The organism is Brevibacillus brevis (assembly GCF_022026395.1).
GTDB lineage: Bacteria > Bacillota > Bacilli > Brevibacillales > Brevibacillaceae > Brevibacillus.
On record NZ_CP041767.1, the window covers coordinates 5,846,027 to 5,903,697 of the forward strand.

52 protein-coding genes and 1 riboswitch (2 of these 53 running past the window's edge) are annotated in these 57,671 nt (G+C 48.8%); of the genes, 15 read left to right on the forward strand and 37 right to left on the reverse strand.

The annotated features are described in order from the left end of the window. The 10 genes from FO446_RS27530 to FO446_RS27575 all read right to left on the reverse strand — a co-directional run. A protein-coding gene (locus FO446_RS27530; RefSeq protein WP_173610316.1) for an FAD-binding oxidoreductase crosses the window boundary here: on the reverse strand, window positions 1–657 show its 5' end (the start). It extends 708 nt beyond the left edge of the window; only the first 657 of its 1,365 coding nucleotides appear in the window; its start codon is at window positions 655–657; the stop codon falls past the left edge of the window. 16 nt (window positions 658–673) lie between these two features. Continuing rightward, complete coding sequence (locus tag FO446_RS27535) at window positions 674–1,948, reverse strand: TRAP transporter large permease (protein WP_173610315.1); 1,275 nt, start codon at window positions 1,946–1,948, stop codon at window positions 674–676. Window positions 1,949–1,955: 7 nt separating this feature from the next. Continuing rightward, entirely contained in the window at window positions 1,956–2,423 is a 468-nt protein-coding gene (locus FO446_RS27540) for a TRAP transporter small permease (RefSeq protein ID WP_173610314.1), read from the reverse strand. 64 nt (window positions 2,424–2,487) lie between these two features. Beyond that, window positions 2,488–3,543 carry a TRAP transporter substrate-binding protein gene (locus FO446_RS27545; RefSeq protein WP_173610313.1) on the reverse strand — a complete coding sequence of 352 codons (1,056 nt, stop codon included), beginning with the start codon at window positions 3,541–3,543 and terminating at the stop codon, window positions 2,488–2,490. 29 nt (window positions 3,544–3,572) lie between these two features. Continuing rightward, a complete protein-coding gene (locus tag FO446_RS27550) occupies window positions 3,573–4,343 on the reverse strand; it encodes an SDR family oxidoreductase (RefSeq protein ID WP_237899606.1) in 771 nt (256 codons plus the stop codon). Continuing rightward, a complete protein-coding gene (locus tag FO446_RS27555) occupies window positions 4,340–5,764 on the reverse strand; it encodes an aldehyde dehydrogenase family protein (protein WP_237899607.1) in 1,425 nt (474 codons plus the stop codon). The genes FO446_RS27550 and FO446_RS27555 overlap by 4 nt, the downstream gene beginning before the upstream one ends. Window positions 5,765–5,784: 20 nt before the next feature. Then, the gene (locus FO446_RS27560) at window positions 5,785–6,861 is read right to left on the reverse strand and encodes a tartrate dehydrogenase (protein WP_330873228.1); all 1,077 of its coding nucleotides are present in this window, start codon (window positions 6,859–6,861) and stop codon (window positions 5,785–5,787) included. A gap of 225 nt (window positions 6,862–7,086) precedes the next feature. Beyond that, window positions 7,087–8,814 (reverse strand): sigma-54-dependent Fis family transcriptional regulator, encoded by a 1,728-nt coding sequence (locus tag FO446_RS27565; RefSeq protein WP_232774312.1) that lies wholly within the window; start codon window positions 8,812–8,814, stop codon window positions 7,087–7,089. A 106-nt stretch (window positions 8,815–8,920) separates the two neighbouring features. Then, window positions 8,921–9,310 carry a hypothetical protein gene (locus FO446_RS27570; RefSeq protein WP_106779201.1) on the reverse strand — a complete coding sequence of 130 codons (390 nt, stop codon included), beginning with the start codon at window positions 9,308–9,310 and terminating at the stop codon, window positions 8,921–8,923. Between the two features lie 8 nt (window positions 9,311–9,318). Then, a complete protein-coding gene (locus FO446_RS27575; protein WP_173610309.1) occupies window positions 9,319–9,519 on the reverse strand; it encodes a helix-turn-helix transcriptional regulator in 201 nt (66 codons plus the stop codon). A 295-nt stretch (window positions 9,520–9,814) separates the two neighbouring features. On the opposite strand from FO446_RS27575, the gene adh reads away from it, so the two are divergent. After that, a complete protein-coding gene (adh, locus tag FO446_RS27580) occupies window positions 9,815–11,335 on the forward strand; it encodes an aldehyde dehydrogenase (RefSeq protein WP_232774286.1) in 1,521 nt (506 codons plus the stop codon). A gap of 3 nt (window positions 11,336–11,338) precedes the next feature. Then, complete coding sequence (locus tag FO446_RS27585) at window positions 11,339–11,689, forward strand: DUF779 domain-containing protein (protein WP_173610308.1); 351 nt, start codon at window positions 11,339–11,341, stop codon at window positions 11,687–11,689. Window positions 11,690–11,745: 56 nt separating this feature from the next. On the opposite strand, the gene FO446_RS27590 is transcribed toward FO446_RS27585, so the two are convergent. Next, the gene (locus FO446_RS27590) at window positions 11,746–13,407 is read right to left on the reverse strand and encodes a DEAD/DEAH box helicase (RefSeq protein ID WP_221867290.1); all 1,662 of its coding nucleotides are present in this window, start codon (window positions 13,405–13,407) and stop codon (window positions 11,746–11,748) included. An 18-nt stretch (window positions 13,408–13,425) separates the two neighbouring features. Next, window positions 13,426–14,052 carry a class I SAM-dependent methyltransferase gene (locus FO446_RS27595; RefSeq protein ID WP_229087827.1) on the reverse strand — a complete coding sequence of 209 codons (627 nt, stop codon included), beginning with the start codon at window positions 14,050–14,052 and terminating at the stop codon, window positions 13,426–13,428. Between the two features lie 168 nt (window positions 14,053–14,220). Here FO446_RS27595 and FO446_RS27600 point away from each other — a divergent pair, with 168 nt between their 5' ends. Continuing rightward, entirely contained in the window at window positions 14,221–14,913 is a 693-nt protein-coding gene (locus FO446_RS27600; RefSeq protein ID WP_173610306.1) for a response regulator transcription factor, read from the forward strand. Continuing rightward, window positions 14,891–17,044, forward strand: a complete 2,154-nt coding sequence (locus FO446_RS27605) for a sensor histidine kinase (RefSeq protein ID WP_237899608.1) — start codon at window positions 14,891–14,893, stop codon at window positions 17,042–17,044. Before FO446_RS27600 ends, FO446_RS27605 begins: the two co-directional genes overlap by 23 nt. Before the next feature lie 65 nt (window positions 17,045–17,109). Here FO446_RS27605 and FO446_RS27610 read toward each other — a convergent pair whose 3' ends face one another. From FO446_RS27610 to FO446_RS27645, 8 genes are all read right to left on the reverse strand, one after another. After that, window positions 17,110–17,373, reverse strand: coding sequence for an HPr family phosphocarrier protein (locus FO446_RS27610; RefSeq protein ID WP_048035997.1), 264 nt, complete (start codon window positions 17,371–17,373; stop codon window positions 17,110–17,112). A 28-nt stretch (window positions 17,374–17,401) separates the two neighbouring features. Further along, complete coding sequence (locus FO446_RS27615; RefSeq protein WP_221867288.1) at window positions 17,402–18,241, reverse strand: Cof-type HAD-IIB family hydrolase; 840 nt, start codon at window positions 18,239–18,241, stop codon at window positions 17,402–17,404. A gap of 13 nt (window positions 18,242–18,254) precedes the next feature. Beyond that, the gene (locus tag FO446_RS27620; protein WP_106654938.1) at window positions 18,255–19,577 is read right to left on the reverse strand and encodes a 6-phospho-beta-glucosidase; all 1,323 of its coding nucleotides are present in this window, start codon (window positions 19,575–19,577) and stop codon (window positions 18,255–18,257) included. Beyond that, the gene (locus FO446_RS27625; protein WP_088909910.1) at window positions 19,574–19,900 is read right to left on the reverse strand and encodes a PTS sugar transporter subunit IIA; all 327 of its coding nucleotides are present in this window, start codon (window positions 19,898–19,900) and stop codon (window positions 19,574–19,576) included. The genes FO446_RS27620 and FO446_RS27625 overlap by 4 nt, the downstream gene beginning before the upstream one ends. Window positions 19,901–19,911: 11 nt before the next feature. Beyond that, entirely contained in the window at window positions 19,912–20,658 is a 747-nt protein-coding gene (gene chbG, locus FO446_RS27630; RefSeq protein ID WP_173610304.1) for a chitin disaccharide deacetylase, read from the reverse strand. A gap of 21 nt (window positions 20,659–20,679) precedes the next feature. Continuing rightward, window positions 20,680–22,029 (reverse strand): PTS cellobiose transporter subunit IIC, encoded by a 1,350-nt coding sequence (celB, locus tag FO446_RS27635; RefSeq protein ID WP_173610303.1) that lies wholly within the window; start codon window positions 22,027–22,029, stop codon window positions 20,680–20,682. Between the two features lie 7 nt (window positions 22,030–22,036). After that, on the reverse strand, window positions 22,037–22,339 hold the full coding sequence (locus FO446_RS27640) for a PTS sugar transporter subunit IIB (RefSeq protein WP_015893830.1): 303 nt from the start codon (window positions 22,337–22,339) through the stop codon (window positions 22,037–22,039). Between the two features lie 204 nt (window positions 22,340–22,543). Next, complete coding sequence (locus FO446_RS27645) at window positions 22,544–25,222, reverse strand: sigma-54-dependent transcriptional regulator (RefSeq protein ID WP_237899609.1); 2,679 nt, start codon at window positions 25,220–25,222, stop codon at window positions 22,544–22,546. A gap of 199 nt (window positions 25,223–25,421) precedes the next feature. Between FO446_RS27645 and FO446_RS27650 the strand changes: the two genes are divergently transcribed. The 4 genes from FO446_RS27650 to lplT all read left to right on the forward strand — a co-directional run bounded on the left by FO446_RS27650 (window position 25,422) and on the right by lplT (window position 30,870). Continuing rightward, complete coding sequence (locus FO446_RS27650; protein ID WP_237899610.1) at window positions 25,422–26,801, forward strand: sensor histidine kinase; 1,380 nt, start codon at window positions 25,422–25,424, stop codon at window positions 26,799–26,801. 19 nt (window positions 26,802–26,820) lie between these two features. Beyond that, on the forward strand, window positions 26,821–27,459 hold the full coding sequence (locus tag FO446_RS27655; protein WP_016739593.1) for a response regulator: 639 nt from the start codon (window positions 26,821–26,823) through the stop codon (window positions 27,457–27,459). Between the two features lie 110 nt (window positions 27,460–27,569). After that, window positions 27,570–29,678 (forward strand): AMP-binding protein, encoded by a 2,109-nt coding sequence (locus FO446_RS27660; RefSeq protein ID WP_232774291.1) that lies wholly within the window; start codon window positions 27,570–27,572, stop codon window positions 29,676–29,678. Window position 29,679: 1 nt separating this feature from the next. After that, window positions 29,680–30,870 carry a lysophospholipid transporter LplT gene (lplT, locus tag FO446_RS27665; RefSeq protein WP_173610299.1) on the forward strand — a complete coding sequence of 397 codons (1,191 nt, stop codon included), beginning with the start codon at window positions 29,680–29,682 and terminating at the stop codon, window positions 30,868–30,870. A 69-nt stretch (window positions 30,871–30,939) separates the two neighbouring features. On the opposite strand, the gene FO446_RS27670 is transcribed toward lplT, so the two are convergent. The 5 genes from FO446_RS27670 to FO446_RS27690 form a co-directional block, all read right to left on the reverse strand. Continuing rightward, complete coding sequence (locus tag FO446_RS27670) at window positions 30,940–32,928, reverse strand: bifunctional metallophosphatase/5'-nucleotidase (protein WP_232774292.1); 1,989 nt, start codon at window positions 32,926–32,928, stop codon at window positions 30,940–30,942. Window positions 32,929–33,081: 153 nt separating this feature from the next. Then, window positions 33,082–34,857, reverse strand: coding sequence for a DNA helicase RecQ (gene recQ, locus FO446_RS27675; protein WP_232774293.1), 1,776 nt, complete (start codon window positions 34,855–34,857; stop codon window positions 33,082–33,084). Window positions 34,858–35,253: 396 nt separating this feature from the next. Continuing rightward, on the reverse strand, window positions 35,254–35,799 hold the full coding sequence (locus tag FO446_RS27680) for a VanZ family protein (protein ID WP_232774294.1): 546 nt from the start codon (window positions 35,797–35,799) through the stop codon (window positions 35,254–35,256). A gap of 169 nt (window positions 35,800–35,968) precedes the next feature. Then, on the reverse strand, window positions 35,969–37,078 hold the full coding sequence (locus FO446_RS27685) for a sensor histidine kinase (protein WP_237899611.1): 1,110 nt from the start codon (window positions 37,076–37,078) through the stop codon (window positions 35,969–35,971). After that, window positions 37,068–37,757, reverse strand: a complete 690-nt coding sequence (locus FO446_RS27690) for a response regulator transcription factor (protein WP_016739586.1) — start codon at window positions 37,755–37,757, stop codon at window positions 37,068–37,070. The genes FO446_RS27685 and FO446_RS27690 overlap by 11 nt, the downstream gene beginning before the upstream one ends. Before the next feature lie 164 nt (window positions 37,758–37,921). Here FO446_RS27690 and FO446_RS27695 point away from each other — a divergent pair, with 164 nt between their 5' ends. After that, window positions 37,922–38,689, forward strand: a complete 768-nt coding sequence (locus FO446_RS27695; protein WP_173610293.1) for an SDR family oxidoreductase — start codon at window positions 37,922–37,924, stop codon at window positions 38,687–38,689. Between the two features lie 63 nt (window positions 38,690–38,752). On the opposite strand, the gene fumC is transcribed toward FO446_RS27695, so the two are convergent. From fumC to FO446_RS27755, 12 genes are all read right to left on the reverse strand, one after another. Then, window positions 38,753–40,141, reverse strand: a complete 1,389-nt coding sequence (fumC, locus tag FO446_RS27700; protein ID WP_173610292.1) for a class II fumarate hydratase — start codon at window positions 40,139–40,141, stop codon at window positions 38,753–38,755. 487 nt (window positions 40,142–40,628) lie between these two features. Then, the gene (locus tag FO446_RS27705) at window positions 40,629–41,324 is read right to left on the reverse strand and encodes an MgtC/SapB family protein (protein WP_173610291.1); all 696 of its coding nucleotides are present in this window, start codon (window positions 41,322–41,324) and stop codon (window positions 40,629–40,631) included. A gap of 155 nt (window positions 41,325–41,479) precedes the next feature. Next, complete coding sequence (locus FO446_RS27710) at window positions 41,480–42,835, reverse strand: MATE family efflux transporter (RefSeq protein WP_173610290.1); 1,356 nt, start codon at window positions 42,833–42,835, stop codon at window positions 41,480–41,482. A gap of 135 nt (window positions 42,836–42,970) precedes the next feature. Beyond that, the gene (locus FO446_RS27715) at window positions 42,971–44,455 is read right to left on the reverse strand and encodes a lytic polysaccharide monooxygenase (RefSeq protein ID WP_221867278.1); all 1,485 of its coding nucleotides are present in this window, start codon (window positions 44,453–44,455) and stop codon (window positions 42,971–42,973) included. 237 nt (window positions 44,456–44,692) lie between these two features. Continuing rightward, complete coding sequence (locus FO446_RS27720; protein WP_237899612.1) at window positions 44,693–46,402, reverse strand: adenine deaminase; 1,710 nt, start codon at window positions 46,400–46,402, stop codon at window positions 44,693–44,695. A gap of 18 nt (window positions 46,403–46,420) precedes the next feature. Further along, window positions 46,421–47,482 carry an ABC transporter ATP-binding protein gene (locus FO446_RS27725; RefSeq protein ID WP_237899613.1) on the reverse strand — a complete coding sequence of 354 codons (1,062 nt, stop codon included), beginning with the start codon at window positions 47,480–47,482 and terminating at the stop codon, window positions 46,421–46,423. 15 nt (window positions 47,483–47,497) lie between these two features. Beyond that, window positions 47,498–48,286, reverse strand: coding sequence for an ABC transporter permease (locus FO446_RS27730; protein ID WP_221867276.1), 789 nt, complete (start codon window positions 48,284–48,286; stop codon window positions 47,498–47,500). A 5-nt stretch (window positions 48,287–48,291) separates the two neighbouring features. After that, window positions 48,292–49,113 (reverse strand): ABC transporter permease, encoded by an 822-nt coding sequence (locus FO446_RS27735; protein ID WP_007724617.1) that lies wholly within the window; start codon window positions 49,111–49,113, stop codon window positions 48,292–48,294. A 26-nt stretch (window positions 49,114–49,139) separates the two neighbouring features. Next, on the reverse strand, window positions 49,140–50,069 hold the full coding sequence (locus FO446_RS27740) for a nucleoside hydrolase (protein WP_237899614.1): 930 nt from the start codon (window positions 50,067–50,069) through the stop codon (window positions 49,140–49,142). Between the two features lie 189 nt (window positions 50,070–50,258). Beyond that, a complete protein-coding gene (locus FO446_RS27745) occupies window positions 50,259–51,332 on the reverse strand; it encodes an ABC transporter substrate-binding protein (RefSeq protein ID WP_173610284.1) in 1,074 nt (357 codons plus the stop codon). A 196-nt stretch (window positions 51,333–51,528) separates the two neighbouring features. Beyond that, window positions 51,529–51,885, reverse strand: a complete 357-nt coding sequence (locus FO446_RS27750; RefSeq protein ID WP_173610495.1) for a Na-translocating system protein MpsC family protein — start codon at window positions 51,883–51,885, stop codon at window positions 51,529–51,531. 326 nt (window positions 51,886–52,211) lie between these two features. Continuing rightward, window positions 52,212–52,718, reverse strand: coding sequence for a hypothetical protein (locus FO446_RS27755; protein ID WP_221867274.1), 507 nt, complete (start codon window positions 52,716–52,718; stop codon window positions 52,212–52,214). Window positions 52,719–53,012: 294 nt separating this feature from the next. Next, window positions 53,013–53,115, forward strand: a riboswitch (SAM riboswitch). Window positions 53,116–53,217: 102 nt separating this feature from the next. On the opposite strand from FO446_RS27755, the gene FO446_RS27760 reads away from it, so the two are divergent. The 6 genes from FO446_RS27760 to FO446_RS27785 form a co-directional block, all read left to right on the forward strand. Beyond that, the gene (locus tag FO446_RS27760) at window positions 53,218–54,048 is read left to right on the forward strand and encodes a MetQ/NlpA family ABC transporter substrate-binding protein (RefSeq protein ID WP_221867273.1); all 831 of its coding nucleotides are present in this window, start codon (window positions 53,218–53,220) and stop codon (window positions 54,046–54,048) included. Window positions 54,049–54,090: 42 nt separating this feature from the next. After that, window positions 54,091–55,128 (forward strand): methionine ABC transporter ATP-binding protein, encoded by a 1,038-nt coding sequence (locus FO446_RS27765; protein WP_221867272.1) that lies wholly within the window; start codon window positions 54,091–54,093, stop codon window positions 55,126–55,128. Further along, window positions 55,128–55,790: a methionine ABC transporter permease gene (locus FO446_RS27770; RefSeq protein ID WP_173610280.1), complete on the forward strand. Its 663-nt coding sequence runs from the start codon at window positions 55,128–55,130 to the stop codon at window positions 55,788–55,790. Before FO446_RS27765 ends, FO446_RS27770 begins: the two co-directional genes overlap by 1 nt. A 149-nt stretch (window positions 55,791–55,939) precedes the next feature. Further along, window positions 55,940–56,374: a hypothetical protein gene (locus FO446_RS27775; RefSeq protein ID WP_047070069.1), complete on the forward strand. Its 435-nt coding sequence runs from the start codon at window positions 55,940–55,942 to the stop codon at window positions 56,372–56,374. Next, window positions 56,362–56,655, forward strand: a complete 294-nt coding sequence (locus FO446_RS27780; RefSeq protein ID WP_173610279.1) for a YxcD family protein — start codon at window positions 56,362–56,364, stop codon at window positions 56,653–56,655. The genes FO446_RS27775 and FO446_RS27780 overlap by 13 nt, the downstream gene beginning before the upstream one ends. A gap of 176 nt (window positions 56,656–56,831) precedes the next feature. Next, a protein-coding gene (locus tag FO446_RS27785) for an ABC transporter ATP-binding protein (RefSeq protein ID WP_173610278.1) crosses the window boundary here: on the forward strand, window positions 56,832–57,671 show its 5' portion. The gene runs 24 nt beyond the window's last position; only the first 840 of its 864 coding nucleotides appear in the window; the start codon lies at window positions 56,832–56,834; its stop codon lies beyond the right edge, outside the window.

Here is a 57,671-nt window from a genome sequence, read left to right on the forward strand (position 1 = left end):
ACGCGCTGCCGTTGTCGCCTCAGGGATGCCGTAAACACGCAAGGTCAGCTCTGTGAATACACCAAGCGTTCCCTCCGACCCGACAAACAGCCCCGTAAGATGGTAGCCTGAGGAGGATTTGGCTGTCATGCTCCCTGTACGGATGATACGTCCGTCCGCCGTCACCACTTCCAGATCGCGCACCTGATCACGCATCACACCATAGCGAACAGAGGTTGTTCCACTGGCGTTTGTGGCAGCCATCCCACCCAAAGTCGCGTCTGCGCCAGGATCGACGGAGAAAAACAATCCGTGCTTTTTCAATTCTTTATTGAGCTGAGTGCGCGTGACACCGGGCTGGACTCTCACGAGAAAATCCTTCGGTCGCACCTCCCGCACTTGGTTCATCAAGGAAAAATCCATGCTGATTCCGCCCGCATATGGAATCGCGTGGCCTTCCAGACTGCTCCCCATGCCAAACGGCGTTACCGCAATGCGCTTTTCATTGGCCAGCTTCATGATTTGACTGACTTCCTCGGCCGTCTGCGGAAACACGACTACATCCGGAAGATGCGGGGTATGATACGATTCATCATGGCTGTGGTGCTCCAGTACAGTGGGGTTGGTCGATACTCGTTCTTCCCCCAGTAATCCCACTAACGCTTGCTTGTAATCCACGTTGGTTCCCCCTCCGTTACTTGCTCAAGTTAACAAGGAATAAGCTAATTTCAGGAATATAGGTGATGAGCATCAAATCGACGATCATGATGACCAAAAACGGGATCACCGCTCGCTCAATCTCCGTATTCTGGAGTTTCGCAATATTTCCTGCTACCAACAAATTGATCCCAACCGGCGGCGTCAGCATACCGATGGCGGAGTTGACGACCATGATCACCCCAAATAGCACCGGATCAATGCCCAAAGAATTCGTGATCGGCAAAAGGATCGGGGTCAGGAGAATGATCGTAACCGCCGTTTCCATAAACGTCCCCAAAATGAGCAGCAAGATGTTAATTATGAGCAACGTAATGATCGTGCTGTCGGTAATCCCCAGCATGAATTGCGCAATTTCCTGCGGGATGTTTTCCCTCGTCATCAGATAGCCAAACGCATTGGCGGTCGCGATAATAAGCATGATGACCGCTGTCATGCTGGCAGAGCCCGCGAATATTTCCCCCAAGTCCCTCCACTTGATCTCCCGGTAGACGAAAAGCCCGACAACCAGACCGTATATCACGGCTACCACTGCCGCTTCTGTCGGAGTAAAAATGGCTCCGTATATACCACCAAGAATAATAATCGGCATGAGAATCGCCAAAATGGCGTCCTTGAATGCCTCCCATATCTCTTTGGGTGTATGCTTCTCTCCGCCACCCCAGCCATTTTTCTTACTGATCCAATACGAGTACAGAATTAGTGAGATCGCTACGAGAATACCTGGCCCGATCCCTGCAATAAATAAGTCGCTAATCGAGGCACTCGCTGCTACCCCGTATAAAACCATTGGCACGCTCGGAGGAATCATGACACCGATCGTTCCGCCTGTTGCATGCAAGGCCGCAGAAAACCGGATATTATACCCTTTTTTGACCATGTGCGGGATCAAAATTCCCCCTACGGCTGCCGTTGTTGCGGCAGAAGAACCCGATATCGCTGCAAAAAAAGTACACCCCATCACCGCCACGATTGCCAATCCTCCAGGCAGGTTCCCGACAATCGTATTCGCAAAACGGATCAGCCTTGCCGAGATTCCGCCTGTTTCCATCAGCTTTCCTGCCAAGAGAAAGAACGGAATCGCCATCAATGGGAAGGAATCTGTCCCGTTGAACATTTTTTGAATGACAACCAGAAGAGGAATGTTCCCCTCCAGCATAAACACCACAACGACAGATAACCCCAGTGCCACCCCAATTGGTACATTCAGGATCAGGAGCACCAACAGTGTTACAAACAAAATCGTACCCACAATCTGGTCACTCCTTCCCGGTAATGTCTTTCCATGTCACATGGATCACGTTCATGATGAGTAAGGCACCGCTGATCGGAATCACCATGTATACATAGCCCATGGGAACGAGCAGAGTGGGTGAGGTTTGTGTCATGCTTCTCGCAGATAACAAGTAGCCTTGCTGAACCGTGACAAGAAAGAAGACCAGACTACACAAAGCGGCAATAACCAGCACCACCTTGTTCATCCGAGGCGACAAGTACTTTTGAATGTATTCCGTACCGATGTGTGCTTTGATCGACATCGCGTACGCTGATCCCAGAAACGTGATCCAAATCAGCAAATACCGAGCCAATTCCTCCGTCCAGGCCAAGGGCTGGTCGAGCAAAAAACGGAAAAGCACCTGCAGAAAGACAGCGATCACCATAATAGCCAGCAGGGCAATAATGAAAAAACGAAGGATGCTGTTTATTTTGAAAACAAGGTTGCCCACACACAATCTCCTTTCGCAGGAAAAAGGGGAGAAAAGCCAGAGTGGCTCGTCTCCCTTCTGCCGTTTATTTTGTATTTACAATTTGATCCACCAGCTCTTTGCCGAACTGCCCGGAAAACTTGTCATAGACAGGCTTCATTGCATCGCGGAAAGCTTGCTTATCCACATCCTCGGTAATGACTACACCTTTTCCTTTAATAGTGGAAATGGCCTCTTCTTCCATCTTGATCATCAACTCACGCTCGTACTGTCCCGCTTTTTTGGCTTCCTCGGCAAGAAGTTGCTGGACATCTGCCGGGAGCTTATCCCATACAGGCTTGCTGAACAAGATCATTGCCGCTGAGTAAACATGCCCGGTCAAGGCCATTTGCGTTTGCTTGGATTCATACAACTTGTAGGTCTGCGCGACAATCGCCGGATTTTCCTGGGCATCGACGACTCCTTGTTGCAGCGCTGTCAGCGCCTCTGTCCAAGCCATCGGAGTCGGCTTCGCTCCCAATGCTTCGAATGCAGCCAGATGAATCGGGTTTTCCTGCGTGCGTATCTTCAACCCTGCCACGTCCTCCGGCTTCTTGATCACCTTCGAGCCGTTAGTAATATGGCGGAAGCCGTTTTCAGCCCATGCCAGCCCGACCAGATTGGCGTTTTCCAAATCCTTGAGCAGGTCTTGTCCGACTTGTCCGTCGAGTACCTTGTAAGCCTGCTCACGGCTCTCAAACAAGAACGGAAGATCCAGTACGCCCAGCTTTGGATGGAAGTTCATCACAGGCGCAGTCGAGGTAATCGACATATCCGCCGTTCCAAAGGTCAGCGCCTCTGTCAATTCACGCTCCGCTCCTAGCTGGCTCAGCGGATACACCTCGATTTTCACTTTTCCGTTCGAGCGCTTGTCGACATCCTCGGCCATTTTTTTCAATGCCAAATGGTATGGATGATCCTCCGTAAGTGAATGCCCTGCTTTGAATACATAGCTTTGGCCGTCACTTTTCGGTGCTTCTGTCCCCCCGGCTTGTCCCGCAGGTGGAGCAGTCTGTTGACCGCCGCCTCCTCCACACGCCGCCAGAAATAAAGACACAGACATGATGCTCGCTAGCACGAAGCTCCCCTTCTTCCGAAACATGCGATAGTACCCCCTGTTAATTCTTTTGTTTAGATCCCTCTTCCACCGTCTACATTCATGACCTCGCCCGTGACAATTTTGGATAGATCAGAAGCCAAATAGAGAGCCGCCTGCGCGATATCCTCCGGCTGAATCAACATGCCTAACGGAACACTGCTGATGAAAATATCTTTTTTCCCGGCTTCTACTTCCGCTTCATCCCCATTGATAAACTTACCCAGCATCGGTGTCTCTGCCGGCCCTGGATTGATGACATTGACCCGGATTTGAAAAGGAGCAAGCTCAATCGCCAGTGCCTTGCTCAACATGATAGCGGCCCCCTTGGACGCGCAGTACGCGTTCAGTCCCGGACGTGCACGAATTCCGGCAATCGAAGCGATATTGATGATGCTGCCTTTCCCCTTCTCCTTCATGTAAGGAACTGCATGCCTTGTCGTCAAAAAGATCGACTTGGTGTTCACAGACATGATGCGATCCCACTGTTCCAAGGTCAGCTCCTCAATGGGGGTAAACGCTTGGGGGACACCCGCGCAGTTGACCAGGACATCAATCGAGCCGTACACTTCGAGCGTTTCCTTCACGAGAGCAACGACACTCGTATCGTCTGCCACATCCGTTTGCACCGCATAACCTTTCCCTTGTGGCAGCTCTTGAGCGACTGCTACTGCCGCCTCTTTGTTCAAATCAGCCAGGATGACGTTGGCTCCCTCGGCCGCAAAAAGCATCGCAATGGCCTTGCCCATTCCTGACGCGGCCCCTGTTACAATCGCCGTTTTTCCCCGCAAAAGGTGCCCGCTCATAGGTTGATCACCACCATCCGCTCTTCCGTCATCTCTTCGACTGCGTAACGCGGACCTTCTTTGCCCAGTCCGCTGTTTTTGACTCCGCCGTACGGCATGACGTCATTGCGGTAGGTCGATACGTCGTTGATCACCACGCCACCGTACTCCAGCACGCGTGCCGCTTTCATCGCGACGTTCAAATCACGGGTAAAAATCCCCGCCTGCAAGCCGTACTCCGAATCGTTGGCTTGTGTAAAAGCATCTTCAAGATCACTGTACGGAATGATCGTGACAACGGGCGCGAACACTTCCCGGCAAACCACCTTCATCTCTGGCCTTGTATCCACCAACACAGCCGGATAGAAGAGAGCTCCCTCCCGTTTGACAGGCAAGAGCGATCTGGCCCCTTGGCTAATCGCTTCCTGTACCCATTCCTCTGTACGGCTCGCCTCTTTTTCACTGATCATCGGTCCGACATCCGTCTCAGGGTCTTCCGGGTTCCCTACCTTCAACTGATGAACATGCGAGATATACAAGTCGCTGAACGCCTGCATAACCGATTCATGCACGTAAATGCGCTGAACAGCAATGCACGCCTGGCCAGCATTGTGAAAGCTGCGGGCGGCTGTTTGACGGGCTGCCAGCTCCAAATCTGCATCGAGGTGCACAATATTGGGAGAGTTGTTGCCGAGCTCCAGCGCAACGGGACGCATGCCACTTCGCTCCTTGATGCGGCGACCGACTTCTCCTGACCCGGTAAAGGTGTACATGGCGATGCGCTCTTCATCCAGCAGCCATTCTCCTACCTGACTGCCTGCCCCTGTCACGATATTCACATAGCCTTTTGGCAGGCCCGCTTCCTCCAGGATCTCCACCAACAAAAAGGTTGCGATAGGCGTGACTGTAGCTGGCTTAACGACCAGCGTATTTCCTGCGGCTAGCGCTGGCGCGATCTTGTGCGTGCTGAGCAGCAAGGGATAGTTAAACGGCGTAATAGCACCGATTACTCCCTTTGGCACCCGAATGGTAAAGCCCAGCCGGTTTTCCGAGCCTTCCGTTGCTTGCAGCGGAATCATTTCCCCGTGAATCTTCTTGGCTTCCTCTGCTGACAAGCGCAGTGTATTGATCGTCCGATCCAGCTCATTCATCGCGTCCTTGCGTGTTTTGCCCACTTCGCGAATCAAGGATCGCTCCATCTCGTCCCGGCGGTCCTCCATGAGCTCAGAGGCTCTCAGCAAGATTTTGTATCGCTGAAAAGGTGTTAATTTGTCCGCCTTAAACGTCTCCCACGCCGCTTCCACCGCTTCTGTTACATGCTGCTGACAAGCCTTGGCAATACGCGCGATGCACTCGCCCGTGTACTTGTGAAGGACGGGGATGTAGCTCTCGGTTTTCACCCATTCTCCACCGATGTACAAATCATACGATCTCGCTTCCATGTCCTCTTCCTCCCTTATATTTATCTCGTTGTTTGATAGATGTGGCGAACGATTTCGTCTCCTAATTCTTTTGTGGTCGCCGTCCCCCCAAGATCAGGAGTGAGCACCTTGCCATCTTGCAGCACGTTTTCGATAGCGTTCATGATGACAGTACTGAGCTCTGGCAGATCGAGATGATCCATCATCATGGCGAGGCTCCATACTTGTGCGATCGGATTGGCGATTCCTTTACCCGCGATATCTGGCGCAGAGCCGTGAATGGGCTCAAACATGGATGGGTACTTGCGCTCCGGATTGATGTTCGCAGAAGGAGCCAAGCCCAAACCTCCAACGATTGCCGCCCCGAGATCAGTCAAAATGTCACCAAACAAGTTGCTCGCGACTACGACGTCAAACGTTTCTGGTCGCGTGATGAAATAGGCAGCGAGTGCGTCGATATGATACAGATTGGTCTGGATGTCTGGGTATTCCTGACTGACTTCCTTGACGATCTCATCCCAAAACGGCATGGAATGGTTGATGCCATTGGACTTCGTTGCCGCAGTCACGCTCTTTTTCGAACGTTTCTCCGCCAGTGCGTAAGCGTACTTGAGGATGCGCTCTGTGCCATACCGGGTAAATACGTTGTTTTGCACCGCCATTTCGTACGGTGTACCCTGATGCATCCGCCCGCCCATATTGGAGTACTCACCCTCTGTGTTCTCCCGCACCACGACGAAATCGAGATCGGCATGCCCCTTATAGCGAAGGGGGCTTTCCAGACCTTTGAGCAGCTTGACCGGGCGAAGGTTCACATACTGCTGGAATGCCCGGCGAATCGGCAAGATCAGCTCCCACACAGAGACGTGATCAGGAACCTCGGGGGCACCTATTGCACCAAGCAGAATCAAATCATAGTCTTTTAAAAGATGGAGTCCATTCTCCGGCATCATTTTGCCGTGTTGGAGATAGTAGCTACAGTTCCAATCCATGACATCACGAGCAAACCGAATGCCACCGTGACTTTCTTCTATAGCTCCCAACACCTTCAGGCCTTCTTCCATGACTTCGGGACCGATTCCGTCTCCTGGAATTACTGCAATGGAATAGTGTAGCAACGGTCTCCCTCCTAAAAATCTAAATTTTTCGACTTTATACAACGCTATCTCCTTGCATGATTAATGCCAAGCTCCGTATCATACCCCTGAGCGGATAAAAGTCTATCATCCGTTCCTCTCCATGCATCACTCGTCTGGTGACATTGCAAAACGAGCGCAACAAAATGTTGCAACACGCATTGCAACATCTGTTCACGCCAAGCTATACCGTTTCATCCCTTATGACTATTCCTGATTAATCGGTGCCCCAATCTGGTATTCTTCTATTTTGCGATACAAGGTATTGCGTCCGATTTGCAGCATTTTGGCCGCTTTGCTTACATTACCGCCACTTTTCTCGAGCGCCTTTTTGATCGCTTTTCTCTCTGTTTCTCGCAACGAAGGAATGTCATGATCCGCAGACTCAGACGTATCGGCTTCCATCAATCCCTCCAACTGGATGTGATCGCAATCAATGGTGTTCCCCTCTGCCAAAAACACCGCTTGAATCAGCACGCCTTGCAGTTCCCGGATATTGCCCGGCCACGAATAAGCACACAGCTTGTCCTTTGCCTCCGTGGTCAGTATGTACGCTTGTTCTGTGTCGATCTGCTGCAATAGATGCTCCGCCACCTGGATGATATCACTGCGCTTTTTCAACGACGGCAAATGAATGGTGACCCCTTTGAGCCGGTAGTACAGATCCGCCCGAAAACGTCCCGCCTTGATCTCCTCTGACAGGTTTCGATGCGTAGCGGCAATGATCCGCGCATAAATCGGGCGGGATTGATTGCTCCCCACCGGAGTGACGACCTTTTCCTGCAAAACGCGCAGCAGTGCCGCTTGCGCACGCAAAGACATATCCCCGATCTCATCCAAAAAGATCGTGCCTTTTTTCGCCGCTTCAAACTTTCCGATTCTTCCTTCTCGATGTGCCCCTGTGAATGACCCGCTTTCATATCCAAACAATTCACTCTCGACCAAATTTTCTGGAATTGAACTGCAGTTCACTGCGATAAAAGGCTCAAGCGCACGCGGCCCTGTCTCATGGACCATTTTAGCGAACAGCTCTTTTCCCGTACCGCTTTCCCCTAAAATGATCACAGGAAAATCTACCTGAGCCGCCTTTTGTCCGAGCATCTTTGCCTGCAAGAAGAGCGGGCATGAACCAGCTAGACGCGGAAACGGCTTTAGCTGGACTTTGGGTGCCGCAGACCAAAAACGCGGGCGATGATCTTTTACATGACGGCCAGCACGCTCTTGCTCGGCACTTACCCTAGTTCCCAAGGCTTCCTTTCCGAGCTGCTGCTGCGCGGCCCCATTTAAGCCCACGATACGCTCGTCCCGATCCAAGCCGACGAGTGCCAGCTTCCCTCGACCATCTCCTGAGCTTGATGACGTTGGTAAGGCAATCACGCGCTCCGCATCTGCTAACAAAAAGCGGTTTTGCAGAGCCTCTGCGATCATGCAAGCAATAGTTAGGGCAAACGGGTGGGAATATTCTTTACGCGTACTAATGTCAATGATGCCCAATAGCTCACCCGCTGGTGAAAAAATAGGCGCCGCCGAGCAAGCAAGAAAGCGATTTTCCAAAAAGTAATGCTGCTCTCCCTGTATCTGAATCGGTTGTTGTGCGATCAGTGCTGTCCCAATCGCATTGGTTCCTTTGTAGTCTTCTGTCCAGTTCGCTCCGATTTGCAGCTGTACTTTTTGTGCCTGATTGGCGAAGACCGGGTCCCCGATCGTTTGAATAATATTTCCTTCCCGGTCAGACAGGAGTGCGATGTGCTCTGTCGATAACAAAAAGGGAGCAAGCTTGTTAAACAGCGGGAGACTTTCACGAATCAGAGGGTGATTATCTTGAATGATTTCTTTGATTCGTCGGGCAGAAATGATTTGATCATTGACCTTCTCCGTAGCCTTGAGGTTCGATTCCTGACAGCGCTTCCAAGATTGCTGAACAATCGTCGACAACACGATTCCCTCCCCCAAAAATCATTCCCCCTCAGTATAACATGAGAGTCTTTGCTATAGAAAAAACCAGTCGAACCACGAGCACATTTGTCCGACTGGCTGCTATTTATCTGAACTTCCGCGAATAGAAAAATTCCGTAATTGGCGCCACAATGAACGTCAAACCGACGACGACTGCCAAAGGAATATTTTGAATGTCATTAAGTGCAGTAACCCCTTCCGACAGGAACAGGACCGCAGCAGACAGCACCATAAGCGCATAGTATCCGATTCTCGCACTTTGCGTCTTGATATGCTTGTCCAATTCGTCACTTTCACTGTATTTCCCGCCCTCGTAGTCTCCCCAGGTGATCGAGTTCAACAAGTACGACAGTGCAATGCAACCGAAAATGATTGTGCTTACATCCAGCATCTCATAACGAACCCACCGATAGCCTCCGTGCCCTGCAATCGCCAACAATAGGATGGATGAAACAATCACGTTGAACTTTTTCATAGCTTCTCTCACTCCTCACTGTATGGTTGAAACAGCTCGTCAATCGTTACCCCTAAATTGCCCGCCAAATCAAAAGCCAATTGCAGGCTCGGGTCGTATTTGTTGTTCTCGATCGCATTGATCGTCTGTCTGCTAACCTTGCACAGCTCAGCCAGCCTGCCTTGCGAGATGTTCCCTTTTTCTCGAAATTCCTTTATTCGATTTTTCACGGAGTTGTTCACCGTCCATTTACAGGTGGGTGTAAAAAACCTTTTACACCCAAACTATAGAGCAAGACACGAGACGTGTCAAACATGTTTTACACCCCTAGCCGTCATCGGTCATTTTCCGACAGATATCCACTCCTTTGTCCCAATACGGAACACAACATGATCCATTATGGAACAATTTCTATCCTCATCTACCCAAGAAAACGCTGTCATTTCGAGCTTTTTCACGTTGGTACGAGACTTGCTTTTAGAGAGGACTGTAAAGAAATATGTGATAAATGAGGAGGCGCTCGCAATGATCTATGCTCAGCCCGGCCAAGCCGGCTCCAAGGTGACTTTCAAAAATCGTTATGAAAACTACATCGGGGGTAATTGGGTTCCGCCAGTAAAAGGTGAGTATTTCGAAAACGTATCACCTGTAACAGGCAAGGTTTTTTGCGAGGTAGCCCGCTCGACAGCCGAAGATATTGAGCTGGCACTGGACGCTGCCCATGAAGCAAAAGACGCGTGGGGCCGTACCTCTGTTGCACAACGCGCGAATATTTTGTTAAAAATCGCGGATCGGATGGAAGCAAATCTGGAGATGCTGGCAAACGCAGAGACGTGGGAAAACGGCAAGCCCGTTCGTGAAACACTCGCGGCCGACATCCCGCTGGCGATTGACCATTTCCGTTACTTCGCCGGAGCAATCCGCGCTCAAGAAAGTACACTCGCCGAAATCGATAACGATACGGTCGCTTACCATTTCCATGAGCCACTCGGTGTCGTTGGTCAAATTATTCCTTGGAACTTCCCGCTCCTCATGGCTACTTGGAAGCTGGCTCCAGCCTTGGCAGCGGGCAACTGCGTCGTCCTCAAGCCAGCGGAGCAAACTCCTGCTTCCATCTTGGTGCTGATGGAGTTGGTCGGCGACCTGCTCCCTCCTGGTGTCGTCAACGTCGTGAACGGCTTCGGTCTGGAAGCGGGTAAACCTCTCGCTTCAAGCAATCGCATCGCGAAAATCGCCTTTACGGGTGAAACGACGACAGGTCGCTTGATCATGCAATACGCTTCCCAAAATATTATTCCGGTGACGCTGGAGCTGGGCGGAAAATCGCCAAACATCTTCTTCCCGGATGTGGCTGCAAAAGACGATGCCTTCTTTAACAAAGCCATTGAAGGATTCGTACTGTTTGCGCTCAACCAAGGCGAGGTTTGCACATGCCCATCCCGCGCGCTCATCCACGAAAGCATCTACGACCAATTTATGGAGCGTGCCCTGCAACGCGTAGCCAATATCAAGCAAGGAAATCCGCTCGATACAGATACGATGATCGGCGCGCAAGCTTCTTTGGAGCAGGTAGAAAAAATCCTCTCCTACCTGGATATCGGCAAACAAGAAGGAGCCGAATGCCTGATTGGAGGATCTCGTGCACAGCTTGCAGGGGAACTCGAGGGCGGCTACTACATCCAGCCAACTGTCTTTAAAGGCCACAACAAGATGCGTATCTTCCAGGAAGAAATCTTCGGTCCGGTCGTCTCCGTAACGACCTTCAAGGATACAGAAGAAGCGCTCACCATGGCAAATGATACGCTGTATGGCTTGGGTGCTGGTGTATGGACACGCGACACGAACACAGCCTACCGCATGGGCCGCGAAATTCAGGCTGGTCGCGTTTGGACCAACTGCTACCACGCTTACCCGGCTCACGCAGCGTTTGGCGGTTACAAAATGTCCGGTATCGGCCGCGAGACACACAAAATGATGCTGTCTCACTACCAACAAACGAAAAACCTGCTTGTCAGCTACAGCGATCAAGCTCTGGGCTTCTTTTGATCAATGAGCCAGCCAGAAAAAGTGCTCGCGACAGATGCTGCACTGGCATTGATTGAACGGCTTCGCACCAAACACGGTGACCTGATGTTTCACCAATCAGGGGGCTGCTGCGATGGCAGCTCTCCCATGTGTTACCCGCTCGGAGAATTTCTTGTGGGTGAGCAGGACATCCTGTTAGGCGAGATCGGTGGCTGCCCGTTCTACATGGGCAAAGCGCAGTATGAGTATTGGAAGCACACGCAGCTCATCATTGACGTCGTGAATGGGCGTGGCGGAATGTTTTCGCTGGAAGGGCCGGAGGGAGTACGCTTCCTCACTCGATCACGGGTATTTCCAGACACGGAACCGGAATAAAAGGAAGACCGCTCCTGCCTTTATACGGCGGGAACGGTCTTTTTTTGCTTGGATTGCTATCTGGATTTTTTGCGAGAAGTACGATTTGCAGGAGCAGCGCTTGTCCTTTTGCCTGGTTTTGCATTTGGACGGGCGGAACTGCGTTGTGCAGATACTGGCTTCTTGCCAGAGCCGCTAGACTTGCGATCAAATCCACTTGTTGCACGGTTTCCTTCCTTCGGCTTACGTCCAGTACCACCTGCTGCTCGGTTACCGTCCTTCGGTTTGCGCTCGAATCCTCCTGCTGCACGGTTACCGTCCTTCGGCTTGCGATCAGAACCGCCTGCCGCACGGTCACGTTCCTTTGGCTTACGATCAAAACCGCCTGCCGCACGGTCACGTTCCTTCGGCTTGCGATCAAAACCGCCGCTCTTTTGTTGACGCCCTTCCCCATCTCTTCGGCGTTCCCCAGAGCCTTGCTGTCTTCGCTCAGCTGGCTTCCCTTTGTCTTTGCCTCTACCTTGCTTGTCCCCTCGACGCTCTTCCTTCCTGGATCGATCAGACTCAGGCCTTTGCTGTCGAGTCTGTTTCTTTTGATCACCCGATTCCCCGCGATCCATTTCACGCCGCTCCAGAGACAGATTGATCCCTTCTTCAATCTCCCTGAGCTGCCCCCAATCCTTCGCCGCTACCAAGGTAAAAGCGGTCCCCTTTTCCTTGGCTCGCCCCGTTCTGCCAATCCGGTGGATATAGCTGTCAACATCCTCTGGAATGTCGTAATTGAAAACATGTGTGACTCCCTCTACATCCAGCCCTCGCGCTGCCACATCCGTTGCAACCAAGTACTGAATCCTGGCCTCGCGGAATCGCTTCATGACATCTTCGCGCTTCGCCTGTGACAAGTCGCCGTGCAACTCATCAGACATATAATCGAGACCTTGCAGCGCAGCATTCAACTTACTCGCTCTACGCTTCGTTCGACAAAAGATCACCGCCAGAAACGGTCGTTGTTCATCTAACAGTCTGCACAGAGTATCTTGCTTCGCACGATCTGTCGTTTCTACTACAATTTGACGAATATCCTCCAACGTAATACGCTTGCCCTGCACCTGGATATTTTCCGGCTTTTTCATCAAGCGCTTCGCAAGAGATTGCACCTGTTCCGACATCGTGGCTGAAAACAGCATCGTCTGCTTATCGAAAGGCGTCTTCGCCATAATATCTTCTACCTCTGGCAAAAAGCCCATGTGGAGCATTTGATCCGCCTCATCCAGGACAAACATCGACACCTGTGATAAATCGATTGTCCCTCTCCGCAGATGATCCAGTAAACGCCCTGGCGTAGCGATGACCACTTGTATTTTTCCTGCCAGCTTTCTCAGCTGTTGATTGACATCTTGTCCACCATACACAGCAAGCACATGGATATCATCCAGCATCGCTACGAGCTTCTTCACCTCTGCCGTGATTTGCAGAGCAAGCTCCCGCGTAGGCGTCAAAATCAATGCCTGTACATGCGTTGCTTCCGGATCAACCTTTTCCAAGATCGGCAAAATAAAGGCAAGCGTCTTTCCCGTTCCCGTCTGTGCTTGCGCGATTACATCTTTTCCTTCCAGCACAACAGGAATTGCTTTTTCCTGAATCGATGTAGGCTCAGTAATCCCGTTTGCTTGCAGAGCATCTATCAGTTCCTTATGTATTCCTAATCTCCAAAAATCAGCCAGTTTCGCCATCTCCATTCATAAATCAATCCGTTATTATTTCGTACATACTGCCATGCCGATAAAGTACCGTACGCCATCGCGGGGTGTTTTTTCAAACGTAACGCCTCTCTGATAGTACATATCCACGTCAGAATAGTGTACAAACAGCTCGGCGAACTCTTCCGGCGTCAACTGATGAACATGAAAGGGCTCACTCGTCTCTTTGCCCCGCCCTCTGCCAAATGGACTGGACAGCACGAGCGTGCCACCTGGTTTCAGCATCCGATACAAGTTATCCATAAACAGCAAATCGTCTGCGACATGCTCAATGGTCTCAAAGCTCAAAATCGTATCAAACAACCCTAATTGCTCGGGAAGAGCCGGATCAAGAGCGTCACCCTGCTGATACGTAATCTTTTGATGGTTGTATTCCCGATTGGCATAAAATATCGTCGCCTCATCATTGTCGACAGCGATCAGTTCTGTCAGCTCTCGTTTTCGATCCTTTGCGATCATATGACATCCGTAGCCGGTACCGCAAGCGATATCCAGCACTCGACCTTTAACATAAGGCGCGGCAAAATAATATCTGGCTATATGCTCCAGCAGCATGCCATTCGTAGGTTTTAACAGCTTGGGGATGATTCTCTCCCCTGTCCATTCCAGCAAAGCAATCACCAATTTTCTCGTATTCTTCCTCACATCTTACCTTATTTATCGGCTTGATCCTATTAGCTAGCATTTCCTGAACGCTGTTTATTAAGAAATTTGTAAGACATTTCATTACTGTTTTGTTAGAGCTGGGCGTTAAGATAATACCATGAATGCATTCATAAGGTGGGACGAATCATGACCAAATATCAAGTCCTCGTAGTCGACGACGAGGCTGAAATCCGCGACGCAATCGAAATCTATCTCAAAAATGAATCCATGACCGTATTCAAGGCTAGCAATGGACTGGAAGCGTTGGAAATACTGGAGAATGAAGAAATCCAACTCATCCTGATGGACATCATGATGCCAAAAATGGACGGAATGACCGCCACCTTTCAAATTCGCCAGAAAAAAAACATCCCGATCATCATGCTGTCTGCCAAGTCAGAGGATACCGATAAAATTCTCGGGCTCAACATCGGTGCCGATGACTATGTGACGAAGCCTTTTAATCCCTTGGAGCTCATCGCCAGGGTCAAATCTCAGTTAAGACGTTTTACCAATCTGGGAAGCGCTCAAATGACAGAGGATGAGATTCAGGTACGCGGCTTGACCTTGAACAAAAGCACAAAAAATGTAGCCATTGATGGCAACGAGGTCCGGCTGACTGCTACTGAGTACAAAATCTTGGAGCTGTTAATGGAAAACAAAGGCCGGGTGTTTTCAATCGAAGAAATTTATGAACGGGTCTGGAGAGAGCCTTATATGAACGCGGAAAACACAGTGGCTGTCCACGTGAGACGCATTCGGGAAAAAATAGAGATCAACCCGAAGGAACCTAAATATTTGAAGGTGGTATGGGGAATTGGATACAAAATCGAAAAATAAACGCTTTGCGGTACCCGTGCTACTTGTTTTGATCGTGAGTATTTCGCTCGCGCTCCTGACGATGGCCGACCTGTATCATAAACGCGAGAATCTCCAAGAGGATAATTACTTTCAAAGCTCAGGCTTCAATCGTGAATTAGAGACATTTGCCGAGCTGGTGAAAAAGGTTCATGTAGATTATGCAGACTTCACGCCAGGAAAGCTGGACGAGAAGACAGCGAATCAGCTCAAAAAAGAGCATGAGGAAACCCTCCGGTCGATTAAGGAAGATAACCATCTCTTAGATTCGATAAAACAGGCAAAAAGTGAGGGTGACAACGAGAGAGTCGCCCAATTAACCGAAGAATATTCACAACGCTTGCAAGAAGACATTGCTAAAGCAACGTCGTATTATCAGGAGCAGGTGAACAACAGAATCGCCGAAAGAGATACCGAGTACGAGGAACAAAAAAACAGCCTCACCTTGCGAAGCGGCTCCTTCAAATACTACGTCACCGATAAAAAGAACAACAAAGTTTACACCAATCTCGCGCAAGAACCTACAGATTGGGAACTGGCCCGATATGCGCGCTATACAATCAACCTCCCTAATACGAACGGGGATTTGGAAAGCATCAATCGCACTTATCAATTGAGTCAACTAAGCGGTATCTTTTATGTCCCAAAAGAACCAGACGGATATAGTCAGGTCCACGCAGATGCCCTTTACTATGATTCCATTCGGGAGCGGCTTATTGGCGAGTTTGTCTTGCTTACGGTTACTCTCCTTATCATTGCTTTTAGCTTTTTATACTTGCGAACAGGCAAACCGGCGGAAGTGCCGATTGTCACAAAAAGCATGGCTCTGTTCCGCCTTATCCCGCTGGATATTCGGATGGGTATGTTGTTCGTACTTGGAATTGCGTACTTCATTATGTTGGCGAACCTGCGCTTTTTCTTCTTGCCGATTGATGGTGAGCATATCTTTACCCTTGCGTTCGTATCCTTGTTCACCGCTTACCTGCTTTTACAATTGCTGGAGGCGCGGCTTATGTACAAAGAACCTGAGAGATTCTTGCAACAGTGGCAAAAGAGTATCTTCGCCAGACAACGTGTCCTTCTGAAAGAAAGCTACGCCAATCGTGGCATGTTCTTCAAAGTATCCACGTTGTTCATCCTGACTGTAATGTTTGGAATGAGTATCGGTTTCGGATTCGTCGCCCTAATCGAAAGGTCTGGTGGCTTACTGTTTTTCAGCTTTTTGTATGGCATGTTTTACATGATCGTGGTTTTCCCATACTCGCTTAGACGCTTGGGACTGATGAACCGCATCATGCAAGGTGCCTCCGAAATGGCTGGAGGCAATCTGAACACTACGATCCAGAAGGTAAAAAAAGGGAAGTTATCTGAACTCGCGCACTCTCTCAACAACATCACAAAGGGACTCAAGCACGCGATGGAAGAGCAGATGAAGAGCGAGCGCATGAAATCCGAATTGATCACCAATGTTTCTCATGATTTAAAAACACCGCTGACGTCAATTATCAACTACGTTACCCTGCTCAAGCAGGAAGATTTGACACCTGAGGAACGCAAGAGCTACGTCGATGTCTTGGATCGCAAAGCAGATCGACTGCGCGTCCTCATCGATGACCTGTTTGACGCAGCTAAAATGTCCAGCGGTGCGGTGGAACTGAATATCGAGCCAGTGAATGTAGCCTCCCTGCTCAACCAATCCATCGCAGAATTCAGTGATAAAATCGAACAATCGACGCTCACTTTCCGCGTAACGACGGAACAGCCGAAGATCATCGCACCTCTGGATGGCAAGAAAACATGGCGTGTATTCGAGAATCTGATCGGCAACGCCCTGAAGTATTCCATGCCGAATACACGTGTCCTGATCCATTTGGCAGAGACAGAGGACGAGGTTATCCTGACGTTCAAAAATGTCTCCGCCTACGAAATCGACTTTGACGCACAGGAACTGTTTGAACGGTTCAAGCGCGCTGATCAATCCCGTCATACCGAAGGCTCTGGCCTCGGCTTGGCTATCGCAAAAAGCATCGTAGAATTGCAAGGCGGCAGGCTGTCTATCGATATTGATGGCGATTACTTCAAAGTCACGGTCGTATTCCGCAAGCACGCGTAAAGATTCAATAGAAAAGCCAGTGCCCGATCGTCAGGCACTGGCTTTATTACGTGGTTTTCTCCCTGTTAGATGGCAAAGTTCCTTTCAAATAGGGACTCAATACTGGCAGCCACTTCTTGCTCATCGGCCCCCTCCACCTCAAACATAATTTCATCTCCGGTCTTTACCCCCAGAGCCATTACGCTGAGGATGCTTTTGCCATTTGCCTGCTTGTCATTGTAGATCATCTTGACCGACGAGCTGTATTGATTGAGCAGGTTCACCAAGACAGAAGCAGGGCGAGCATGGAGACCTCCACTCACGGCTACTTCCAGATTCATTCGGATCAATTTCACGCCTCCCTTCCTGTCTGAATGCTCACAGAAAAAACTTCCTGATGACTTCTGCCACCCCATCCTGATCGTTCGTTTCCGTGACATGCCGAGCCAGCTGTTTCAGATCATCAGGAGCATTGCCCATCGCCACACCCATTCCGGCGAATTGGAGCATCTCTGCATCATTGTAATTGTCGCCTACAGCAACGATCTCGTCAGGCTGAATCGCAAGCCTCTCACTCACTACCGCAAGACCACTTGCTTTGGAGATGCCCACAGGCAATATCTCTAAATTATTGGCACCCGATGCCGTCACGCGAACCCCTGAAAGCTCGGCTTTCTCCAGCTCTTGTCTTGCTGCCAACAGACGCTTCTCGTCGCCCGTGACGAATATTTTCGGAGCACACACTTCATGTTTTCGAACGTATCCGGCTATCAACCGCGAAGCCTGGATTTTGAGCGGGTATTGATTTTTCCACAGCTGGCGCAGTGTCCAGGCATTTAACAGCGGAAACAAGTCCGTCCACTTCCACGTGCGATTCGTGACAGCATAAGCCTCGTGCAGCAACATGACATCCAAGCCGTGCGATACGATTATGTCTGTAATCCTCGCCGCCATCTCATACGGAATGCGCTGTACATACAGCACCTGATCTGTCTTGGGATCTGCGACGTATGCGCCATCATGGGAAACAAGTGGTGCGCTGATCTGGAACTGCTCCGCCAACGATTTTGCCGATGGGTATGCCCTGCCGGTTGCCAGTGTGACGTGGACGCCTTGCTTCACTAACCGGGTAATGGCCCGCTCTGTTACTTTGGATAAGCTGTGGTTCGACATCAAAATCGTTCCGTCCACATCCAGGGCGAGGAGTTTGTATTTCACGCGAGTCCCATCCTTATGTGACGGGCTTGAAAAACTGGGGCAGATGCTCCTTGTGCGCCTCCAGCATCTCATCGAGTATTTTTTTGGCGATCACATCAGACGGCACCAGCGGGTTAATATTCATCGCCAATAGCGCCTTATGGTAATCACCCGTTACAGCTGCCTCAGCTGCGACTCGCTCAAACGATTTGATTTGCTGTACGAGTCCACGCACGGGAACAGGCAAATCACCTACCGCCAAAGGAATCGGTCCTTCTCTTGTAATGACGCAGTTCACCTCGACTGCCGAATCATCCGGAATGCTGGCAATCGCTCCATTGTTGCGAACATTTACCGTCTGGATATCGCGCTTGTCGTTGTAAATGGAGTAAATCAGATTGCAAGCTGCCTCGCTGTAATAGGCCCCGCCGCGTTTCTCCAACTGCGGAGGCTTGATATCCAAGTCTGGATCTTCGTAGAGCGCAAACAGCTCCGCTTCCACCTGCTTGACCACTTCAGCCCGCGTCCCCTTCTGCTCCGCTTCTTCCAACTCATGCTCAAGCATCGTGCGCGTCTGGTAGTAGTAACGATGATACGGGCACGGGAGAATCCCCAGTGCTTTGATAAAATCCTTATCCCAACCAAGGTCCAAAATATTTTGCATTGTAATACCCGATTGGTCGCCCGTGATTTTATCGATTACCTGGGAAATGACGTTTTCCCCATCCAAGTACACACCCAGTCCGAAGATCATATGGTTCAAACCGGCAAAATCAATATGAACCCGTGATTGCTCGACGCCTAAAACAGTGGCAACACCCATTTTCATCCCGATGGGAACATTACACAGTCCAATGACCTTTTTGCGGTTGGTATACCGCAGCACTGCCTCTGTGACCATACCAGCCGGATTCGTGAAGTTAATCAGCCAAGCATCTGGACATAGCTCTTCCATGTCACGACAAATGTCCATAATGACCGGAATGGTACGCAGGCCTTTGAACAAGCCGCCAGGTCCATTCGTTTCCTGACCGATCACCCCGTATTTCAAAGGAATCCGCTCATCCTTGATTCGCGCATCCAAGAGACCCACGCGCATTTGCGTCGTAACAAAATCTGCACCCGCGAGTGCTTTTCGCCGATCCATCGTCAAATGGATCTCGATAGGCACCCCTGCCTTCTCTACCATCCTTTTTGCCAGGGCGCCTACTGTTTGCAGCTTTTTCTCGCCCTCTGGAATGTCCACCAGCCACAGCTCTCGGACAGGCAACTCATCGTAGCGCTTGATGAAGCCTTCCACCAGCTCAGGTGTATAGCTAGACCCTCCACCGATCGTCACAATTTTGATTCCGCTCATACTCCTGCCTCCTTGCCTGCATGGATTTGGCTGTACAGCTCGACAAACTCCGTCGCCAAATCTTTGACTGTAATTGCGTTCATCAAATGATCCTGGGCGTGAATCAAGAGCATGCTAATCTCAGTCTTTTCGCCCGCTATCTCCTTCTGGATAAGTGCCGTTTGATTTTGGTGTGCACGCCCGAGCTCTTCTCCTGCACGCTTCAATGCGTCCTCCGCACCTGACAAGTCTCTATTTTTAGCCAGAGCGATCGCTTCCATTGCCAGACTCCGCGCATTTCCTCCGTGAAGTATTAGTTGAAAAATAACGTCTGTATGGTCCATCCTATCTCCACCTATCCAAGTTCGCTAAAAGTCACGAGCTGTATTTTTTGATCACGAATGTATTGCTTTAACTCTGCTGCTGTTAAGATTTTTAATTCTGTGGTTCGTTGCTTTGCGTATGAACTGCCTGTCAGTACCGCTTCGTCCAAATAAGCAGGGTGCGTCATGATCTCCACTACAGGATAATCTGACATATCCTCTATGATCTTGACGAAGGTTTGTACGGTTAGGTCGTCTCCATAAAAATGATGAGAAAAGCCTTCTGTCGTCAAAACACCCGACTGGTCTCGCTGCTCCTGTGACCCGGACATCCACGGATAGCGAACTGGCACTCGATATTCCTCTGCCAGCTTCAGAACAATCGGCAAAACGGCTGGATGTGCATGTACATGGTGGTGGCTGTCGATATGGGTCAGCTTGAGCCCCGACGCCATGAACCTCTCCAATTGAGTCCGCAGCTCCCGCTCGATCTCATCCGGTGCAGCAGAAATCAAATGATCTTGCCCGCGTCGAAAACGCCCCTCTCCATCCGTTAGCGATGGTACATCCTGACTGACTGGCGATCCGCATGTGAGCACCAGATGAATGCCTACTCCGAGCGTTGGATGTTCTTTGGCCAGCCCTACAGCGTGCTCGAACCCCTCCATATTGACCATCAAGGTCGCAGAAGTAACGACTCCATCCCGATGCGCTTCGACGATGCCCAGATTGACGCCTTTGGAATACCCAAAATCGTCTGCATTCACAATCAATTTCATAGATAGCCTCTCCTCTAGCGATTACATAGTCACAGCTGTATCGGAAGCAGTACCAGCTTTTTCTTCAACTACCTTTTGTTTATCCCACAAACGGAAGAACGGATAGTAGATCGCGAGCGAGATGAGGAAGTTCACCGCTTGAAGAACCATCCCCGATACTTTTCCGCCTGTAGCCAAATATCCGCTGACAAATAATGGTGTCGTCCACGGAACAGATACCCCGCTTGGCTTTGCTACCCATCCCAGCGACATCGCAAAATAGCTGATAATGACCAATATGACAGGGGTAATCACAAATGGAATAATCAAGAGCGGGTTCATGACAATCGGCATCCCGAAGATGACCGGTTCATTGATGTTAAACAAACCAGGCCCAATCGATAGTCTGCCGATGTTTTTCATCTGCTTGCTTCGCGCCATAAATACCATCAGGACAACGAGAGCCAAAGTGGCACCTGATCCCCCTGCATAGATCCACATGTCAAAAAATTGCGTGGTGACCACGTTCGGCAATTCACCGTTCGGATTTGCCTGAAACGCCGCTCTGTTCTGGTCCATCAGTGTTAGCCAGATGGGACTCATAATGCCACCGACTATCGCCGCACCATGCAAACCAACAGCCCAGAGAATATGAATGAGCAACACACAGATGATGGCGCCAATCAAGCTGCTGCCGACCACACTCAATGGTCCGACAAGAAGATCTTTTACAATATTATGAATACTCTCAAAAGAGGTGTTTTCTAGCAGAATCCGAATCAGCCAGACAACGATAAGCACAGCACCCGCAGGGATCAATGCCACAAAAGAGCGGGAAACAGCAGGGGGAACGCCGGGTGGCATGGAGATGACGATTTTCATTTGGATGATTTTGCGATAAATCTCGGTTCCTAAAATCGCCAATATCATGGCTACAAACAATCCCTGACTACCCATCAGCGTAACGGGAATGACTCCGCCTACCTCTTGGGCTGCACTCACTCCCTCAGGGGTGAACATTACTTTATACGGAGTAGCGAGCAAGAAGGAAGCAACAGAGATCGCTCCAGCCGACAGCGGATCGACCTTGTATTTCTCTGCTAGTCGGTAGGCGACGCCAAAACTCACAATTAACCCCATGATGTCAAAAGTAGCGCCTACTGGATACAGTAGCTTCGTCCGCCATTTTTCGCCGAAAATACCGCCCATGAATTCGTCATAACCAGGTATCGGTATGAAGCCAATGATGAGGAACAGTGAACCAATGATCAACAAAGGCAAAGTAAGGATAATTCCGTCACGAATGGCCTGCAGATGCTTTTGTTCCGCCATTTTTCCTGCGATCGGCATCATGCGGTTTTCCATAAATGAAACAAATCCGCCCACACGCATCCCCCTCCTACTGTTTTAGACGAAGTGCAAACTCAAGCACGTTTTTCCCGTTCAACGTTCCGTAATCGACCGTGCTGATTACGTCTACAGGAATTCCTCTGGATGCCCCTTCTTTTTTCATCTCTGTCAGCTTGTAACGAACTTGTGGCCCCAACAAGAGTACTGCTGCTTGATCGATATGATTCTTCACTTCATCTGCAGAAACTGCCCATATTTTAGCGTCCAACCCTTTTTCTCTGGCAGCCTCCTCCATTTTTTGAACCAGCAAGCTTGTCGACATACCCGCTGCGCAACACAATAAAATATTCATTGTACCCCCTCCTCTCAACGAGTGATGCCTTACTGTAACAGCAAGTTGCGTGCCAAAACACCAAAAAATGTATGCGCTTACTGAGAAAACCGCATGGTTAGTCATATTTCGCGACCTCATCGCCTGCCATCCCCATTAGTGTTTTTATGTAAGCGCTGTAGTGTTTGATTTTGAATAAGGAATAGTCAAAAAATAAAACACTGGTTAGGCCAGTGTTTTATTGTGTATGAAGAAATTCATGATAAAACAAACGTCGTCTTCGCTGATCACTACCTCATATTTGTCTTCCAGCGGCAATAATTCATGGCGGATTAAGCTGTACAGCTTGCGATTCTCCTGCAAAAAACTTTCTTTTTGAATATACGCCACGGATTGCGCACCTGCTTTCAGACGATCTACCAAGCAGCAGATATGCAAGTAGGCCCCAATTCGCGTGTCAAAAACCAAATAATTGTTCAATCGCTCCTCCATACGGCCGACACACATCCTCACGTCTGCGAGAATATCTTGACCGTCTACCATTTGCAGATGCTCCCCCAGCGACTCTTGCATCTTCAGGTAGGCCTCTTCCAGATCGATCACTTGCTGGATATCAGACATCGCTTCTCCGTTCAAAACATCGTCCATGCTATGGTGGCGCAATTCGCGGTCGAGAATGTAATTGCTCACCACGAACAGAATTTTTCTCTCTTCCTTGATTTTTCGAAGCTGACTGCGTGCCTGTGCCTTATCGATCAGTTGCAGCGGCACAAATTCCAGAAGGCTATCATCGTACCTGAGCCTCGATTCCAGCAGCTTTTTCAAAAACAAGGCACTGCCTTCGCCAGACAGGCAGGCAGCGACAATCGTTAGCGCTGGAACATGCTTTTGCACCTGTTCTTTCGGCTGCTCCTCCCGTTGGTAGAGCGACATGCCCACGACATCTCGGTAAACATCCTCCAGCGAATGACCGAGCATGGCCTTTCGAGTGGCTTCAATCACATGCGGCGTACTGACCATCGGAATGACCTTGACCGGAATGCCGATCTCCCGCTCGATAATTTCGCCAAAGCCGAGCAGCGATCCCATATCCACGAGCAACAGCAGTCCAGCCTTGCTCCCGATCTCTCTGGCTACTTTCATTGCTTTTTCCAAAACACTCATGGAATCTTCTTCAAGCGGCAGGTCAATGGCTCTCGCATATTGTGTGACTAGCAATCGGTTCGTCACATCGACCATCGCTGTCGCACCGCCGCTTCCGTGCGTAATCACAAGCACTCCGATTGTTTCCCGTTCTTCCTCCATGCTGACATCGTCGAGCACGAAAAACATGGTCAAATATCCAGCCTCACCAATCGGCAGATCCATGAGTATCGCTTCTTCTATCATGCGAACGCACTCTAGCGCCACTGCAAACTCTTTCTTGTATTTGATTCGCACATGGTTGATTTGCGGATTCACGATTTGCTTGCCTTGCGCGAGCCGCTCCTTCGATGTCTGAATATGCAGCGCGAGACCAAAGATTACCTTCTGGCTCAAAATCTTCTCCAGCTTGGCCTCTGCGAAGCGAACGATCTCTTCCACGAGGTGAATGATGAACGGGTCGATAATTCGGGCCATGTCGCCCTTATTTACGCGTTGATGGACGCCTTTGATAAAGGTCGTAAAATAATTCTCGATGTCAAACTCCAATTCTTCTTCACTCACACCGAGGTTTTGCAGCTCATATATTTTTTGCTCGATTTTTTCATAGACACTGTCCGTCGTATCCTCTGTTTCTCGTCCGATCCAGATGCCCTCTTTTGATGGCTGCACGACAAAGCAATTGTGCTCCGTCCCAATGATTTCATCGAGCTCCTGCTTGTAATCCTTCACCAAAAGCAGCCCTTGCTTGACATGATGCGGCAGGTCCTGAACCGACACGTGTAGCTGATTCTTTTTTAACGAAATGAATTCGGCATAGGCGCTGGCGCAGGTGAGTTGAATATCCGTTTTTAACTGTCCAATGTTATTCGGGCAGTGATAGCACAAGAATGCCTGCACAGCATTGGCCGATATCTGAATCTCTCTCCCCAACCGAAAAGCCTCTTCTTGAAAAATTTCCATCGTAATACTGAAGCGCTCTTCCAAGCCACGCTCAACCAAAGATGGCAGCTTGATGACCATGGGAATGCGCCTCATGAACGTCTTTAAGAGACTCGACTCCGGATTTTCTGTCGTGGCCATGACAATCTGGACGTGAGCCGTCCGCTCCATCTCTGTTTCCCCTACGCGGCGGTATATACCCTTATCCATAAAGGTAAAAAAGATTTCCTGTCCTTCCGCCGGCAGCCGATGCACCTCATCGAGAAAGAGAATGCCGCCGTCTGCCTTTTCCACGAGTCCTTTGCGGTCCATCTCCGCTCCGGTGTACGCCCCTTTTTTGACTCCGAACAATTGACTGATTAAGAGCTGCGGGTTGTTGGCATAATCGGCACAGTTAAAAATCACGAAAGGAGCATGCTTATCCAGGCGTCCAATATCCACGGCAAACTCGTGAATCATCCCAGCAAACCACGATTTTCCTACGCCTGTTTCCCCCAAAATCAAGCAATGCATCCCTCGCGGCGGATACAAAACGGCCGCCTTTGCCTGCTCAATACGCGTGATCAGGCTCTTGTTGGTCTTCGCCAGCCTGTCCAGCGACGTCTCCGCCAAATAGAGCGAATCGTTTCCTTGCTTGGCAAAAAACAGCGTCGGACGCCCTTCTTCCTTCCCGATTCGACCTTCCTTCCACAAACGGTTCAAATCGCTGCTCACATTCGCTCGACTCAAACCAAGCCGCTCAGCCAAATCTGAAGCGCTTACTTTTTTATCGGGACCAGCGTCTACTAACGTCTGGAATATTAAATCTAATCGTTTCACTCTATCACCCGCCGTTGAATAGATAGAAAGTCACGAAATGCACAACCAGTCCTTCTCAATTCCACGAATATTTGGAAAAACCTGCTTGCTGCTTTTTCCCCCTTCTCCCGTTTTTGTCCCCGATGATTTATTTTTCCGTTTCCTTTCCCTGGTGTACGATATAATAGATAAATAATGATTGACAGGAGATAGCAAATCCATGATGGTTTTCATCGTGTTTACCATATGGGCATTAGGTCTGTTTGTGCTGTTCACAGACCCGAAACGAACGTCGATCCGCTGGGCTTGTGCAACTGCCTTTGTTGGGGCTGGGGGCTTTATCTCAGGCGCGATTGACGAGACGATCATGCCCCATTTTGCAGATTACCTGGCCGCAAAGCCCGGGACCACGAACACCCTGATATTAGTAAGCCGCATCTCTTCTTTTGTTTGCCAAGCGGGCTTGCCCTATACGTTTCTCATGTTTTCCGTGCACTCAACTGAATTCTTGTCTCGCAGAATAAAGCTGACGATACAATATGCTGCTCTCATCCTGCCGCTTGGGATGCTTTGGATTACACCCGTTTATCCCGAACTGCTTTTTAACTACTGGATTATGGTGGCATGGGTGATTCCGTTTTTTCTGTTCTCCTGTACGTTGCTTGTCGTACAGTACATGCGAGAAAAAGATCCACTCGTGAAAAAGAACAGCTTTTTCACGAACGTACTCATCATCGTTCCGTTGTTTTTCGTCTTTATTTTCATCTATATCATGCGCACTCAGAACGATTACGAAGCTTGGCGCTACAACATTGGCGTGGTCACGATCCAGTTTATCCTGATCGTTGCCATCAGTTTGAAATATGGCTTCCTTGGCGTCCGTCTCCGCGTGGAGAAAAGACGTCTGGACAGTACCTTGCGTGCCTTGACTTCCGGTGCGCAAATCATTAACCATACGATCAAAAATGAAGCAGGCAAAATCTCGCTGTATGCCGACCGTATCGAGACATATGCGGATGAAACCAACCAGCCATCGCTAAAAGAAGATGCGCTTGTCCTGATGCAATCCTCGCAGCATATGCTGGACATGATGAATCGGATTCAAAACCAACTGAGGGACGTCGAGTTGCGAGAAGAACCATGTGACCCCAGCCAAATCATTGGGCAAGTCACACAAAATCTGACGCCCTATATCCTGAAACAACAGGTAGAAGTCGTTAGTGAATTGGACGAAACACTTCGCTTGCATGGCGATGGCGTACAACTGCGCGAAGTCATCACCAACTTGTGCATGAATGCGCTGGAAGCCATGAAGTCGGGCGGCAAGCTCCATCTTCAGCTATTTTTGTCCCACAAGCATCTCATCATCACTGTCGCAGACACAGGCACAGGCATTACAAAAGAGAACCTGCCTCACGTGCTCGATCCTTTTTTCTCTACAAAAAGGACAGGGCAAAACTTTGGTCTTGGGCTCTCCTACTGCTACAATGTCATGCAAAAGCATCAGGGCCAACTGGAAATCTACAGTGAGCAAGGCAAAGGAACCACCGTTTTCCTGTTCTTCCCGAAAAAGCGCGTCATCACAACCTACTCTGAATAGCGAAAGGACGCAAACACACATGAATCCAATCAGGGTATTTTTAGTAGAAGACGATCCCGTCTGGCGCAAAGGCCTCATTGACTTCCTGAACAAAGAACCGGATCTCACTGTAATAGGGGAAGCAGGGTTCAAAGCAGAAGCAATCGAGCGCTTTTTGCCTGCCAAAGCGGATGTCGTCTTAATGGACATTAACTTGACCGAGAACAATTTGGACGGGATCGAGACGGCAATCGAATTCATGGCACTTCAAGCTGACAGCAAAATCATCATGCTCACCTCTCTGACAGACGAGGCAGTGATCGTGGAATCATTTTCCGCAGGTGCCGTCAACTACATCAGCAAATCGAGCTTCAAGGAAATTCCCGACGCCATCCGTGCTGCTCACAACAGCCAATCTGCCATTCACCCTACGGCGGCTGCGGCACTGCGCAACGAATTTTTGCGTTTGAAAAACGATGAAAACCAAAAGCTGTTATCTCCCGCAGAAAGAGACATCCTACAACTCATCCACCAAGGTCATACGCAGACGCAGATCGAACAATCTCTCCACATCACGAAGCGTACGATCAAAAATCACATCAACCGAATCCTTAAAAAAATGGGCGTCAAAACAAGCAAGGAAGCGGCCGCAAAAGCCAGCCAAAAAAAGCTATTCTAGGTCTTATTACCAGGTACCAATGAATGTTGGTACTTTTTTTACATGCTCCACTCTTTACAATGAAAGCTATAGAGCAACTCTCAATTATCCCTTGTAAAGGTGTGGTCCACATGGCCCTTATTTATTCTTTCTTAAAAACGATCCTGATGCTGTGGTTTCGTCCTCGTGTGCTTGGACTCTCCAAAATCGACTTGTCGAAACCATCTCTTATCACTCCCAATCACGTCTCCTTGCTAGATGCGGTACTCCTATCCTTTTGCTTGCCAAAAGAAGCGACCTTTGTCGTCAACACGGAGATCGCCAAGCGGTTTGCGTTTTTCCTCCGCTTCCGCAAGCATATCGCAATCGATCCGCTCAACCCGTACTCCATCCGCCACATGCTCCGCGTCCTTCGAAACGGGCAGACGCTGGTGATTTTTCCAGAAGGTCGGATTACGACGACGGGCGGCATCATGAAAATCTACAGCGGTGTCGGCTATCTCGCGCTCCGAACTGGTGTAACGGTTTACCCAATCATTATTAATGGCCTGGAACGTTCGATCTTCTCATATTTGAAAGGAAAGCTGAAGCTCTCCTGGTTCCCTGATGTGACCATGACAGTAGGCACTCCGTTCACCATCGAGCGCGATCCAAACCTGTCGATGCGCCAACAAAAAGCCACGGCCAATGATCGCATCCTACGTACTCTCCAAGAAGGCTTGTTCGAAAGCCGAATGAAGCAAAACGTGAATCTGTTCGATGAAGTTCTCGAAGCAGCTCGCCTGAATGGTGCAAAAATGGAAATCGCCAAGGACCTGACGTCCGCGATCGACTACAAGACCTTGTTAATCGGCAGCTACTTGCTCGGCAACAAATTGCAGCCGATGCTTTTGGGAAAACCGGTTGTCGGTGTTTTCCTTCCCAATTCAGTGGGTCATCTCGTAACGTTACTCTCGTTGTTCCGCATCGGCGTCACTCCAGCCATCCTGAACTTTTCACTCGGGATTCGTTCCCTGCTGGATTGCTGCGAGACTGCTCATATCGATACGATCCTGACATCGCGTGTATTCATTGAAAAAGGAAAGCTGGAGCACATCATCGCAGGTCTTTCACCGAGCATGAAAATTATTTATCTCGAGGATTTGAAAGCATCCGCGACTGCTTTTGATAAAGTGTCTGCACTGTTCTCTTATTTGCGGAAGAAAAAGGCTTCTGCGGCTAGCAACGAGCTGATCCTCTTTACCTCCGGCAGCGAGAGCAAGCCAAAAGGTGTCATCCTGACGCATACGAATCTGTACGCGAATATTCAACAAGTGACCAGTGTGATTGACATTACGAGTCGCGACAAGTTTTTCAATGCCCTGCCTATGTTCCACAGCTTCGGCCTTACTGCGGGAACACTCTTACCGGTAGTGAAAGGCATCCCGGTCTATCTGTATCCAAGTCCGTTGCATTACAAAGCGATTTCCGAATTAGTCTACGACCAAAACGCAACGATTCTCTTTGGAACCTCGACCTTTATGGCTGGTTACGGACGTATGGCCCATCCTTACAACTTCTACACCTTGCGCTACGTATTTGCAGGAGCGGAAAAGCTAAAGGATGATGTGCGCAAGCTGTGGATGGAAAAGTTCGGTGTGCGGATTTTTGAAGGCTATGGGGCAACGGAAACAGCTCCGATCCTGGCGCTCAACACCCCGCTGGCTAACAAACCGGGAACCGTCGGGCGCTTGATGCCAGGGATGTCCGCCAAGCTGGAACCAGTAGAAGGAATCGATGCTGGCGGAGAGCTTTTGGTGAAGGGTCCGAACGTCATGAAAGGTTATATGATTCACGGAAAAGGCTTTGTTCCCGCTGAGGAATGGTATCACACAGGTGATTTGGTTACTGCTGACAAGGACGGCTTTCTCAGTATTCAATCCCGCTTGAAGCGCTTCGCCAAAATCGGCGGCGAGATGGTTTCTCTCAATCTGGTTGAGGAACTGGCTATGCAATGCTTTGGACACTCCGGTTTTGCTGCGATCACAGTGAATGATGCGCGAAAAGGTGAGCGTGTCCTGCTATTTACCACAGATGAAACGGTTCAACTGAGCCAATTGCGCGCGTATTTGACGGAAAAGCAATTCTCGCCACTGCTCATTCCAGGTACGATGCAAGTCATCAAGGCTCTACCACTTCTCGGTAGTGGAAAAACGGATTACGTCAGCCTGAAACAACTGGCCGAAACGGGAGGAAAATGATGTGAACATACGATTAAAACCACTACAAGCCCTGTACTTCACTCAATTTCTATCGGCCTTTGCCGACAACATGATTTTGTTTGTCATCGCGAATCTGCTGCGGGAGAACGGTTTTTCTCCCGCGATGCTTGCACTCGTATCGATTTCATTCTTTCTCCCTTACGTTTTTCTCGCTCCACTGGTTGGGCCTTTTGCCGACAAGCACGCCAAGTCTATCGTGCTGGTGATCGGCAACCTGATTAAAGCACTTGGTGTCGTCTTGCTGTTTTTCATTGACCAGTCGAGCATCATCATGCTGATGTTGTGTTACTTCACAGTAGGAGTCGGAGCGGTCGTGTATTCTCCAGCCAAGTACGGCATTTTGCCGGAGCTGACTCGAAATGAAGATGAACTGTTTCATGCGAATGCACGTATCGAAGCCTATACGATCTTTGCGATTTTGACAGGAATCGGTGGTGGTGGAGCCATCGCAAACATGACGGCACCGCTTATCTCGTCTGGAATTTGTCTGCTGATCTATCTGCTGTCGCTCGGTATGACTTTCTTCGTTCCACGCATGAGAGGGAATGCATCCATTCGCTATGGGGCAGAAGCACGACGCTTTTTCATCGACTTCCAGCACCTGATGAATCGTCCGGAAACGAGCTTTGCCCTGATTGGAACCGGAGCATTCTGGATGTCCTCCGCTGTCCTGCGCGTGGCTGTTCTGGCTTGGATTCCCCTCGCGCTTGGGATTAACCCGGAGAGCTTCTCTGTGTCACTGATTCTCGCAACGACATCCATCGGAATTATCGCGGGAGCTTTTCTCGCTCCCAAACTCATTCCTTTGACTCATTTCACTCGATCGCTGACATACGGATTCGGAATGTTTCTCATCATCGTGCTATTTCCCTGGACGAATATCACCTTTGTTGCCATCAGTCTATTGCTTCTCGTCGGGTTTATGGGCGGCGTGTTCATTATCCCGATGAATACCGTTTTGCAGGATGAAGGCAAACGGATGGTCGGTTCCGGGAAAACGATTGCGATTCAGAATTTCATCGAGAATCTGCTGATGGCCGTAGGCTCCGGCATTTACTACCTGATCACCTATATCGGTATCTCCATCTCCGGTGCGATTGTTGGTCAAGGGCTGCTGTTGCTTGGGTTCCTGTTGTACCTGGTGAAGTACCGCCGACGTATCTTGCGTTGAAAGATTGGCATCGTCGAAAAAGAAAAAGCCGTGACTACTAGCGTCACGGCTTTTTTGCGTTTATCTATGCTATTTCTTTTGCTGCGTATTGGTTGTCGGTGTACCCGATTTCTCCGCAGCCTTTCTCGCTTCGTTCAGTTGATGATAAAATTCACCTTTTGTTTTGACTGTCGGGAACTTCGCTGCATTGATTTTTGCTTTTGCAGTCAGCTCGGTGATTTCTTCTTTGGTTATCGCGTCCTTGATGTTGATGGAAGCGATATTGGTGTATTTGCCATCTGCCGTTTTCGGAACGCTCAGAATGCCTGCATTGATTAGCTCTACTACATCCTTGCGTTCAGGTGCAGCGGTGTCCACGCCTGTAATCTTCCAGTTGTTTTGTACTTTTGGCTCGTAAACGCCTTTTTTCACTTCTTTTAGGTACGCAATAGCACGGTTGCGGATCGTACCACCTGTTTCACCGAACGCAGTATTGTCTTTGGAAGACCACAGTTGTTCGAACTTGCGTCCTTCCAACGCGCCACCTTTTGCCTGCAAAGCTTCCATCCGGTATGAGTTCATCCCGAGCTTCAAGGTATCTGTAGCCTTGATCGGTGTCTCATCGAGCTTGCGCAGGTTCGTGATGCGGCTGCCGTATGGCTTGGTCAGGTCGATCTCGTATTTCACGCCACCGAAGAAATCGTTGGTGCTGTATTTGGAAGCGCGGCGTTTTGGATCAAAGCTTACGGTCACGTCACCAGGACGCGTGGAATTGAAGTAGCCCACAGCCCATTCCATATAGTCCTTCAAGTCTTTTCCGGTTACTTTGTATACAGTAATTTCGCCACCCGCGTATTGGTAGTTGTAGGCGATATCCTTTTTCTTGATCGGACCGATATCCAGCTTGGCTTTGTCGTTGTCGATCTGGTGAGCAACCACGTCTGCTTTGCTATAGTAGAGCATCACTTCGTGGAAAAAGTCGGATAGTGGCGTCTCCTGAATTTGGACCGTCGGGATGCCCTCTATCTCGTTTTTCGCTACAAGGTTCATGCCTTTGAGCTCTGCTACGACGATGTTGGCATCTGCACGCGCGAACTCATGGAAAGGCTTGAGCTTGGTTTCCAGCGCTGCATCGGATACTGCTGGTGTGCCATCTGCGCCTTTTACAGGGACCGCAGTCGCTTCCTTGTCAGTCAGCACGAGCTTGCCGTCTTTCTTCTCGAAAGTCAGGTCAATGCGAGAGAGATGCGTACCGTATTTGTCCGGCTCTGTAATCAGGACGCCGTTGATCTCTTCCTTTTTCACGAGCTTGTGCATATGACCTGCAAAAATCGCAGTCAGTTCTGGAACAGCGTTCGCGATATCTGCTACGCCCGTACCCGGAATTCCGTTTTCATTCTCGATGCCCATGTGCATGAGACCGATCATGACGTCTACTTTGCCTTCCAGCTCTTTTACAGCTTTCTTGGTTTCTTCTACCGGATTTTTGATCACGAGGCCATCCAGATGATCGGTTCCTTTTTCGAAATCAGTAATCATCGGGGTGTTCATCCCAATGACGCCGATTTTTACACCGCCACGCTCAATGATCGTGTACGCAGGCAAGAAACGCTCGCCATTTTCCTTGTAAATGTTCCCTGCCAACACAGAGCCTTTGTATTGGCTGCTTACCTTGTCCAATACATCGAGTCCAAAATTAAATTCATGATTGCCGAAAGCCCATGCGTCATAGTTCATTTCGTTCATCGCGACCATGACAGGAGATTGCGGTTGGTCGTTGAAAAGCTCTGCCGAGTTGTCTTGGATCGAATCGCCTGCATCCAGCAACACGGTGTTTGGATTTTCTTTGCGAATCTCTTTAATCATCGTGAACAATTGCGTCATACTGCCATTTGGATTCGGGCCATCCAGCGCATAATCCCACGGCATGAATCGTCCGTGAATGTCAGATGTACCCAGCAACGTAATTTTGGTAGGTGTTTCTGCAGCCTTTACCGGTGCGGCGATCCCCATCATCGCACTGCCCAGCACCATGGATGTAAGTGCTACACTGAATAAGCCCTTCGCTAGTTTTTTCATGTTTTCCCCTCTGTCTCTCTTAATCTGTCAATGCCCTCGATGGTGTTGCTCTAATTGTCCTCCTGTTCTATTTTGTATGAAAATTCTGGGTTCCTATTTAACTATAGCAGGCATATGAAAGGAAAAATAGCAAAAAAAGCCGTGACATACATGTCACGACTTGATCGCTGCATAGTTCTGCAAACACTCCAGAAAGAGTTCTCCGTACTTCTCAAATTTCGCCTCGCCAACTCCTTTGATCTGGAGCATGGCCTGTTTGTCAGTCGGGCAAACACTGCTCATTTCCTTCAAGGTACTGTCTGGGAAAATCACGTACGGCGGTACTTTTTGTCGCGTCGAGATTTCCTTGCGCAATGCTCGCAGGTGCTCGAACAACTCGTCATCCTCTGTCAGCTGCACAGGGCGAATCGAGATTTTTTGCACAACGCGCTCTTCACCCCGCAGAACAGGCAATGCCCGCTCCCCTAGCTTTACGATTGGATATTGGCTCTCCGTGACTTGTAAATAGCCTTCAGCAATGAGGAGCTGGATCAAATCTGCGATTTCTTTTTCCTTGTATTCCTTCATCAATCCGTACGTAGGCAACTGGTCGAAGGAAAACTGGGTGACCTTTTTATTCTTGGAGCCTTTCAGTACCTGCGCGACGAGTGCGGCACCGAAGCGCTCTCTCATACGTTTGACGCAGGAGAAAATCTTCTGTGCTTCGAGCGTGATATCGGACAGCTCGGTCTCATCGGTGCAGTTCCCGCAACGTCCGCACGCGGCAGCATCAGTTTCACCGAAGTATTGCACGATGTTTTGCTGCAAGCAGCGCGGCGTCCGGCAATAGTCGATCATCGCGTACAGCTTTTTGTACTCCAGCTCCTTGCGCTCGTCCAGCAGTTGATTTTGCTCGATGAAAAACGTTTGGGTCTGGATATCCTGCGGCTGAAACAACAGAATACACTCACTTGGTTCCCCATCGCGTCCAGCACGGCCCGCTTCCTGGTAATACGCCTCCAGGTTTTTCGGCATGTTGTAATGAATAACGTAGCGCACATTGGACTTGTCGATGCCCATGCCAAAAGCGTTGGTTGCGATCATCGTCCGGACATCATCGAACAGGAATGCTTCCTGGTTGGCCGCACGTTCCTCTTCCGTCAGTCCTGCATGGTATTTGGTCACAGCAAAGCCACGCTTGTCCAAATCTGCATGCAAAGCGTCCACGTCTTTTCTCGTTGCCGCATAAATAATACCCGCCTGCTGCTTATTCGCCCGCAAGTACGCCTGGATGAATTCTCGACGGTTCTCCCCTTTGCGTACAGACAAGATGAGATTGTCTCTGCCAAACCCTGTGATAAATAGGCGCTCGTCCTGTAATTCTAGCTGTCGCTTGATGTCCTCGGTTACCTCCGGTGTCGCTGTTGCCGTCAAGGCTGCGACGAGCGGACGCTGTGGCAAGGATTGAAGAAAACGGGCAATTGCCAAATAGCTCGGACGGAAATCATGGCCCCACTGCGAGACGCAATGCGCTTCGTCTACTGCCACAAACGAGATCGGAACATCCTGAATCAGGTTTTGGAACGTTTCGGATTCCAAACGCTCTGGGGCGATATACAGCAGCTTGTACTCTCCACGGGCCGCCATACGGAGTCGATCGCGAACCTCGCTATAATCCAGTGAGCTGTTAATTTGGGTGGCGGGAATGCCCATGCTGACCAGTACGTCGACCTGATCCTTCATCAGCGAGATGAGTGGGGAGATCACGATGGTTACTCCTTCTTGGAGCATCGCGGGGACTTGATAGCAGATGGATTTCCCGCCGCCTGTTGGCATGATGCCTACTGTGTCATGTCCGGCCAACAGGCTCGTGATGATTTTCTTCTGGCCTTCTCGGAATGATTCGTAGCCAAAGTACTTTCGTAGAATCTCTTGCGCTTTATCTAACAAAGAGAATCACCTTCTCTTTCGACGGATTTTCAATGGGTTTCTACTAGTGTAAACATAGGGATTGGGACAAAACAAGGGGGGACCGCTGCGTTTGGGTCAACATGGTGGAGGGGAAGAAAAAGCACAGTTCTCTTCGACTCTGACACACCCGCAAGGGGGATTCACTGTCCGTCTCCACTTCAAAAAGGGGACCGTCGAGCCAAAGCCACCCTACGGGCGGACGTTTCTCAGGGAAGAAGTGTTCGACAAGCGTGGTCCCCTTTTTGAAGTTCCGACTGGGTAGGCGTTGTCAAGGTCTGCGAGCCCTGTGCTTTTTCTTCTCGCCAGCTTTTTTGTTCATCCACACCTTTTTTAATAATAAAGAAATAAGCACCACAGGGGTGCCTAATAAGTAGCCTAGGAAGAGACTGACAAGATGAATCGTTTTTTCTGTAGAAGCCAAATGAACAAGTAGATCACATACCCAATTATACCGCCCGCTGTATTCAATAGCAGGTCATCGACATCGAATGTTCCGACGTTCATTACGAGTTGTGTCAGTTCCACACCGAGGCTTAGCATCAGAGATAGCTGGATGACTCTGAATAGGGAGCCGGCTTTTTTCGGGAACAAGAGTGGCAGAAGGAAGCCAAATGGCATGAAGGCGATCACGTTGCCTACGAAGTTCACTGCACTGTGCCAGCTATGGTTATTTCGTATCAATTTGATATAGTTCTCGATTTCGTGAAAGGGCACCAAATTACTCTGATAGCGTAAGCGCTCCACAATCACAGAGGGATCTTTCCAAATGATTTTACACTGATCCACTAGCAAGCTGCTGTCCAAACTGCCGAATTTAAACAGCAGTACCTTCACGACGAGAAACAAGTAAAGGGCAAACACTGCATAACCTGCAATTACAAGCAGTTCTGTCGGTCTCTCCACTTTTTGCACGTTATCCATTGTCAAACCCTCTCTCCCCATCAGTTTTTTTGTCACTGTAAAACGATTGACATCTTCTTTTGCGCCCGTCACGACGGAAATGAGCCGCTTGTCATAACCTCATGCAGTCAGGATAGACTTTTCGTTTAAAATTAACGGAAACGAAAGGTAAAGAAAAAGTAAAGCTTTCTCAAATGCTTGAGATTGTACGTGGTAGCCAAACGGTAAAGGTCGTCCATTCATTTGTGCTTTCAACGGAAATGGTGCCTTGGTGCAGATCGATGATGCTTTTGGCGATAGCAAGACCAAGACCCGAGCCCCCTGTCTCTTTCGAACGTGAGCCCTCCACTCGAAAAAAGCGTTCAAACAAGCTCGATACATATTCAGCCGGGATCGGCGCTCCGTTATTGGCAACGGAAATCGCGACACCTTCTTCTTGCTGAAAAACGCGAATGATAATTTCTGTACCATCGTGTCCGTATTTCACTGCGTTTGAAATGAGGTTTTCCAAAACGCGAACGAGCTTGTCAGTATCTCCCGCCATTTCAATTTTTTGATCGGGCGTATCTACGATTAAACGAAGCCCCGCCTCATTCGCCACGAGCCGAAAGCCGACTGATACTTGCTCAACCAGCTCTACCAAGTCAAACTGCGTTCGCTTCAAATACGCTCCGCGATTGCGGACCTTCGTGTACTCAAACAAATCATTGACGAGCACGTTCATCTGTTTGGCCTTTTCGTAGGCGATATGAGCGTAGTGCTTGAGCTTCTCCTCGTCCTTTTGTTTGTTCTGTTCAATCAGCCCAAGGTAGCCAATGATGGAGGTCAACGGCGTTCGCAAATCGTGAGAAACGTTGGTGATCAGCTCATCCTTCGATTGTTCCAGCCGCCGCTCCTCCTCCATCGCATCCAAGGCGCTTTTGACCAGAGCATGGATGCTATCTACGACTTGGCCCAAGCTGCCGTTTGGACGAATAGAAATCTGGTGATGATAGTTGCCTTTTGCAATGAAATGCAGCTCGCTTATGATTTGTTCCATCTGCTTTTGTTCCAGGTACTTGCGGATACGAACGACCGACCACGCTGCAAACATACCGGTTGCCAACAAAATAATGGGGATTTTAAAAGAGTTGATATCGAAATTGACCCGCATCTTCCAGATGAACTCTCTGATTTCCGGGATGGTGTATAAATAGTTGTTGGCAAAAAAATCGGCCATTTGAAAAACAGCGTAGATGATCATGAGGCCGAGCAGCAAATCGAAAAGGATGCGAACGAAATCCTTGGCTCTAAGCTTCAATTTTATAGCCGACCCCCCAGACCGTCTGTATCACCTTCTCGCCATTGGTCGCCTTCTCCAGTTTTTCCCGCAAGTTGCTGATGTGAACCATTACCGTTTTGTAGGAAACGAAATTCTCCATTTTCCAGCAGCGGTCAAAAATTTCTTCCGAGCTGAATACCCGATTTGGATGACTTGCCAGAAGATGCAGGACAGAAAATTCCAATGCCGTCAGCTTGATCGGGGTGCCTTCTTTTGTCTGAACGAAGTGGCTTTGCTTGTCGATAATCAATGGCCCCGCCTCAATCACATGATCCTGTTTGCTTGCCTGCGTGTAGTTCGACCGTCGCAGGAGAGACTTGACCCGCGCAATTACTTCCAGCGGATTAAAAGGCTTCGCCACGTAATCGTCTGCACCCGTCATCAAGCCCAGGATTTTGTCCATATCATTCGTTTTGGCACTCGCCATCAGGATGGGGATAGTCGAGTTTTTTCGTATGCGCTTGGTAACTTCCAGCCCATCCAGATTGGGCATCATGACATCCAGAATGACGAGATCGATGGGCTTCTGCTCCAGCTTCTCCATCGCTTCCAAACCGTCAAAAGCCTTTTCGATCTCATACCCTTCATTGCTCAAATATATCGCCATCAGTTCTACAATCTCTTTGTCGTCATCTACAATCAAAATTCTCACGGACAAACACCTCCGAACTCATGCGTAGTAGATATAGATAGCATCACTATAACAAGAATTGTTAAAGAAAAGGTAAAGCAAGTAAGACTAACCGCCGAATGAGAGAGCAATATTTCAAACCTCCCCTTGTGTTATAACTAACTTGAATTTGAATCAAGGGAGATGAAACCATGAGTAATTTGAAAGGAAAAATTGCGTTGGTAACCGGAGCAAGCCGCGGGATTGGTCGTGGCATCGCATTACGTCTGGCACAGGACGGAGCATTCGTCGTCGTACACTATGGAAGAAGACAAGAAGAAGCAGAAGCAGTCGTACGTGAGATTGAACGCGCTGGAGGCCAGGCATTCGCAATCGGCACAGACTTGCGTACCCTTGACGGCATTCGTAATTTTTATGCGACATTGGACGAAGCACTGCAGAAGCGTACAGGAGATCATCGTTTTGACATTCTCGTCAATAACGCTGGGATCGGACAAATCTTAACGTTGGAAGAAGCTACCGAAGAATCGTTTGACGAGGTCATGAACATCAATGTCAAAGCACCATTTTTTATGATCCAACAAGCTTTGCCCCGTCTAAGAGAGGAAGGCCGTATCATCAATCTCTCATCCTTTGTGACTCGTGCAGCTTCCCCAAGTGTGTTCACTTACAGTATATCGAAAGGGGCTGTAAACACACTGACGCTAGCCTTGGCAAAGCAACTGGGGAGCCGTCAGATTACGGTAAACGCGATCCTTCCTGGCATTATTAACACCGAGATGAATGCTGGTACGTTGCAAAATAATCCGGATGGGCAGAAGTATGCCGCCGGACTTTCTACCTTCAACAGATGGGGAGAGCCTGATGATGTAGCGGATATTGCCGCTTTTCTGGCTTCCTCGGACAGCCGTTGGGTAACCGGGCAATTGATTGATGCAAGTGGCGGATCGCATCTGTAATTGTCTTCAAAAAAATAACCGATGGCCACTACACGGAACCATCGGTTTTGTTTATGAAGCCCCTTATTCTTTTGGATGAATCATTTGTTCAGGGCGCACAACTTGATCGAATTGCTCTTCGGTCAGCAGATTGCTCTTGATCGCCGCTTCCTTGAGTGTAATGCCTTCTTTGTGAGCCAGCTTCGCTACGGCTGCTGCATTTTCATAGCCGATATGCGGGTTCAGCGCCGTCACCAGCATCAGCGAGTTGTTCAGATTTTCTTTGATCACTGTCAGATCAGGCTCGATACCTACTGCGCAATTGTCGTTGAAGGACTTCATCACGTCTGCCAACAATCTTGCGGATTGCAGGAAATTGTAGATGATGACTGGCTTAAACACGTTCAGCTCGAAGTTCCCCTGACTTGCAGCAAAGCCAATCGCAGCATCGTTGCCCATCACTTGGCATACGACCATCGTCATCGCTTCGCTTTGGGTCGGATTCACCTTGCCTGGCATGATCGAGCTGCCTGGTTCGTTCGCCGGAATGATAAGTTCACCGATTCCGCAACGCGGGCCGCTCGCCAGCCATCTTACGTCATTGGCGATTTTCATCAGATCCGCTGCCAGTGCTTTGAGGGCACCATGTACATGAACGAGCTCGTCATGGCTGGTCAGCGCGTGGAACTTGTTTTCTGCGGTCACGAATTGGTGCTTGGTTTCCGCGCTGATTTCTGCAGCGACCATTTCACCAAAACGAGGATGAGCATTGATTCCTGTTCCTACCGCCGTACCGCCAATCGCCAGCTCACGCAGGTACTCGTTGCTCTCCTTGATCATTTTTTCGGATTTTTCCAGCATGCGTACCCAACCGCTGAATTCTTGGCCCAGTGTCAGTGGAGTCGCGTCCTGCAAATGCGTGCGACCGATTTTGATGATATCCATATAGGCTTCGCTTTTTTCTTTCAACGTTGCCTTTAACAGCTGGAGTGCAGGCAGTACTTGCTCCTCGATAGCGACCAGTCCAGCCATGTGCATCGCTGTCGGGAACGTATCATTAGAGCTTTGCGATTTATTCACATCATCGTTGGCATGGATGCGAGCCGAGCTGCCTTTCGCTTCGAGCAATTGGTTCGCGCGATGAGCAATGACTTCGTTGACGTTCATGTTGGATTGCGTGCCGCTGCCAGTTTGCCAGACAACGAGAGGAAAATGCTCATCCCATTTTCCTTGGATCACTTCATCTGCTGCCGCCACAATCGCTTCTGCCTTTTCATTGTCGAGCTTGCCCAGCTTTTGATTTGCCAGCGCAGCGCTTTTTTTCAGGATGGCAAACATGCGAATCAGTGGAAGTGGCATTTTTTCTTCGCCGATTTCAAAGTTTTGGAAGCTGCGTTGTGTTTGGGCGCCCCACAGCTTATCCGCCGGAACCTTGATTTCTCCAATCGTGTCCTTTTCAATTCTGAATTCCATCTCGCATCCTCCTCGTTATCAAGCGTTTCCTTATGTAAAAAAGGATAAGGCAGTTCTTCTTTACTAAAATGATAATGATTTTCATTCTTGTTAGCAAGGGATGAAGTGTTTTTTGGGGGAAAACTAAAAATATTGGGATCGGAGGAAGCCCTGCCACATGTCTTCCAGTCTCCTGTATCCTCTCTTCGTTCGGGCGGTCTCCTTCCAGACATGTGACAGTGCTTTCGTACAGCTTATGTGTAGTAGGAGCTTTTACAACGTTTGGTAAGTATTTCAGGAAGACTTTATGAGTTCACTCTCAAGAGTGGAAACAAAAGCTACGTAGAAGAAGCGCATTTCCAATCCAAGCGCCTCTGGAGCCCGACCTAGCGTTGGAAAAAATGGCGGAGGCCGAAGCGTAGACTGGAAATGCGCTTCTTCCTTCACGACAGCAACTAAAAAAGACGAAAGCCAAATCTCGATAGCCTCCGTCTTCTAGTATTCCTTTTTATCTGCTTTCTACTTCTACCGACATGACATGATCGACAGCCTTCAACAAGCTGTAAATATCCGTCGTATACGTATTTTCCGACGCTGTAATCATCATTTCCAGCTTTTGCAGATTATTGTCCAAGTCTTTGACCTTCACCCGCTTCACTTGCAGTTCGAGGTGCTTAATCTGCTTGAACACCAAATCCAAATCGCCCCCACCTTCGACCACAATCTTGATCGACAAATCTCTTTGTCTGAGTGATTCTGGACCAACCAAGCGAAGAATGACTGGGAACAAATTAATCGCCAAAATAATGAGGATCGTCGCGGTCACTGCCTCAAAATAAAATCCTGCACCTACTGCAATCCCAAGTCCAGAAGCCGCCCAGACCATCGATGCTGTGGTCAAACCTGATATGACATCATTACTCCGGCGTAGAATAACACCAGCCCCAAGGAAACCTACACCGCTCACAATTTGAGCAGCCAAGCGCAGCGGGTCCATATTCGTGTGTCCGGGCAAGGAGAACCGATGCACGGATTCAATCGAGACAATCGTAATGAGACAACTCGCAACCGAAATAACCATGCTGGTTTTTACACCCAGCGGCTTGTGCTTGAGCTGCCGATCCATACCAATCATCAAGCCTAGAAATAGTGCAACTCCTAGTTTTAGCAAAAAATCATACGTTGTGAATACCGAGAGTGACATGAGTCTCTCCCCCCCTCTGCTTTGATGTCAGGTTATCTTCCATCATCTATGATAAGAAGTATATCTGGTCTTTCACCTAGTGTAAACGAGGCTTTCATTCTTCATGCAAAAAGCGGAAAACCCCCACATCAGGGATTTTCCGCTTATCTGTTTCCTTATGAATGGCTGCGAATCATGCGTTTCTGTAACGACAGCAGACGTCCAAAAAGGAAGATGGCACCGGCAGCCAATCCCGTAATCAGACCAATCCAATATCCGAATGCGGCAAGCGAAGTGAATTTCGCCAGAATGTATCCCAAAGGCAAGCCAATCACCCAATAAGATATCAGCGCAACGATAAAGGTAACGGTCACATCCTTGTACCCGCGCAGTACCCCTTGAATAGGTGCTGCGACGGCATCAGAGATCAGGAAGAGGATCGAGTACATCAAGAAATGCTGGGCAAGCTCCAACACCTCGATGTCGGTCGTGTAAAAACCAGCCACCTGCTTGCTAAACATCAGCAAGCTGATTCCGAACAAAAGGGCAATACCAAGAGCGATACCTATACCCAAATAACTGTACTGCTTCGCGTCCCGGAACCTTTTGGCTCCCACCTCAAAGCCGACGACAATCGTCAACGCCATGGATATGCTCAACGGAACCATGTACAGGAATGATGCGAAGTTCATCGCTGCCTGATGCGCAGCAATCGTAATCGTGCTGTATTCACTCATGAACAAAGTGACGGCCGCAAAAATGCTAACCTCGCAAAAGATCGAAAATCCGATAGGAAGCCCCAGCTTCAGCAGCTCTTTCCATGCCTTCATCGAGATCCGATGAAATTTGGAGAACAAACCGAACTCAATGAATGGGTGCACGCGATTCACGACAAACAAAGTAATCAGCAAAATACACCAGTATGTGATGCCAGATGCAAGCCCGGCACCGATTCCACCCAGTCGAGGCAAACCAAAGTTACCAAAGATAAGAGCGTAGTTCAACAAGACATTAATCGGCAACGAAAGCAGGGTAATGAACATTGTTACCCGTGTCTGTCCTAATGCGTCGATAAAGCAACGGAGCACCGTATAAAGAAACATCGGAATAATTCCAATAGCGATTGCATGCAGGAAGCCGCGAGCAATCGTACGCACCTCAGGCTCCAATTGCATCCAGTTCAGGATCGGATCAAGCACCAAACCACCGACGATGATGACACCGACCGCAATCCCTACACTCAAATACAAAGCTTGCATAACCGTGTAAGACACCTGATCTTGTTTCCCTGCCCCAACCATCTGTGCAACCATCGGCATGACAGCCATCAGAATCCCCGTCAAGCCTGCTTGAACAGGTGTCCATAAACTAGCCCCAATCGCTACCCCTGCCAAATCTGTCGGACTTGCATGTCCAGACATGATGGTATCGGCGAAGGTCATCGAAAACAGCGCAAGTTGTGAGATCAAGATCGGAAGCAAAACAGCCAAAAACTGTCGCCATTTTTCTTTTAGCGAATAGGTTTCATTCATTTTTCATTTCCTTCTAACTTATAAGATGGGCTTATCTTTCAAATTATAAGTATAGCAAAACAAGCAGGAATCAGCAAAATACTGGCTGCACTTTGACGAACAAAAGCCCAGGCAGATCACCCGGGCTTTGCTCCATTATTCAACAAGCTTCCATACATCGGCTTTCCCTGGCTCTTCGCCCTTGGTCCACCATTTTGCCTCATAAACCTTGTCTTCGTAGTTCACTTGCGCTCCGCCATCATACGCTTTGCCGGAATCCCACGACAGTGCGACATCGCTTACCAGCTTCCACGCATCGGAACGGTCTGGCTGTTCACCAGTTACCCACCATTTTGCTACGAATTCCAGTCCATCATACAAGACGCGGTCGCCCTGTACATACACAGCAGAGGAATCCCACTCAGCGATTTCACCCGGTACTTCAGGCTTTTTATCCTTTGTGCTTGCAGCAAAAGGTGCGCTCTCTTCGGAAATATTTCCTGCTGCATCAACTGCCTTGATCGTATACGTATAAGATGTTCCTGCCGTTAATCCTTTATCGACAAAGGAAGGCTTATCAACTGTTCCTACATGGGAGCCATCACGGTAAATCTCGTATTTCACCACACCCACATTGTCTCGAGAAGGGCTCCACATGAGGTCGATTTCTGACTCTGTTGGATGGTGAGTCATGATACCTGCTGGTGCCGTCGGTGCTTCTGTATCCACGATATCTTCTGCTTTTGTGCGAACGGTCAGTGCTTTGCTAGCCTCAGACTCTTTCCCTTTGCCATCAACAGCCACAACGGTGTAGCTGTAAGCCGTAGCAGGCGTCAAATCTTTGTCCGTGTAAGCTGTTTCTTTCGTAGATGCGATGAATTTGCCATCGCGATACACATCGTATTGCTTGATTCCCTCAGATGCCACGGATTTTGTCCAGCTAAGGTCAATGCTTGTAGCTGTTTGCGATACGGAAGTCACATTGCCTGGAACGGTAGGCTTTTCTACGATACCTGTTCCCGTGTTAATCAAATTCACGTCAATTGCCTGGTAGAAAGCCATGCCCGTATCAGCAATTTCCCAAACAGCCAAAATAATGTGGTAACCGCTACGATCTGTCGGTACATTGCACGATTGTGTTACCGTGAATGGCGGTCTTTTCCCTCCGTCCTGAAACGAGCAGAACAGTTCCAAATCCGCTCGGGCAAGCGGCTTGTTAGGATTCCAATCTTTTTTCGTGATGTAATATTTCCACTCCGCTGTACTATGCGGGGCTGTCAGATTCCAAGTAAACGCATTTTGTCCACCCTGCAAGGTAACCTTTGTCCAGCGATCTGCTGTTTGTGTGTAAAGCTCAGGATAGCGGCCTGCACCGGTAAATTCACCATCGGCGGGACCAGATTGCGGGAACCCCCCAATCCCCTCCACACTTTGCGGTTCCCACTGGATTTGACCGCAGCCTGTGTTTTGCCCCGTCTTACACAAGTAAGAGCGACTCGCTGGGGATTCGATGTACCCGTGAGCCGAAACTTTCTCAGCGAACACGAGCGTAGCTGCGCCTGCTACCAGCATCATTGCCAGCATGAACAAAAGCGACAGCCCTTTACTGAACAGTTTGTTTCTCAACCCTACGTTATCCATTTATTTATCTCCTCTTTTCTGGATTAGGATCGAATTCCATGTTACAGAAATTTTTTCCAGTATTACAGATTCTGAATACCTAAACCAAAACCTACCAAATACCCGAATTCCAGTCAGAAAATAGGGAGATGAATCAGGCGTGTATACCTATGCATGAAAATTTATATGCTTCTTTCGGGACTTTTTGATCAAAAAAAATTGCCTGCCGAAAATAATATTCTCAGCAGACAACTTTTATCACATCAAGAGCAACGGAACTATTTTCCCGTCATTTACATCGATCAACCCCAGATCCGTCAGCTTCAAGGCTGGACTGACCGGTAAGGAATGTGTGCTGATCGACATGATCGGGTTGTAATGATTGTAACCGAGCGACTCCATGGCACGGCGAAGTTGCTCGACTTCCTTTGCAGTCTTTTCCAATGGTTCCTCTGTCAAAATGCCTCCGACCGGCAAATGAAGGCTCGCGATCACCTTGCCATCCTCTACCACGTAAAAGCCGCCCTGATTGCGGATGACTTCATTGGCTGCGACCATCATGTCGTGCGGGTTGTGTCCGACAACCAAGAGATTGTGGTTGTCATGCGAATAGCTGGTGGCTACCGCACCTCGCTTGATCGTATCGCCGCTGATCAAGCCGTAACCGCGATTCCCGTTTATGCCATAGCGTTCAAAGACGGCGATCAAGCCGTACGGACTCTCCTCCCACAAGAGTTGCCCTTCCCGTACCTCAGCGATTCCACGGTGATCCTCTGTGAAAGTAGAACCGTTTTGAACGAGCATGACCCGACATGGATAGCGATTATCCGGCACATCTACTGTGACGCGGAAGTCTTTCTCTGTCAGTGGCGATAGCTTGATGCTCTCATAAAAATGCGCAGGAAACTGCTTCTCTTTAACTACTTGTCGGTACTCTTCCTTAGCGTCGTAAGCTTTCTTCCCATTTTTGTAGACGCGTTCGATCTTGAATTCATGCAGATCAGACACCAACAGGAAATCCGCTATTTTGCCGGGAGCAACCGCCCCTCGATCCGTCATGTTCATACGTCTGGCTGGAGTAAATGTACTTGCGTAGATCGCACGCTCTGGCTTCATGCCCATTTGAATGGCTTTTTTCACGATATGGTTCAAATGTCCACGATTGACCAAGGAATCGGTCATCACATCATCCGTCACAAAGCAAAAATGCTCGGAAACATCCTCTTTGATCAAATAGTCCATGACTTCATCCGTCATCGATTTTTCTTGAATCTCCAGAAACATGCCCGCTGCGATTCTCGCTTCCATGCCCTCACGCGTCTGGTGCGTATGATCAGAGTCCACTCCCGCATAAATGACGCGATGCAGGTCCAAATCAAGCAATTTCGGAACATGTCCCTCGATGACGAGCTTTGGATACGTCTTGCGGATATGCTCCAGGATGCGATTCGTCTTGCAGTCAGGGTCCTTGATGATGTCTACGTAGTTCATGATTTCGCCGAGGCAAATGATCTCTTCGGATCGCAATAGCTCGTCCATATCTGCAATCTCGACAGACCCACCCGTCGTTTCCATTGAGGTAGCTGGTACGGAGCTCGGGATCGCGTACAGCATATCAACGACACAATCACGGCTCGCGCGAATCATCTCTTTGATCCCTTCGATTCCGAACACATTGGCCATCTCATGCGGCTCCGGTACGATCGTCGTCACTCCGTTTTGAATCAGGCCAAAGGAAAACGTCTCCGGCGTCACCATCGTGCTCTCAATATGCAAGTGTATATCGACCAGACCTGGAATCATGTAGCGGCCTTGTCCATCCACGATCTCGGCAGCTTCAAATGTTTCCGTACTCCGCTCACCGATATAGAAGAATCGTTCATCCAAAACAGCGACGTTTCCTTTGATGAACTTTTTAAAATAGCTGTTAAATACTTGGACGTCTTGAATCAACAAATCGACCTTCACGAAAATAACCTCCTGTCTTTAGTCCACGAGTACCACTTTGTCTTTTGGAAACAGCAGATTGACGTTTAGGCCAGTCTTGTACGGCGTCTCCATCTCTTGATTGACCGTGAAGTCGCCCAGCTCTGTTTCCACGACATATTGATAGCTGCGTCCCAAAAACGTGCTTACCTTTACCGTCCCGCGCAAACGGTTCATTCCCGGCTCGACGCCCTCTTCTGTCGTGACGAGAAGGTCATCTGGTCGCATTGCGCATTTTTTGCCGGATGGATTCGCCGTGCCCGGATTTTTGGACGCGGTAAAATGATGATCACCGACACGCAGGCCGATTTCTCCGTTCTGCTCGGTGCGCTCCGCGAAGTCGATGAAGTTGGTAAAACCAATAAAGCGAGCGATAAACTCAGTCTTTGGATATTTGAAAATGGTGGCTGGATCGTCGAGCTGTTCGATCACACCCTTGTTCATGATCGCCACCTGGTCAGAAATGGAGAAGCACTCCTCCTGGTCATGCGATACGTACACAGTCGTAATTCCCAGCTCCTGCTGAATACGACGGATTTCTACGCGCATGTTGATCCGCAGGTTGGCATCGAGGTTACTAAGCGGCTCATCGAACAGCAGCAGGTCAGGCTGAATCACCAGTGCTCGCGCAATCGCCACGCGCTGTCTTTGACCACCGGACAGCTCCTTCGGGAAACGCTTTTCGTAGCCGCCGAGACTCACGACTTCGAGAATTTGCTGCACCCGGGTCTTTACCTCTGTTTCATTGACCTTGCGCAGGCGCAAACCAAACGCCACGTTATCGAAAACAGAAAGGTGCGGAAACAGCGCATAGCTCTGGAACACAAACCCGAAGTTGCGTTTGTTTACCGGAACACGCGTATAATCTTTTCCTTCAAACATGAATCGTCCATCTTTTGCTTCCAGAAAACCCGCAATCAAACGCAGCGTCGTCGTCTTTCCGCAACCGCTCGGACCAAGCAAAGAGATGAGCTGTCCTTTTTCGATATTGAGATTGAAGTTTTGCAATATATATTGATTGTCATAGGCAACCGATACGTTTTCCAGCGTGAGCAATGCCATGAGTTGATGCCTCCGTTATCGTTTTGTAAAGTAGGAAAGCCCCATCAGACGTTCAATGATGAACATGAGAATAGCCGTAAAAATCATGAGCAGCACGGAAATCGCGGCGATCGTCGGATCGAAGTTGTTTTCTACGTACGTTAGCATCTGGATCGGTAGCGTGCTTACCCCTGGTCCCGTCATGAAAACAGAGATATCTACGTTGTTGAACGACTCCAGAAAAGCGATCAGAATCGCAGCAATAATCCCGGAGCGAATATTCGGCAAGACGACTTTGAAAAAGGTTTCGAGACGACCTGCCCCAAGGCTTAACGCCGCTTCTTCAATAGCGAAGTCAAAGTTGGACAAGGAAGATGCAATGACGCGAATGATAAACGGAAGCATCAGCACCGTATGACCGACGAGAAGTCCCGCATAGATCGGCAAATCGTATACGACAATGACGTATTTCAGCATGGCAAAACCCATCACGATACCCGGAATCAGGACAGGTGAGATGAAAATGCCATTCAAAATGCCCTTGCCGCGAAAATCAAAGCGACTGAGTGCATAAGCTGCCGGAATCCCCAACAAGAGCGCCAAGAGATTTCCCAGCAAAGAAACGAGCATCGACGTCTTGAACGTCGTCATGAACATCTCTACCTCAAAAATGTTTTCGTACCACCGCCAGGAAAAACCCTCCGGCGGAAACTTCAAGACGCTCCCCGGCTCAAACGACGTAAAAGAAATGATAATGAGCGGCCCTAGCAAAAACAGAAAGACGAGAGAGGTAAACAGGGCCAACCCGCGATTTTTCTCCTGCATAGCTTCTACCCCTTCGGATTTAATTTCGTCGCCAGCTTGTTCATGAAATAGATGACGACAAATGTTATGACAATCATGATCGTGGCAATGACAGATGCCAAATGCCAGTCATTGAGCGTAATCGCATTTTGATACAGAAACGTGGAGATGACCCGCTGTTTTCCACCCAGCAAGGCAGGCGTGGTGTAGGCGGTCAGGCTTCCGACAAACACGAGAATGCTACCGATGATGAGTCCTGGCACACTAAGTGGCACAATGACCTTCCAGAAGGCCGTCAACTTGGAAGCACCCAAGCTTTCCGCCGCCTTCAGCAAATCTGGGTCGATATTTTCCATCACCCCTACCAGCGTAATAATGATCAGCGGCAGGAACAAATGAATCAAACCAATCATCATCGCAGTCGGCGTATACAATATTTCCAACGGCTTATCGATGAGCCCGATGGCAAGCAGCGAGCTGTTCAATAAGCCCTTTTTTCCGAGAATAATCATCCAAGAGAACGACCGCACGACAGAGCTGGTCAGCAAAGGAAAAATCGCCAATGCCAGCAGGATGCCTTTTTTGCGTGGGCCAAGCTTGGAAATGTAGTACGCGGCAGGAAAACCGATCAGAACACACGCAATCGTCGTGACCAGACTGACCTGCAACGTTGTCAGCATAATTTTCAGGAAGTACGCGTCGGTAAGAAATTGGAGATAGCCTTGGATCGTAAAGCTACCATCCTGATAAAAGGTGGACGCAATCGTCATCACGATCGGAATGACCATGAACAGCGTCAAAAACAGCACACCCGGCAACAGCAATAAATAAAGACCCGTTTTTCTCATCTGATTAACTCCTGTTCACGGTATCGTCAGGCTTTCAATGCGCCGAGAAAACGCGCAAAGAACGCATCTGCATCTACGTCCAGACAGACGTTTATGTTCGGTTCTTTTTTCAGGCGGTTTTGAAAGTCGCAAACCGTTTGCCCATCACACAGCTCACTTCTCGTTTCGATATCTACATATAACTTCTGCGTCTTCACCAGCTTCGGATCGAGTGCGACTGCGACAGCCAATGGATCATGCATGGCGCACGCATAAATGCCATTTCGTTGAAAATAACGATGGAGGTAATCAGACGTACTCTGTCTCACGTACTCGCCCATCGGTGTATCTCCCAGCTCGCGAATATGCTCCTCGTTCAGCAGCACTCTTCGCGTCACATCCAGTCCAACCATCGTCAATTGCGGGAATCCGGCATGAAATACGACCTTCGCTGCCTCTGGATCGACGTACATGTTGTACTCCGCAACTGGCGTCACATTGCCATGCTCGTGGACAACCCCACCCATGAAAATGACTTCCTTGACGTGTTGAACAAGCTCCGGGCATTTTTTCACCGCCAAAGCCAAATTGGTCAGCGGCCCCGTCATGATGAGCGTAATCTCGCCGGATTGAGCAAGTACGTTTTCCACGATGAAATCAGGGCCAAAGCCAGCTGTCGGTTCCTTGTAAATCGGAACTCCGGCAAGGGCTCCTCCCAAACCATCCTCACCATGTACGGCATGCTCGAAAAACAACGGTCGCAGCAGCGGTTCAGATGCTCCACAGACAACAGGGATTTGCTCGCCGACTTGCAAGAAATCGAGAATTTTGCACGTGTTTTCTGTTGCTTTTCGCAACGACACGTTGCCATTCACCGTAGTAATGCCAACCAGATCGAATTGCCCGCTCTTCACAGCGAGAATAATGCCAAGCGCATCATCAATCCCCGTATCCACGTCAAGAATGATCTTTTGCACGAGTGGTCCTCCTCACGTTCATTCCTCATAAGAAAACTTCTATCGAAGCCAATTCAACGTGGAGCGACCGCATTTTAGCGGAATGTTTACATGCGCTCCGGAATTTATTTTATAAATTCCTATACGTTGAAAAACGAGGGTATATCCGAAAATTGTCTATACCCTCGCCCTTTGTTTTTCTATCGTTCGTTATTGCGTGATTTCACGATTCCAACGGTCAATCCATGCTTTGGAGTGCTCGTTCACGAATTTCATATCCAGCATTTTCAGCTTGCTTACGGTTGCTTCCCCGTACGTTACGCCTTTTGCTTCTTCTTCTGTCAGTTGAACGGTCTTATTTACAGGGGAATCGATTTTCGCTTTTGCTGTTTTCTCCTGAACTTCCTTGCTCAGCTGGTAGTTGATGAAGTCTTCTGCGAGTGCTTTGTTTTTCGAGCCTTTTACGATGTTAACCGTATTCATGACTGCATATCCGCCGCTTGCAGGTTGTACGAAAACAGCTTCTGGAACAGCGGCTTTGATGTCTTTGAAGTACATTTCCATAATCGGTCCTACGCCGATTTCTTCTTGTCCAAACATGTTCACGTATTCGGAAGTCTTATCGTAGAACTTCACGACACTTTTGTTGACTTCTTTCATTTTCGCGAAGGCTTGATCCTCGTTGAATTCCTTGCTGCCCGCGACCGCAGAAGCACTGTCGAGAACCATCGGGCCTGTCGTGGAAGTAATGCTTGGCAGTGTCAGCTTGCCTGTCAGCTCAGGGTTCCACAGATCTTTCCAATCTTTGATTTCGGTTTTTACGAGCTTTGGATTGTAGGCAATCCCGAATTGGCCAATCGTGTAAGCTGGACCGTATTCCTCGCCCAGTGGTGCTTTGGCGATGTCGTAGATTTGATCCAGGTTCGGGATTCGGCTGCGGTCGATTTTTTCAAATGCGCCACTCTCAATCCCTTGCTGTGCATAGTAGTCAGAGAGGTAGATCAAGTCTACATCGGAGCTTCCTTGGCGAATTTTGTTCAGACGCTCTGCGTTGTTCCCGATTTCCAGCACGATTTTCACGTTATGTTCTTTTTCAAACGGCTCATATACTTCTTTGCGGAAAAAGTCTTCGGAGAAGCCCCATGTGGAGATAACCAGCTTTTGTGGCTCGCCCTTGGCTTCGCCGCCAGCTCCTCCCGCTTGTGGTTGATCATTGCTGCCACAGCCAGCGAGAGCCAGTGACATCATAGAGAAAGACAGGATTCCAGCAAGTAATTTTTTCATCGTAATTCTCCTCCAGTTGGGTTCAATTGATGACAAAATATGGTGATACAATAAAAAGAAAAGTACCCTTGATTAGAACGTATCATTCTAAACAAGAGCACTTTTCTTCGTAAACAAAGAGAAGTGACACCCGTTTTACGCAAAGTCTACGGTCTCCCCTTAAGATAGATCAAAAGAGAAAATCCGAACGATTGCGTCAGGTATTCAGTTCTGATTCAGCTAAAATAACATTCGTGATCGCCCACTGCGTAGGCGCATCATAGTCCCTCAGCACGGCTTCCAACGGCAACCCCATCTCTTCTTCCAGTCGTTCTCTCAGTTTCTTCTTATAAAGAAGGGACATGCGAAAATCGACTTCGAGCTTGAGGGCCGGCGCTTCTCCTTCCAACGCTTGTGAGCGCGGAGAGCGACGATGCTTGGCTTGGAACGTAATCATCTGGTTTTCAATCGTGACTCGGAGCAAAGTCGTTCCAAATCCGAACAACTCTTTTGCTATCTCATTATAGATGGCAGACAGCTTTTTTCTGGTTTCATTGGAGTCCACGAGAGTCATGTCATCACCTGCGATAGCTGGCATAGAGTTCATTCGCTCTCATTATACAAATGATTTCCCGATTCTTCAATAGAATATTCGTATTTAGATCAATTTCATATAATTGCGTGAATTGATCTACCGGGATTTACCGGACAGGGGACTATGCGATACCTTCTGCCCCTCCCCCCTTTCAGGGTGGGCAGTTCTCTCGTGGTCTGTCAGAAAATTAAATTTCAGATTTTTCTATCCCCACTTGGAGGCGAGTACAACGCCAAAAAAAACATCGCGATTCACCATAAACAGTGAACCGAGATGTTTTTTCGTTTTTGGTATTTTGTTATGTGTTACAGCTCATTCTGGTGTTGTGCTATTTTAACTGCAACTTTACCTTCCATGTTCTCATCTGACGAAAGCGAAACTGTATGCGAACCAGTTCCCCAAGGCGAGCTACTTATTTCAAATTTTTGATTACCATAAGGTGGTACTCTAAAGAACATTTTCTGACTACCGGATGAATCAGTAACGGACACTTTGATCTCGTAGGTTCCACTATTATATACCCACACTTTAACCCAACCATAGCCCTCTGGAATATTAAAATTTTTGGAATCCGTTTTGGCATTCTTAATTGGAACGTCGTCAATCGGTCTTTCAGATCCCATAGGTTCCAATAACTTCATAAAAGATTTTGCGGAATTATCCGGATATTTAACCTGATTAACCTTAACGTGACTCTCCGGATATTTTTCTTTTACAACTGCATCATGTGATGATGCCATAGCACTAGATCCAATAGATAGACTGCTAAGTAAAAGAGCTGCTGCAATTGTACCTTTAACAGATCTTTTCATAATAATCCTCCATCACTAGTAATTTGGAATTATCTTCCTATTAAGTATATTACATGGCAATAAATGGAAAATCAATAATTAATATGGAAAATATTTGAAAAATGACAGACTCTCATCCCGCCCGATTGGTGGTTGTACAGGAGTAATGCGAAAGGAAGGTAGAATCACCACATTTTTCGCAAATATCACATTCATTTGAAAAAAACTTTGACATCCACGTTGATGCAAGATATAATCCAACTATTCGAATAAGGATTAGCGATTTTATCTTTCGTTAAAATTTCATAGCACATTCTCTTATGAAGAGAGGTTGAGGGACTGGCCCTATGACACCTCGGCAACCTATCGCAAACGATATGGTGCCAAATCCAGCGGAATTTATTCCGACAGATAAGAGAGGTATTGTTGCAGTGTGTTTACATACTCGCAGTTTTCGCCTCTTCTGTCGGAAGAGGCTTTTTTCGTTTCCATCTTACATCCAGAGAAAAGGGGTATTTTCATGAAAAAGACTGGTCTACTGCTCACTACACTGCTGCTCGCTGCATCGCTCGTAACGGCTTGCGGTGGTAAACAAGAAGCTGCGCCTGCTAACGGTGGCACTGCTGCTGAACAAACCTCACTCAAGGTCGGCGTCACTGGCGGCCCGCACGAAGAGATTCTCAACAAAGTAAAAGAAGTCGCCAAAGGCAAAGGACTCGACGTCGAAGTCGTCGTTTTCAACGATTACGTACAGCCGAACCAAGCTCTCGATAAAGGAAATCTCGATGTAAACAGCTTCCAAACCATTCCGTTCTTGGCGAAGTTCAATCAGGATCACAAAACAAAGATCGTCGAGGTCGGAAAAACCGTGACGTATCCAATGGGTCTTTACTCCACCAAGCATAAAAAAGTCGAGGATATCCCGGCAGGCGGTGTTGTCGGCATTCAAAACGACCCGACCAACCGAGCACGCGCATTGCTGCTCTATCAGGCAGCTGGCTTGATTAAGCTCAAGGATGGCGTGGGTGACAACGCAACACCATTGGACATCGTGGAAAATCCGAAAAATTTGCAATTCAAAGAGCTGGAGGCTGCTTTCCTGGCACGCTCGCTGAATAACGTAGAGGTTGCTTCGATTAATACGAATTTCGCAATGGAAGCTGGCTACTCTCCGAAAAAAGACGCGATCTTCGCTGAGAAGGCTGACTCTCCGTACGTGAACATCTTGGCAGTCAACGAAACCAACAAAGACAACCCTGCCGTCAAAAAGCTGGTGGACATCTACCGCTCGGAAGAAGTGAAAAAATTCATCGACGAGCGTTTTGAAGGAGCTGTACTGCCGTCCTGGTAAGATCGACGCCAGGAACATCAAGAACAACAAGGAGAACTCGTTATGATACAGCTAACCGATATTCATAAGTCGTATCAAGTAGGAAACAAGCAGGTAAAAGCATTGAAGGGCGTATCCCTGCAGGTGGAAAAAGGGCAAATCTACGGGGTGATCGGCTTTAGCGGAGCGGGGAAAAGCACCCTGCTCCGTACCATCAACCTGTTGGAGAAGCCAACTAGCGGTTCTGTGATCGTCAATGGCCAGAACATGCTGACCCTCAAGGAAAAAGAGCTGCGGCAAGCTCGCAAAAAGATCGGGATTATTTTTCAACACTTCAACCTGCTCTCTTCCTATAATGTCTTTGACAATGTGGCGGAAATCTTGCGGATGAATCGCGTCCCCAAAGATGTCATTAAGCGCAAGGTAGAAGACCTTCTCGGCTTGGTTGGCTTGTCTGATAAAGCAAATGCTTATCCTTCTCAGCTATCCGGTGGACAAAAGCAACGGGTGGGCATCGCTCGTGCGCTTGCGACTGATCCGGAAATCCTGCTCTGCGACGAAGCGACTTCCGCTCTCGACCCGCAGACGACCGAATCGATTCTCGAGCTGTTGCTCGACATCAATCGAAAGTTTAACCTGACTATCGTGCTGATTACACATGAAATGCAGGTCATCAAAAAAATCTGCGACCAGGTAGCTATCATGGAAAACGGTGTCGTCATCGAGCAAGGCTCTGTTCTGGATGTGTTCAGCAATCCGCAAGAGCAAACGACCCGCAATTTTATCAAAACGGTTTTTGACGATCAGGTACCACAGGAGATTTTGTCCAAGATAAAAGAAACCGGACCCGTTTCCAAAATTGTTCGCGTTGCCTTTCGCGGAGATGCCGCTCTCGATCCAGTTCTAGGCACCTTGTCCGCACACTTTCCGATTAGCACCAATCTGTTGTACGGCTCGATTACGACCATTAAGGGAACGGCGCTCGGCATTTTGCTATTGCACATTTCTGGTGAAGACCAGCCTATTCAAGACGGCATTCGCTTCTTGCGGGAATCCGTCTACCGCGTAGATATTGTGTCACCAGAGGAGGTGCGGAGCTAATGGAGCGTCTGATTGAAATGATTCCGGTATTCGGGCAATCCCTGCAAGAGACTGTCATCATGGTCGGGTTTTCGTTGTTCATTGCGACATTGATCGGGATTCCGCTCGGGATTTTGTTGGTCATCACACAGGCGAATCACCTTTTCCCGAACAAGATCATCTATCACACCCTGAATACGCTCATCAACATTGTGCGTTCACTGCCTTTTATTATTCTTATGGTTGCGATCATTCCTTTTACAGAGTTGATCGTGGGCACCTCGATTGGGATTGAGGGAGCCATTGTGCCGCTCATCGTCTATACGACACCTTACATCTCACGCCTGATGGAAACGGCCCTGCATGACGTAGATCGCGGCGTGATCGAAGCGTACCAAGCGATGGGTGCATCCCGGACGCAGATTATTTTTCGCATCATGCTGCGTGAAGCACGACCTGGCATCGTCCTCTGCCTGACGATTGCGACCATCGGTTTGATCGGTGCCACTGCTATGGCGGGCGCAGTGGGTGCCGGTGGATTGGGCGATCTCGCCTTGCGATACGGCTATCAGCAATGGGATATCGAAGTCATGATCATTACCGTCATTATCCTCGTCGTTTTGGTCCAGCTCATTCAATCGTTGGGTAACTGGGCAGCCCGAAAACTGAAAAAGAGCGCGTAAATCGAAGAACCCCTGACGAAATCGCTTGTCAGGGGCTTTTTTGTAGGTATTTAGACTGATCGTCACTGAAAGTTCGTTGGTATTTCGCTCGATATTCATGTAGACTTATATATACAAGTCATTTTAATGAGAGGGGCTACTCAAATAACATGAAAAAACTCATCATGATGTTGGTTGCCGTAATGCTCGTACTCGCTCCGGCCGGAGGATTCATTGATCATGCCGATGCGAAAGGTTATAAGTCCGGGAAAAAATCTTTTAACTCTAACACGGCTCCTACCAATACACAAACAACCAACAAAGCCGATTCAAATGTAAACGCAACAACCAATAAAGGTACTACAACAACTCCTGCTGCTACCGCAAGCAAAAGCGGCGGGTTCATGAAAGGTCTCCTGATTGGCGGTCTGGCTGGTTTGCTGTTTGGAAGCTTGTTCGCTGATATGGGTATTCTCGGCTCCATCCTTGGCTTCATGATCAACCTGATGGCGATCCTCGCTGTGATTATCCTGATCCGCAAAGCGTTCGTCTACTTCAAAACCAAGCGCGCGAAAGAACAGGAACTGAACGCATGGAAAAGATAACTTTTTCTGAACAAGATATCATTAATGCAATCTGCATTCATGCAGCTAACAAAAAGCAGTTGAAGCCACAAGACATCTCCGTCGAGCTGATGTGGGACGAGGAGTATGGCTTCTCTGCTGAAATACACTGGATGGATCGCCAACAAATCTTGGTCGAGATTAATATGATTGAAGCGATTCGCTACTACCTGGAGACCCAGATGCAGCGGAACCCTTATTCCGCCGGTATCGAGCTGGTATTGGACGACGAAGAAGGTATTATCGCTCATATCACCTACTAAAGCTTGACCATCGTAAGTTAACCCAAGGCCAATTTGTTCACACATGTGAGCAGGTTGGCTTTTTCATATTGAATTTGGCTTCATTCCGTTATATACTTTACCTTAGTGAAAATGATTATCATTGTCTACGTTTATTCATACATGTACATACTTTCCTAAAAAGGAGTTGGCCCATTGTGGAGCGCTTATACACGCAAAAGCTGGACATCGGATACGGTGAGCTTTCCATTGTCAAAGACTTGAACATCAGCATTCCTTCTGGAAAAATCACCGCCCTGGTCGGTGCAAACGGTTCTGGTAAATCGACGATCCTCAAAACTCTCGCGCGGATTATGAAGCCAACCGGCGGACAAGTATTTTTGGACGGAAAGTCGATCCATCAGCAATCGACCAAGGAAGTCGCCAAGCAACTTGCGATTTTGCCGCAAAACCCAACCGCACCCGATGGCTTGACCGTGTCTGAGCTCGTTACCTATGGCCGCTTCCCTCATCAAAAAGGCTTCGGTTCTTTGACCAAGGAAGACAAGGAAATCGTAAACTGGGCTATTTCCATGACCGGCATGGCAGATTTCCATGATCGTCCGGTTGACCAGCTATCCGGCGGTCAGCGTCAGCGCGCCTGGATTGCGATGGCCCTGGCGCAAGGAACGGACATCCTGTTCCTGGATGAGCCTACAACTTTCCTGGATATGGCTCATCAGCTGGAGGTTCTCAAGCTCCTGCAAAAGCTGAATGACGAAGAAAATCGTACGATCGTCATGGTCGTCCATGATTTGAACCACGCAACCCGTTATGCACAGCACATGGTTGCCATCTCTCGCGGTACCGTCGTCGCTGAGGGAAGCCCTGCTGAAGTCATGACGCCTGAGATGCTGCGTAAGGTATTTAACATCGAAGCAGACATCCTGACTGACCCTCGCACGGGTGTGCCGCTCTGCCTCCCATATGAGCTATGTCATGCTGTGGATCTAAAGCAACCTAACGAAAACACTACCCAACCTGTTTACACGCAAGAG

Coding starts and splice junctions, on each gene's coding strand:
- FO446_RS27545 (WP_173610313.1), bottom strand. CDS start 3,543: ATGTTTCGGAAGAAGGGGAGCTTCGTGCTAGCGAGCATCATGTCTGTG.
- FO446_RS27550 (WP_237899606.1), bottom strand. CDS start 4,343: ATGAGCGGGCACCTTTTGCGGGGAAAAACGGCGATTGTAACAGGGGCC.
- FO446_RS27555 (WP_237899607.1), bottom strand. CDS start 5,764: ATGGAAGCGAGATCGTATGATTTGTACATCGGTGGAGAATGGGTGAAA.
- FO446_RS27570 (WP_106779201.1), bottom strand. CDS start 9,310: ATGAAAAAGTTCAACGTGATTGTTTCATCCATCCTATTGTTGGCGATT.
- adh (WP_232774286.1), top strand. CDS start 9,815: ATGATCTATGCTCAGCCCGGCCAAGCCGGCTCCAAGGTGACTTTCAAA.
- FO446_RS27585 (WP_173610308.1), top strand. CDS start 11,339: ATGAGCCAGCCAGAAAAAGTGCTCGCGACAGATGCTGCACTGGCATTG.
- FO446_RS27590 (WP_221867290.1), bottom strand. CDS start 13,407: ATGGAGATGGCGAAACTGGCTGATTTTTGGAGATTAGGAATACATAAG.
- FO446_RS27600 (WP_173610306.1), top strand. CDS start 14,221: ATGACCAAATATCAAGTCCTCGTAGTCGACGACGAGGCTGAAATCCGC.
- FO446_RS27620 (WP_106654938.1), bottom strand. CDS start 19,577: ATGAGCGGAATCAAAATTGTGACGATCGGTGGAGGGTCTAGCTATACA.
- FO446_RS27625 (WP_088909910.1), bottom strand. CDS start 19,900: ATGGACCATACAGACGTTATTTTTCAACTAATACTTCACGGAGGAAAT.
- chbG (WP_173610304.1), bottom strand. CDS start 20,658: ATGAAATTGATTGTGAATGCAGACGATTTTGGGTATTCCAAAGGCGTC.
- celB (WP_173610303.1), bottom strand. CDS start 22,029: ATGCGTGTGGGCGGATTTGTTTCATTTATGGAAAACCGCATGATGCCG.
- FO446_RS27640 (WP_015893830.1), bottom strand. CDS start 22,339: ATGAATATTTTATTGTGTTGCGCAGCGGGTATGTCGACAAGCTTGCTG.
- FO446_RS27650 (WP_237899610.1), top strand. CDS start 25,422: ATGATGGTTTTCATCGTGTTTACCATATGGGCATTAGGTCTGTTTGTG.
- FO446_RS27655 (WP_016739593.1), top strand. CDS start 26,821: ATGAATCCAATCAGGGTATTTTTAGTAGAAGACGATCCCGTCTGGCGC.
- FO446_RS27660 (WP_232774291.1), top strand. CDS start 27,570: ATGGCCCTTATTTATTCTTTCTTAAAAACGATCCTGATGCTGTGGTTT.
- FO446_RS27670 (WP_232774292.1), bottom strand. CDS start 32,928: ATGAAAAAACTAGCGAAGGGCTTATTCAGTGTAGCACTTACATCCATG.
- FO446_RS27680 (WP_232774294.1), bottom strand. CDS start 35,799: ATGGATAACGTGCAAAAAGTGGAGAGACCGACAGAACTGCTTGTAATT.
- FO446_RS27695 (WP_173610293.1), top strand. CDS start 37,922: ATGAGTAATTTGAAAGGAAAAATTGCGTTGGTAACCGGAGCAAGCCGC.
- fumC (WP_173610292.1), bottom strand. CDS start 40,141: ATGGAATTCAGAATTGAAAAGGACACGATTGGAGAAATCAAGGTTCCG.
- FO446_RS27705 (WP_173610291.1), bottom strand. CDS start 41,324: ATGTCACTCTCGGTATTCACAACGTATGATTTTTTGCTAAAACTAGGA.
- FO446_RS27710 (WP_173610290.1), bottom strand. CDS start 42,835: ATGAATGAAACCTATTCGCTAAAAGAAAAATGGCGACAGTTTTTGGCT.
- FO446_RS27715 (WP_221867278.1), bottom strand. CDS start 44,455: ATGGATAACGTAGGGTTGAGAAACAAACTGTTCAGTAAAGGGCTGTCG.
- FO446_RS27725 (WP_237899613.1), bottom strand. CDS start 47,482: ATGGCATTGCTCACGCTGGAAAACGTATCGGTTGCCTATGACAATCAA.
- FO446_RS27730 (WP_221867276.1), bottom strand. CDS start 48,286: ATGCAGGAGAAAAATCGCGGGTTGGCCCTGTTTACCTCTCTCGTCTTT.
- FO446_RS27735 (WP_007724617.1), bottom strand. CDS start 49,113: ATGAGAAAAACGGGTCTTTATTTATTGCTGTTGCCGGGTGTGCTGTTT.
- FO446_RS27745 (WP_173610284.1), bottom strand. CDS start 51,332: ATGAAAAAATTACTTGCTGGAATCCTGTCTTTCTCTATGATGTCACTG.
- FO446_RS27750 (WP_173610495.1), bottom strand. CDS start 51,885: ATGACTCTCGTGGACTCCAATGAAACCAGAAAAAAGCTGTCTGCCATC.
- FO446_RS27755 (WP_221867274.1), bottom strand. CDS start 52,718: ATGAAAAGATCTGTTAAAGGTACAATTGCAGCAGCTCTTTTACTTAGC.
- FO446_RS27760 (WP_221867273.1), top strand. CDS start 53,218: ATGAAAAAGACTGGTCTACTGCTCACTACACTGCTGCTCGCTGCATCG.
- FO446_RS27765 (WP_221867272.1), top strand. CDS start 54,091: ATGATACAGCTAACCGATATTCATAAGTCGTATCAAGTAGGAAACAAG.
- FO446_RS27770 (WP_173610280.1), top strand. CDS start 55,128: ATGGAGCGTCTGATTGAAATGATTCCGGTATTCGGGCAATCCCTGCAA.
- FO446_RS27775 (WP_047070069.1), top strand. CDS start 55,940: ATGAAAAAACTCATCATGATGTTGGTTGCCGTAATGCTCGTACTCGCT.
- FO446_RS27780 (WP_173610279.1), top strand. CDS start 56,362: ATGGAAAAGATAACTTTTTCTGAACAAGATATCATTAATGCAATCTGC.